Here is a 57,671-nt window from a genome sequence, read left to right on the forward strand (position 1 = left end):
TTTCTGATCTTTAGAAGGTGTTGGCATGCTTCCCTTGCCCAATAAATCTCCATCAGGTGAGTTAAGACGAAGCTCTAAATCAATTCCGTTATTCGGAGCTTCTTGCCAACCCGCCATAACTGTCGCACTTTCAACTCCTTTCAAGTCAATATTTTCGAGAGCAAACCAACCTCCATTTTCAGGTAAAACTAATAGTTTCATCCCTCCAAATGAAGCATAAGAGAAGCCTTCGGTCGTCGTAGACTCAGAAAAACCAACAGTACTACCTTGTAGGGCAATTGATTTTACTCCTGTAAGTGGTTTAACTCCCGCAACACCTTTATCGGTATAACTCGCAGTCAATATCATAGCATTATCACTTGGAGAGGGCTTGGGCATTATAACACCCTTTAAAGGCAATGATTTCTCTTTTGCACCACTATCCGCCAAAGACAAAATATAGGCTGCGATCTGCCTAGTCTCATCTTCGGTAATATTAGGGTGCGCCGCCATTGCTGCTTCGCCCCAAACTCCGGAACCACCTGATACAATTTTCTTTTGAATGTAACGATCGGCCCCACGATCGTTCTTATACTTATCCGCTATGTCTTTGTAACTTGGTCCAATTGACTTTTCTGCTTCTTTGTGACATGCTTTACAATCCATCCCCTGTGTAAGCGCCTTACCTGTAACCGATGCCGATACCTGCTGGTGGCCCTGAGATTGGTTCACTTGGTCTAAGCCTTCCATATAATCTACAGATACAAAGACGTTCGTAGCATCGATTTCTTCACCTCCATCAGGGTCGGTAACCGTCACTTCATAGCTGACCGGTGTTCCCGCTATAAAGAAGGTTGAATTGCCTCCTTTAAGATCGATATTAATTTCAGGTCTGGCATTTCCTGCGACCACTGTTGTTGCCTCGCTTATTGCCACAGCATCCTTAGCGTCTTTGACCTCTACCGATATTTTATATTCACCTCCACTTGTATAAGTGTGGGTCATTTTAGGTTCGTTGGTTTCTTTGGTTTCACCGTTACCTAAATTCCATAGATAAGAAACGGCATCGCCTTCTAAATCTTTGGCTGAAACATGGGCCGTGACCGTTAGCGGAAGAACACCGGTATGTTTATCAACTATCATATTATCGATCATAGGAGGTCTATTGCCACCATTATATTCGATATAGCTCAAACCGGAATCATCATTTTGGGAAAACCATCCACTACCGTATTCCAGCAAGTAGATTTTACCATCAGGTCCCAATTCCATATCAATTAAATTACGTAAATCGATATCAGGGGCGAAAGGCTCCATTTTATTGAAGGTTCCGTCTTCGAAAAGAGAAACTGCCATCATCCAACCCCGCATCCATTCATAAATAATTGTTTTTCCGTCATAGTAATCCGGTGGTCCGCCACCATCGGTGAACATATCGGAATAATAAGTCGGCCCTGCCATTGCATTTCGACCACCACTCCCCACTTGTGGAAATTGGGAGGTCCCCCCGTAAGGGTAATAGATATACGCTGGTTTCGCCGGTGGAAGTTCGCGTAAACCTGTATTGTTCTTAGAATCATTTATAGGATGCTCGGGGTCAAATAACTCACCCGATTCACCGGTCTTGTAATCATATTCCCTATACGCATAATTATCACCTATAAACAACGGCCAGCCATAATTACCGGCTTCTAGTGCCAAGTTCATTTCATCGTAACCCTTTGGGCCTCGAGTAGCTAAAGAGTCGTTGGCTGCATCTGGACCGACTTCACCCCAAAATAAATGACCTTTCTTGGGGTCTACAGAAATTCGGTATGGGTTTCGGTGACCCATCGTATAAATTTCAGCTCGTGTTTTATCCATTCCCTCCGGAAAGAGATTACCTTCTGGAATATCGTAGCTGCCATCTTCATTAACTTTGATTCGAAGAATTTTACCCCTAAGATCATTGGTGTTGCCTGAAGAGCGTCTTGCATCGTATTGTTGATGGTCAGGGAGGTCGTTCAGGGGAGCAAAACCACTATTTACATATTTGACTTCTTTTTCGTTGAAGGGCGTTGAATTATCTCCTGTTGATAGATATAAAAGTCCATCGCCACCGAAAGCAATTGAACCACCGGTGTGGCAGCATATCTCACGTTGAGAATCAACATCGAGAATCACTTGCTCAGAAGACATATCAAAATCACCATTTTTAAATTTGAAACGAGATAGTCTATTTATTGATTTGTCGCCAGTAGGCGCATAGTACACATAAACCCAATTATTAGTAGCGAAATCCGGGTCCTTTTGAAGTCCCATCAATCCCTCTTCGGCATTAACACCAGGAGTGTTCAGTGTTTTGTGATAAACATCTAGTTTAGCCACTTGCGTCATTTCTTCGGTCTCGGCATTGTAATGCATGATTTCGCCTCGACGTTGCCCGACAAGTATATTATGATTAGGTAAAACCGTCATTTCTGTAGGCTCAAAAAACTCACCGCCGACTAATTGCACCTTAGAAAAGCGATTGCTATCAGGCGGTAATTGTGTGGTAACCTTATTGTAATCAAGAACCTCATTTTCGCCTATGGCATATTGTATGCCACCTAAAATATGCTTTAGAAACAGGTCTTCGGAATAACTCTCCGATGTGTGGCCAGCTCCCGTATAAAATGCCCTACCGCCATCATATTCATGATACCAGGCAAATGGATGGTTTTCGCCATTCTTACCGCCATCGTAGGTCGACTCATCAACTTTCATTACCACGTTGACATCCGCATTCAATTTTGTGTAATTATAGATTTCATCACTTCTGTGCCAAACAGAGTCGGTAAAATGTTTGGTGGCTATAAAGTCCTTATCCGTAACAATAAAATCGGCTTCTGGCGTTCCTGCAGGGTGATTAAGAAATTGGGCGCCGACCAGCTTTGTATACCACCCCCAATCGTATTCGGTATCTGTTGCGGCATGAATACCAACGTAACCGCCACCTGCTTGCATATATCTTTCAAATGCGGCTTCTTGTTTGTGGTCAAGAACGTTCATGGTAGTACTTAAAAAAACAATGGCCGAGTACTGTTTTAGATTTTCTTCGTTGAACAGTTCGGAGTTTTTCGTAGTATCTACTACAAATCCGTTTTCTGCCCCTAATTTTTGAATGGCCGTAATTCCATCGGGAATAGAGGAATGTTTAAAACCCATAGTTTTGGAAAACACCAGAACTTTGGGTTTTCCATCTCGTTGGTTTCCACAGTTGGCAAAAACCAAACCTAGAATTACCAGAACGGCAATCGTAATTTTTTTCATGTAAGAGTTGATTTGTCTGAATAGTTTAATAGAATCGCTAAAAATAAGGATTCACGACCTATCACCCCAAGTTTTTTATGTAAAATGGTATTTTTATTGGAATAATTGAGAATTTCACAAGCTATGAAGGAAATGGAAGAATATTACTTTAAAAACACCAAAGAATGGCGCTCATGGCTCGAGATCAACCACACCCAAACGCAGGGTATATACCTCATTTTTTATAAAGTCGATCATGGTAATGAAAGTATGCGATGGGAAGAAGCCGTTAGAGTAGCCCTTTGTTTTGGCTGGATAGATAGCACCGTCAAAAGTTTAGGCGATGGTAAAAGGCGTCAATATTTTTGCCCCAGAAAGTCAAAAAGTGTTTGGAGTAAACTGAACAAGACCCATATTAAAGAACTGAAGGCCTTAGGGCTAATGCACAAAAGTGGGTTGAAGTCTATTGAGGTTGCAAAGAAAAATGGGTCGTGGGCAGCTTTAGATGCAGTTGAAAAAGGCGTAGTTCCGAATGATTTACAAAAGAGGTTTGACCAAAATATCGAGGCCTTAAAAAATTTCAAGAATTTCACACATAGCCAAAGAAAATCTTATCTCTATTGGCTCAACCAAGCCAAAAGAGAAGCTACCCGAAACAAAAGAATAGAAGAAATTGTACGCTTATGTGGTCTCAACATTAAATCACGAACTCCCAACTCTCGTTAACAGATTCAGAATTTCTGAAAATTTAGGTTTGCCTTAACAGTTGCGCTACTACGCTCCCTACAGAATTTCCTATTTTTAGGGTCGAAAAAATGAATCTATATAATGACCAATAAAACTTTATTTCTCTTATTACTATTTCTATCCTTTAAATTGTTTGCACAAGAAACCGGTGAAAACAAACTCGGCTCTTGGCATATGTATTTCGGAACCAATAAAATCTCAGATAAACTGAGTCTACACACCGAAGCACAGTTAAGATACTACGAAAATGGAAAAAATTTTAATCAGCTGTTATTGCGTACAGGGCTCAACTATCATATAAATCCTAATGCCATTGCAACTCTAGGTTATGGGCATATCACCACAGATGGTACTTTTGAAGAATTTCCTGATGAGACCAATTCAATAGAGCATCGTATATTCGAACAGTTTATTTTGAAAAATAAGGTTTGGGAGTTCAATTTTGAGCATCGGTATAGGCTTGAGCAACGTTTTATTGATTTTGGTGATCGTAACGATACCCAACATAGAGCTAGATATCGAATTCAGTTGACCCTACCCCTAACCGATATATTCTTTTTAAATTTTTATGACGAGGTGTTTTTAAACCTGCAAGACGAGGTGTTCGGGCAGAACAGACTTTATGGCGCTTTGGGCTTGAACGTAACCCATAATCTAAGTGCACAAGTGGGCTATCTTAAAAATCATTTTCCCTCGGCGAATTTCGACCGTCTACAAATAGGTGTTTTTTATAACCCGGACCTAAGATCACTGTTCAAAGATAAAGAAGAGTAGTATCAACCTTTTAAGTTTATAGAATACCCGATTACTGTAGTTCAATAAGTACCTTTATCTTATAATTTAACAACCACCTAAATATTAAGAACAAAATGAAACAAATCAAATTATTAGCCCTCGGCATTCTGCTTATTGGTTCTTTGAGTTGCAAAGAGACCAAAAAAGGCCAATCGGAAAATGCTACGGAAACTTCTGAGGCAAAGGAACAATTTTCATTGGTAAAAGACTCTACGAAAGTTAGTTTCACAGCCTATAAGACTACTGGAAAATTGCCGGTCGGAGGGCAATTTAAAACGATAGAAATATCTGGGGATGCCGAAGGTAAAACCCCTCTTGAAACCCTTGATGGAGTAGAGTTTAGCATACCCGTTAGCAGTCTCTTTACCAACGATGCGACGGGTACAAGAGACCCGAAAATTCTTGAATTCTTTTTTGGTGTGATGAAAAATACAGAATTGATTTCAGGAGTCTTTAAAGTGGGTGATGCTGAACAATGTTCTATTGATGTTACCTTGAACGGGGAAACTGCTAACATTCCACTCACCCATAAAATGATTTCAGAAACCGGGATATCTTTTGATGGTGTCATGAATCTTGAATCATGGAGCGCCTTAGGTGCCGTAGAATCTATCAACAAAGCATGTGAAGCTTTACATACCGGCGAAGACGGCGTAAGTAAAACGTGGAGCGAAGTTGCCGTGCATGCCGAAGTACTTTTAGAAAAAAACTAATCGCCACGGGCCAGGCTCTCTGATTGCAATAAAAAATCGTCTGTTTCCTCTTAGGAACTGACGATTTTTTTTATGCCAAATTTTAACGCTAACGATAAATATGATGCCGTATAAAACGTATAAGATTGATTACACAACTAATTCTTCTTATTTTTCGACCTAATCCTAAAAACCCTAAAAGATATGAATTACATAAAACTAACGTTTCTTTCCGCTTGCCTGATTACATTGGTCAATTGTAAGGAAACCAAAAAGAATGCTGATAAAGCGGCCGATACCATGGAGACCGAAATGGAAAACATGGCCGAGCCGGAAGAAATGCAAGAAGACAAAACATTAGCTTTATCTGTAACTTCTAAAAGCGACAGCAATGTAAAAGGGGAAGTTACATTTAAAGAAGAAAATGGTGAGGTAATGATGAAGGCTGAATTTAGCGGATTGACCGAAGGTGATCATGCAATTCACCTTCACGAAACTGCCGATTGTTCTGCACATGATGGTAAATCTGCTGGCGGGCACTGGAACCCTACAGATAAACCACATGGTAAATGGGGCGACGAAGCCGGTTATCACAAAGGTGATATCGGTAATTTTGTAGCTGATGCAGATGGCAATGCCACTGTTGAATTCGCTACAGAAGAATGGTGTATCGAATGTGATGATGATAGCAAAAACATTGTCGGTAGAGCCGTAATCGTACACAAAGGCAAAGATGATTTCACCTCTCAACCGAGTGGTGCAGCAGGTGCCAGAGTAGCATGCACCCCAATAACCAAATAATGCTTAATGGGTAAAATCGCCGGAATGGCGATTTTACCTATCTTTATTCACCAATACAACTCAATGGAATTAGACGAATTAGTATTACGTTTCCAGAAAAAAGATGTCATAGCCTTTGAAAAGCTTTATGGCATGTACTGGGAAAATATCTGTGGTGCCATTAATACCATAGTTAAAGATAAATTCTTGGCCGAAGAGATTTGCCAAGATGTCTTCACCAAAGTTTGGAGTAATTCCGAATCATACAATCCCTCAAAAGGCAGATTTTTTACCTGGGTATTGAATATCGCCAGAAATGCCGCTATCGATAAAGTGCGCTCAAAATCCTTTAAAGATCAAAAAAAGAATCTATCTGCAGACTACTTCGTAGGTATTTTGAACAAGGCGGACAATCAACATGAAACGGACGAGAGTCCTATAGATATACCCGCTCTTAAAAAATTGGTGTTAAATCTTAAAGAGAAATGTTTAGAAATTATTGAAATGCTTTATTTTAAGGGTTACACCCAAAAAGAAACATCTCAACAATTAGATATTCCTTTAGGAACCGTCAAAACTAGAAATAGAAGCTGTATTTCTAAATTGAGGGAAAATATTACGGTTTAATGGAAGTAGAAAAATATATCGAATCAGGAATTTTAGAACTTTACGTAGCAGGTGCGCTCACGGAAGAAGAGAATTTGGAGGTATATCAGAATGCGCAGAAATACCCTGAAATTCAGAAAGAGATTTTGGCCATTGAGAAAGCTATTTTAGAGTTGACCAAGGCGGTCTTCCCTAATCTGGTCAATAGAAAAGGTTTCGAAGATATTAGAGTACGAATTGGTCATAGAAAAGAAACCAAGGTCGTTCAACTACCGAAAGAAGAGAAGAGCAACTGGGCGGCTTATACAGGTTGGGCAGCAGCTGTTCTATTTGGTGCTGGCCTACTCTGGTTATACACTCAAAACTCTGAATTGCAGTCTGACATACAGATGGTAGAAGAGCAAAACAGGGTATTGGAAGAACAGATATTCGAAGCGAGAGGTTCACTGACCAGTACCGAAGAATTATTGAATGACCTAAGAGATCAAGATATTTCTGTTATTGCCTTAGGCGGACAAGAAGTTTCTCCCGACTCATATGCGAAGGCCTATTGGAACAAAAGGGAGAACAAAGTCTTTATAGATGCCCAAGGTCTACCAGAGCCACCAGATGGTATGGTCTATCAGGTCTGGTCACTTAAAATGGATCCTTTGACCCCTACCAGTATGGGACTTTTAGAAGACTTTATTTCTGACGACAACAAAGTATTCGTTCTGAACAACCCTAATGAATCGGAAGCTTTTGGTATTACGCTTGAACCAGCCGGTGGTAGTGAATCACCGAACTTAGAGCAGTTATATGCCTTAGGTGCAGTGTCATCATAAAAGTGAAAATTATAAATGTGGAAACCCCGAGATGTTAATTCATCTCGGGGTTTAATTTTTAAACTATTTCCCTTTCCACCATTTGGTATTAGGGAATATTTTTTCCGATAGTATGATGGTTTCCCCTATTTTAGGAGATGTTAGTCTTACATTTAAGACCTCTGCCTTTTTCTCTGCCCGCTCGATGGGTTCTTTCCAATTGTGAAGCCCCAATTTGAACGCTCCCCAATGAATGGGCATAAGCACCTTACTGTTCAAATCGACATTGGCTTGAACTGTTTCTTCGGGCATCATATGTATTTCAGGCCATTGTGCATCATATTGCCCGCACTCAAGCATGGCAATATCGAAAGGACCATATTTTTGACCAATTTTTTTGAAACTCTCATCGTAACCTGAATCACCGCCAAAGAATAAATTGTCTTGAGAGCCCTTTATAACCCAAGAACACCAAAGCGTACTATAACGATCGAACAGGCCTCGACCAGAAAAATGGCGCGATGGAGTGGCTACAAAAGTCAAATTATTAAAATTCACCTCTTCCCACCAATCCAATTCAATGATTTTATCGGGTGATACACCCCATGAGCGAAGGTGTGCCCCTACTCCTAAAGGCACGTAAAATTTTTTGACCTTTTCTTTCAAGCCTTTTATAGACCCATAGTCTAAGTGGTCATAATGGTCATGAGAGATTAAAACGGCATCTAGTTCCGGTAGGTTATCCATTGCTATCGGAAGTGTATCATTAAATCTTTTTGAACCTAAGAAGGGGTGCGGTGCAGGTACATCACCTAACATTGGATCTAGAAAAATCTTATTTCCATCAATTTCAAGCAGAACCGCAGAATGACCGAACCAAGTTAGTCTTGTTTTGTTTTCAGTATTTTGGGCTAAAAAATTTTTGTTCTTTTTAATTACGGGCAGTGAAAAATCAGGCACTTTATCTCCCTTAGTAAAGTATTCAGAACTACGGCCCCAATCGGTTTTTTTCATCACCTCCGTTTTGCTCAGGTTTTTAAACTTACCATCGGAATAATTGGAAGATTTAGATAACCGCTCTTTAAACTCTCCTTTAATTTTTCCCCCAAATTCAGGAGACAAATTGATGAACAAAATAGCAATAAGAATCAGCACGCCAATTATGGAGGCAATAACGGATAGTATCATTTTGAAAATTTGAATGGTATTGGTTTTGGCCGGCACTTTTTAAATATTTTTCGTCTTTCGATGTATGCGCATGGTTTTTACCAGCCAAGCTGGTATAGGTTTCTGGGGGTTTCGCCTTTTCAAATCAATATGGATTCCTAATTTTTTAGATATCGGAACCTTATGTGTTTCGACCAATTCGATTAAAGTACCATCTGGGTCTTCGACATAGGCAAATCTGCCAGCAGCTTCACCCATATCAAAACTTTCTGAGCTATCTACAGTAAAATTTTGGTCGCACTTCTCTGCCTTTTGTTTCATGGCATCCATTCCGTAAACATCAAAACACAAATGAATATAACCTAAATCGCCCCACAATCGATTTTCGAATATTCTGTTCGGTTCTCTTTCCAAAACCTGAATCAATTCAATTTCAGAAGGCCCGTACAATTCGCTAAAACCACCAGCTTCACGTTTACTATGCCTCAACAACACTCTTTTATAGATATGGTTACCCGCCAATAGTGGAAGATCAAAATACGTATCAGTAGGTTTATCGATTACTACATCGTATCCTAATAAGTTCTGGAAAAAATTGGATGACCTTGCTATATCAGAAACTCCGATAATTGCACCCAATACTCCCGAGGAGGTACATTTGGTATTTGTAAAAATATAATCGTTCTCAACAATTTGCACCCAGTTTGACCAAGGATCTTGAAAAAAAAAGTGAGTATTATCAAAAATATCGGAAACCTCCAGAGTTCCTAATTTACGAAGCCTTTCATGCGTGGTCTTTATATTACTAGTTCGAAGTTTCATGACGTTGATTCCCAAATCTCCTAAACTTATATCATTACTTACAGCCGCTGGTAAGCGATTGGTGAACTGCCAAATCTCAAGCCCGCCACCACCTTGCAAGTTCAACGCTAATAATGCGTGCCTTTCTTCTTCTTTCTGATTGGTGTATTGCTTCATTAGAGTAGCTCTGGCCACATCATCAAAAACAAGAATATCGAAGCCTAAATATGTCCGGTACCAGTTAAACACCTCTTTAGCGTTGGCAACGCCAATACCAATTTGCTGAATTCCGTTAATTATATAATTCATTCAAAGGTCAATTAAGTGTTTTTTTGGCAGGGGCTTTCAACAGTTTATTGTGCAATATTTTTAATTTCTCGGGTGGATAGCCAAATTTGAATAGAATCACTAGTAGTAAATTAGAAAGGTTGACTCTAAGGTATGAGTTATTGTTATACTTTCTAGCAGAGACGATTAAATCATTATTGATTATTTTATAAGGAATCCGTTCTTTTTTCATCCGTTCAAAAAACTCGAAATCCTCCATCAACACCTGCTTCTCGTCAAACCTGCCCAAGTCGTTAAAAACATTCTTTTTAATAAAGAGACATTGATCACCGCCTCCCGTAAAAATTCCATCCCTGGCCGTAAATGAAGCATTGACTTTTAATAACCAGTTCTCTTTATCAAAACGATAAGAGAAAAAGCCAGCATCGTAATTATCATTCAAGGTCTTTTCAATGTCAGCTATAAATTCATCAGGAGGTAGTACATCGGCGTGCAAGAAAGCCAAAATATTGTTACTGGCATTTGCTTCTCCTATGTTCATTTGCGCCGCTCGACCTTTTACCGAAGACTTAATTATGCTTACTCTATCACCAAAATCGATATGTTCAGATAAATCGGAATTAGTATCTGAAAGCACTACAATTATTTCTATTTGACGAGCTTTCGCGTTGGAAAGCAATTTCGGCAGTAAGTTTTCTAAATTTTCTCGTTCATTGTGAGCGGGAATAATAATGCTGACCATAAAGTTATTTCAACAGTTTAGCGTACCGAGTTAAAATTATTGTGATTTAGTTAAAGGCACCTTTCTCATATACGTAGATTTGCTAGAAAGGTTTACTAAAACGATTCGACCAAACCTTAAGGTCGTAAAATTCGTACGTAGCAATATTACAATTCTAAAACTATAAGAATGATCCTTATTAAATTTAAATTTAGACTGCTTACCTTAATAGCCTTTGTTACAATACTTTCCTTAGGCGCTCAATCAAATGACACCTCGAGAATAGACCTGAACGCGCTCTCCGAAGATTTTTTGAGAAATATCAAAAATAATCAAAGTACCAATGAAATTAGGGCACAACTTTATAGTTTGACTTTAGAGGATATAGAAAGGGAATTAACAACTGATGATGAGAAATTAGCCTTTTGGATCAATATCTACAATGCCTACATTCAAGTAATTTTATCTGAAAATCCCGAAAAATATGATAACAGGGGTGAATTCTTTAAAAATGAACAGATTCCTATTGCCGGAAGACTTATTGCCTTCGCTAAAATTGAGCACGGTATCATTAGAAAATCTCAATGGGAACTCGGTCTGGGAATGATTAGAAAATGGTTTCCAAACAAATTCGAGAGAAAGCTACGTGTAGACGAACGCGATTACCGCATACACTTTGCATTGAACTGCGGTGCAAAAGACTGCCCTCCGGTTGCCATCTATACGCCCGAACGACTAAATGAGCAGTTAAAGACCGGTACGGCCAACCATTTGAATAAAACTTCTGAGTATAACCCAGAAACCAAAGAGGCATCTATAACTTCTCTATTTAACTGGTTCAGAGGAGATTTTGGATGTAAAGGTGGAATAAAGGATATATTGAAAGAACAAGGCATTATACCTACGACAAAAGGTATCGACCTTATATATAAAAATTACGATTGGACCTTAGATCTCGATAATTGGACCGAACTTTAACTTTGAAAAAGATTAAAATGCCTCTTTAATGGTGAAATAGAAGTTTCCGCCTTCGCTAGACATACCGTAGTCTACACGAATACGTACCCCATCGCGCTTGTTAATGATGTATCTAATACCCGCACCACCTGCCGGCTTAAAAGACGAAGAAAAGGTCTCTGCCAAATCTGGTGCCACTGTACCTGTTGAACCAAAGACGGCGGCACCAAATCTGCCCGCTATAGGAAAGCGATATTCTAAAGCAAAGCTCAATTCAGCATTGTCTTGAAACCGCCTATTATTAATACCTCTTGAACGCTTTGAACCTAAGTAATACAAATCATAAAAAGGAGTGTTTTTGCTACTGTTGGCTAAAAATAAATTAGCAGCGACCACTTGCTTTTTACCCACTTTCTGATAGAATCGATTGTCTAACTCGAATTTGGAATAATTAAAGGAAGACCCTAGAAATTTTGAAGAGGTAAAATAATTTCCCTGAATATAAAACCCCTTCGTTGGAAAGAAAATATTATCCCTTGTATCATAGAAAGCTTGAACTCCTACGTTTGAAACCGTTCCATCCCTTTTTCCGGATACATCTGAGGCTTCAAGAGTACCGCCTTCTTCTACTTTCAAATTGCTAAAGCCATCGAACTCATACCCTACACCGACCGAAAGATTAGGCAGCACTTCTCGCAATAAAGACAATCGTACTCTCGGAAAAGTCACCTCATAAGTTTCTTCGTTCTCCTCCTGCGAATTTATACCGACCCCGAAAAAATTGTAGAAATACTTGTAAAAACCCACTTCACCCAATAGTCGCCACTTCTCGTCGTCACGGTAAAACTCAAAGGGAGCATAGACCAGCATCTGATTTTTTGTGGTATAGCTTACGCCCAACTGTACTGATGACGGTCTAGTTTCTTGACTTTCGTTATTCAACCAAAATGTAGCAATACCGAGACCACCAAAGCCAAAAGCTGTTTCAGGAGTATAAAAAGCTACCGGAAATGCAGAGATTTTTAAATTTTTCTGAACAGAATCATTTGCTGTATTTTGCGCATCTTGAGCTTGCAAAAAATGAGTGGATAAGCATAATAGAATTAGATGAACTACATGGGTTGTTTTGTGCATATTCCGTAAACAAAGATTTTTCAGTTTTTAAATACTCATATTAACTATATATCGGTTAAATTAACCGTATTTAAGTGCAACTAACACCCCATATGCATAAAATTCTTGCTTTAAAAAAAGTTATAATCTCTCTTTTCATAATCTTGGCGGCAGTATCTGTGGCTGTTTTGCCCAATTTAAAGTTCTCTTTCGATTTTAGCCAGTTTTTTCCGGAAGGCGATGAAGATCTTGTTTTCTATAAAGAGTTCAAAAGTGAGTTCGGTACCGATGATAATTTTTTGCTCATAGCCTTACCAAACAATGGTTCAGTTTTCGAAAGAGATTTTTTGACCCGATTTCATAAGGTATCAAAAGAAGCGAAAAAATTATCGTTCGTAAAGGTCAGTCAATCACTTACTACGCTATCCTACCCGTTAAAAACTTCTTTTGGCTATACAAAATTGCCTATCATTCATTTAAACGAACCCGATAAATATGAAGCTGACTGGGCAAAAATAAAAGAAGACGGGCTTTTCATAAATACGTTAATAGACGAAAATGCAAGTTCTCTTGTACTTGCCCTTGAAACTAAAGATGAACTCGACTATGACCAATCGATTACTTTACTGACCGAGGTTCGCCAATTGCTTGACGATAATAATTTCAATGAATTTCATCTTTTGGGCAGGGCCTATTTTTACGAAGCTATTGTAGCCATGCAAAAAAGTGAAGTGATTAAAACGAGTCTTGCTTCATTTTTACTGGTTTTTTTAATTCTCTACCTAATCTACCGCAGGTTTATCATTGTATTCATTTGTTTACTATCAATAACCTTATCTCTTCTTTTATTTTTCGGACTACTTAGTGTTCTAGGTATTCAGTTGAGTGCCATGGCGGCATTTTATCCTATTCTAATGCTCATTGTAGGTACATCGGATGTTATTCACATAATGGATGATTATCTAGCAAAACTCAGATTAGGGCTTGAAAAGGAAACTGCACTGATCCAATCATTACGAGAAGTCGGCGTCTCCACACTTCTAACTTCCATTACTACAGCTATAGGCTTCGCTTCGCTACTCACCTCTAAGTCAAGTAGCATTAGTAGCTTCGGTGTCAATTCTGCCATAGGGGTGCTAACCGCTTTTATCACCGTATTGTTCTTCACCTGTTCGTTGTTATTGCTATTTAAAAACGAAAGCCTTCTAAGAGACAAGCCCGATAGACATTTATGGAACCCTATTTTATCTAAAGTGAATAAAATTACAAAAAGCAATGGGCGCATCATTTTAGTTGGCAGCTTAGTATTTACCGCTATTTGTTTGGTAGGGATAGGAAGGATAGACACAAATTATGAAATCAAAGAAAGTCTTCCTAAAAATAGTGCCATTGCCAATGATTTTGTCTTTTTTCAGGAAAACTATAGTGGTTTCAGACCTCTAGAAGTTGCCGTGCTTGCCCAAAATCAAAACAAGGTGACCGATTTTGATGTGGTGCATGAAAGCGAGAAAGTCGAACAATATTTAAAGAGGCAATCGGCAATACGCAATGTTCAATCTGTAAACACACTCTACAAGGCCCTTCACAAGGCCCATAATCTAAATAAATCAGATTATTTTGTTTTACCTACGGATGAAAATGTTTTTAATACGTACCAGAAGGATATTGATAAACTGGCGAGAAAACAAAAAAATAAATTTGTTAATGCCAAAGAAAACAAGGCAAGAATAAGTGCTCGAGTGTTAGACGTGGGTACCGACAGTCTAAATGTAGTCTATGATAACTTCAAATCGTTTACGAAAAATAAAATTGATTCAACGCTGGTCAAATACAAATTAACAGGTTCAGGAGTTTTACTCGATAAAAACTCTTATTACGTGCGAGACAGCTTGATACAAGGTTTGATTATGGGTCTTCTACTGGTAGCCATTATTATGGCACTCATTTTTAGAAATCTCAAAATTTTACTAATATCAATGCTACCTAATCTACTGCCCTTATTGTTTGCTGCCGCCCTACTCGGTTATTTCGGAATTGCCTTAGAAGCAACTATTTCAGTAGTCTTTGCCATTGTTTTTGGCATAGCAGTAGACGACACTATTCATTTTCTAGGAAGATACCGGATCGGTACCGCAAAAGGCCTTAGTAAAGAAGAAGCCTTAGAAGTAACTTTTCAAGAAACCGGTCGCGCACTCATTATCACAACCGCAACCTTGTTCTTTGGTTTTATGATATTACTTTTTTCAGAACATTCCCCAAGCGTAACTATTGGTCTATTGGTTAGCGTTACGTTGTTGGCCGCCCTTATACTCGATTTATTATTACTACCCGTTCTCATAAGACGCCTTCTATAAGCTTAGAGAACCTAGTGAGAAACGCGTAATGATTTTAAATACTTCTGAAGCAAATAATAAGACCTAATAACAACAATAAAACCCATTAGCATAACTGAAATCCATAAGGTAAATAAGAAATATTCCATAAAACCCGTATTTTAAGTAATAAGAATCTTATGATTCTTTTTCACATTTATTTACGAGAATATCTCACAAAAGTTTTGCCGTTTAGCCAATAATAAGACCGTTCGACTAATAAGCGAAGAATAAAAAGACCATTTTATCGAATAGGTCAGGTCTATAACTGCGATATAAAATTTAATTTTACTTCTTTGTTTTGAGAAGTTTTCTAAGATCTTTTCTGGCATTAAGCACCTTCAAGCATAATAAGCACATGAAAGTTAGCCACACTACAAAAAGAACATACTCCATAACACTACTAATTTAGGGGAACTGTTAGGTTAAAGTTTCTGTAAAATCAATATTTTAAATTAAAATAAATAGGATTAGGCCTTATAAACATACTAAAGGCAAATGAACTTTCCTACACAAAAGTTAAATATTTCACAAAATAGGAATGGAATGAGATAAAAAAAGTGCCCTAACATTTGCCAGGGCACTTAAGAAAAACCAACACAACCTAAAATCATTTAAGATTTCATACTATTAATATTTTATAATCGAGCGATACTATCCTCTGTTGAAGGCCCCAGCTCGTAAACTGCCTCAGTGAGTTCGCTTTTCAGTTCTTTCACTTTGGTTTTGTTTCCTGCAGCCTTGTATATTTCTGCCGCATACAACAATATACCTGGCTCAAATGTTTTTCCGATAATATGTTGTTCAACGATTTCGAGAGCTTTTTCACTTTCGCCCTTCTTGTGATAACTGTAGGCCAATAAACTATATGATTCAGGGGTCGGTCTGTTAGCCACCTCTTTACGAGACATGCGCAGGGCCTTGTCATACTCTTCAGTTTCGTTCAAATAAAGAGATACATTATAGGCGTTGTACATATCACCATACGCAGGGTTGCTAACCAATTTAAAATATTTGTCAAGATTTGATAGGCTTTTCAAATCATCACCCATATGTTCGGCTATCTCCGCCTTCAATAAATAATAATCAGGTGCCTTATAATTTTGGGTTACAGAATCTAAAATACGCATTGCCTCTAAGGGTCTCTTTTCGTACGAGAAAACGATCCAAGCAATTCCCTTTTTGGCATAAGCATTATTTGGGTCTATCGCCAACGCTTTTAAATAATACTCGTAAGAGTCTTTAATTTTGCCTGCATGGCCGTAGTAATCGGCGAGATTGGTGTAAGACCATAATTGAAGTGAAGTGTTTTTAGTGTCTTCAGCTTTTTTCATTGCCTTTTCCATAAAACGAATGGTGGTGTTCAAGTCTCCTTTATAATCGTTCCATTTTGCTAATCGGATAAGATATCCGAATTCTGACATGTTCTTTGTGCTGTCTAAATATTTTTGTGCTGTTTCGTAGTTACCAAGCTCCATATGTACATCGAAGAGCAAACTGCGGCTCTGCTCGATACCATTATTGGTCGCTCTGGCGGAGTCGGCCATCTGTAAAGCCTCCATAAACCTATGTTGAGAAATATAATTTCTGGCCAATGCGCGGTAATATCCGGCTTTGCCAATGGCTGCGATATCCACTGCTTTTTCAAGCACTTTCTCTGCTTTTTTCAGATATTGTATATCTCCTGTATTTTGAAAGTAGCGGTTGTATTCACCACCAACAATACCGAAACTCATCAATTGAGAACTATCCGATTTTATTTTTGAGTCCCAAAGCTCAAAATATTTTGAGGTAGTTTTAACCGGGCTATTTATCAGATATTTATCGTAGTCTTCTTTTGCGGTAACTTCTTTATTTTCTGTTTGGCAAGAGGATAAAATTAAGACCAATAAACCAAGTGTTAAATATTTCATCTTCTTATTTTTAGATTGGTTCTGTTCTACTTGAATTTTATGTGATTCTTTGTAAAATTTATATAATTGATTTCAACTAGAAAAAAAGGGAGGATGGGCAACCATCCTCCCCACTCCTTCTTTTTCATAGACTGATGTCTTATTCAGGAGCTCCCAAATATGGGAATGTTGTTGTTGGCTCTGCGGTAAAAGAAACTCCGTCAGAAACCAATCTTGGGAAGGTACCCACACCTTCAACCTCTTGACCATTGAAACGTGCTCCATCGCCTCCTCCGAAAAGAAGAATCAAAGAAACATCGATAACGTCATCTTGTAAAGTTCTACCGGTAAGACCGATAGCCCCTTCGTAGTTCGGTGCACCAGAACCTGGATTGAAATAGGTCGTAGGCAAATCTGGTGCTACTTCAAGAACGTCATTTGCCAATACTGTAGTTAAAACTTCTGCAGTTACAGGGTTGTCGGTAAAACCATCTTTATCAGGACCATTAAGAATATCACCTAAAATATTCGGCTGATAATTCACATCTTCTTCATTAAGACCTAAGAGTTGAGCATAAACATCGTGAAGACCTTCTAATCGGTTCTCAAAATCTTGCTGATAAAACTCAGCGATAGTGTGCGGCTCAGCTTGGTTATAAGGATCTTTGAAATCAGAAATACTTAAAACCGTATTGATACCTGGTCTACCCATAAAATCTACTTGAGCGTAAGTTCCTGAAAAATCAGGTGCCTCGCCTGGCTCCATTGGTTCTGGGTCAGGATCCGGTGTCATGTCTTCACATGGTTGACATGAAGAACCTCCGCAGTCAACTGCAGTTTCAGTTCCGTTCATAATTCCATCGCTACAAGTAGCCTGAACAATTGAATTGTCATCATCTTCACTACAGGCTACAAACATTGTGACTGCACAAAGCGACAAAAACATATATTTTAATGTATTAAGTCTCATTTTATTCTAATTTTTAGATTTGTTATTTATTGTTTTCTGTTCGTAGTTACCCAAGTCTTGTAAACCGGTAGACCTAAAACATTGGTACTTGTAGTTTCACCCAACATACTGTTCGGAATCTCTATAACCAAAGCCATAGTATTCGCACCATCAAAAGTATCAACAGCTTCACCTTCAGGTAAGAAACCTTCTGGTGCTTCACCACCGATTACCTTATTGAACTGGGTAAAGTCAAAGAAAAATGCATCTTGACGTGGTCCTGCAAATAAAGAAACGCCAGCTTCTGTTGTAGTAGTAATAGGGTTTGCATCTGAAATCGCAACGCTACCCAATGGAGAGTCTACCAATACTTCACTAGACTTCCCTTTCATAGCTGGTGTAACAGGGCCGAAGAAATACATGGTATCGCCTCTTGGTAAAGCTTGAATGACCAAGTCTTCCATCAAATCATTATCGGTATCAATATTGATTTCGGTCAATACATCTTCATCAAAGGTACCATAAGCCAAATCTGGCAGAACATTGGTTTGAAGATCTACAATAAATACAGTGTTGTCGGCATTTGAAGGTGATTCAAAACCGTAAAAGTCAGCAATATCAGCAGTATTTCCTTCTGTGCTAGGCGCATCAATGTGATCCGCAGCCACCAGAACAATACCGATTACGGTCAAGATTCCCAGACCGAATAAAAGTTTTGTCTTTTTCATTTTAAGATTTTTTAAAGATTATGATTAATTATTTCACCCCTACTTACGGCAGATTTGTGCAGAGGTTTGGTTTGATTTGTTAAAGTAATGTTAAAGAATATTTTATATTTTTAATTCTAAACGCATTACTCTAACAATTCCTCATAAAATCACAAGACACATTACCTAATTAATTGAAAATCAGAAATTCTATTAATTTTTTTATCAATAATTCCTAGATGCGTTTTCTTAACTATAAAGTTTAATAATGAACATATTATTCATTTTGTAGTACTTTGGCTCTTTAAAAAAACTAAATTATGAACCCTTCTGCTGCTGGTTGGATCGATAAGTTCGGTTCTCTTGTGGAAAATAATCAGAGTCTCTATACAGACTACCAATCGCTATATGCCGGTTTAAAGCAAATGGGGTTTGTATATGGCGTCAATACCGAAATTTCAGCATTTGTAACTTCTGATTTAAAACTGTCTGAAGATGAAAAGGCCAAGGTTAATTTGCTAACTGCCTTATACGGCACATTTACCATAGAACTCGAAAACAATGATTTTTCATTGTTTCTTGAGCTCATTTTTAAATTTTATCAAGATCTAAAAGTGGGTAACAGTTCGCTGTTACATAAAATACTGATAGGCAAGAAAACCTCTTCACAGTTAGAGAAGTTAATCGATTCTCGAGTTTATTTAGAAGATAATCTACTGAGTAAAACATTTGGTGGCCTTATTACCAACTCCTTATTGTTTATTGATGTACTGCTCTTCAAGCAATACATGCATCAGCCAAAAGATATTAGGGCACACGCCGAGCGCTTAGAATACCTGACTATAAATATTACCTACCACGCCTTAAATTCAAAGGAGCAAAATAAAAGTGATGAAAGACTCGCACAGCTTTTTGCATCATCATTAACCTTTATTGATAGCGAAGCTGAAAACTTTGATGGAACGTACCGTGAACAGTTACTACAAAATAAGTCAATCTATGAAAATCACTATTTTCTCGATATGGCTTGCCTCACTGTTTGGGAAGATAAATCATTAGAATATCAAGAGTCGGAATTTATTTTTGGCCTCGGAAAAGATTTAGGGTTTTCAGATGACCATATAAAAAGATCAGTCCAAGAAATTCAAAATTTCTTTAAAATGAATATGGAATCGGTACCATTTTTAAAGGATACAAACTTGGCTCTGCAATTATATGATAGTATGTCGAAAGTGGTGAATAAATTGATTTTGAGAAATAGTAAACGCCTGCAAAAAGAATTGGCAGAAAGTAAAGAATTGGTATTTCTCATTTCAAAATCGACAGTTAAGGATCTTACCCCAGAGGAGAAGAAAAAAGTACAAAATCAATTGATAGACATTTTTAAAAGTATACCTTCTCTAGCCATTTTTATACTGCCCGGTGGCGCAGTTTTATTGCCTATTTTCATTAAATTGATTCCCAAACTTTTGCCTTCGTCATTTGATGAAAATAGAATAGAAAAATAGTGCAATTTTAATCAAATTGCCATTATAAGAAAAATCTATTATTAGATTTATATGGTTTAATATCAAATAATTAAATTACACTATTCCAACCAAAGCTTAAAGTCTCTTACACGCTCTCGACTTACGATGATTTCTTGATTAGAAAAGTGATTTAGCTTAATTTGTAAGCGCGAATTGGTGTATGAAATAATATCCTTTATATGGTTGATGTTAACATAAAATTTACGGTTCGTGCGAAAGAAAAATTGAGGCTGAAGCTCGTTCTGTAAATTTTCAAGGGTCGTATCTAAAAGGTAATTTCGCCCTTCTGTAGTAGCGGCATAGGTACCCTTATTTTCACTATAAAAACATTCAATATCGTCGGCATTTATAATTTTCAGGTGCTGCCCCACCTTAGCTGTAAACCTCTTTTTATATTCTCGCTCGATAGGGTTCACCAAAAGCCTTTTGATGTCTTCGAAATCAAGAGCCATATTTTGAACTTTTGGCTTGAGTAACCGATATTTTTTTACGGCACCTTGAAGTTCTTCTTCGTCAATTGGCTTTAATAGGTAATCGATACTGTTCAACTTAAAGGCCTGTAGCGCATATTCATCATAAGCGGTAGTGAAAATAATAGCGCTTCGCACTTCAATCTGTTCAAAAATCTCAAATGAAAGTCCGTCTGAAAGTTGAATGTCCAAAAATATCAAATCGGGGTGCTCATGACTCTTGAACCATTCGATAGACTCTTTGACGGAGTGCAATAGCGTTGTAACTTCGACATCAAGTCGTTCTAATAATCTCGATAATCTGCGCGCTGAAGGCTTTTCGTCTTCTATAATTATAGTTTTCATTTAATTTGGTCGGTTTTAGGTTGGTTTTACTTCATACCGAAGGTTCTGAATTTCATTTAAAGACTACTCCCCATCCTCTTTCATAAACTTCTGTAGTTGGTTTTGCTCCCAATCTTTTATGAATTTTGGTTTTAATTCACTCCAAGTTTTGCCTTTTAATTTGAAAACTACAACTCCGTGAATAACGAGACCGACTCCCCATAAGACGGGGGTTAAAATTACATTCCAGCTCAACCATTCAAAAAAAGCAGGGTCATCGACACCCTTACTTACAAAAAATTCATAACCCCTGTCTTTCACTAAAAAAAGTATGGTATTCGCGATTACATAAACTTTCAAGTGATCATAAAACCCCTTTATATTTTGAACCCTTTTTTGGGCTTTCTTGAATTTAGACCTTTTTTCCGTTTTCATATGATTGACTTTGCCCTTAGTTTTGATCAATATTTTTTAACATCCTCCCTATCTTCATCCATAAATTTCCGAATTTGCCGCTCTTCCCACTCTTTACTAAATAAGGGATTGAAAGAGAATACCTTTACTGCATGAAAAGCCAAACCCAGCCCCCAAAAGAAAGGGGTCATAAGTGAGCCAAAATTAAAAATCGATTCAGCAAACGACTCCCCTTGATTCATTCTTATTACAACACTTACAGTAATTATAAATAGATTAACCAACACGTAAACGGTTAGGTGGGTATAAAAGCCCTTTAACTCATTCACTTTTTTTCTGGCTCTCAACTTTTTATCTCTTTTATTAGCTTCCATAGTAATATTTTTTATTCCCATCTACTTAAACGTTCATCTTCTTGCATAAATTCCTTTATTTTTCGCTCTTCCCAATTTCTACCGAAAAAAGGGTTCTTTCCAAAAGCTTTTATTCCCTGAAAAATCAGCCCTATACCCCAGCCCATAGCGGCCCAAAGAAACCATGGGTAGTTCCATCGGTCTGTATAGTAATTCAATCCGGCCAAAAAACCGATAACTACAATATATGACAATAGGCTCATGTAAAATTTCTTCACTTCTTCAACACGTTCCTTTGCCCTTAAATACTTGTTTTCTTTTTCTACGTTTCTCATGGTCGATTAATTTATGTTGTTACCCAAATATCTAATAATCTAAAGGCTTCAGTAAATCTTTGTCTCTCAGTTGTCATTTTCTAAGGATGAATTGTATTCCCATTGGTTTATCCCACTCATTCAAAATTGGTCATCCTCCATATATTCTCTCATCTTTTTTTCTTCCCAGCTCTTTCCCCACAAGGGATTATAACCAAAAGCTGCCATGGCATGCATAGTAAGTCCAAAACCCCAGCCGAATACAGGAAATAAAGCCCAAGGAAACGAGGTTGTCTTATAATTGAGAAAAATCAAAAACGGTATCACAATTAAGTAGGCTAACAGATTACCATAGAACGCCTTAATTCCCTCAACACGCTCCTTGGCCTTTTCATACCGCTTATCATCAATATACTCTCGTTGCGTTTCTACCGCCGAAATTCGCTTGGTCAGCATTGGCAAGCGCACCATAAAATCGGTTTCTGACCGCTCAATATTTAAAGTTTTATCCGTTAGTACCGCATAGCGCTGTCTTATATTCTGCAACCCCACACCGGTACTTTTTTTCAATACCTGTTTTTCTTGAAGATTATTTACAACGACCAGCATGCCTTGCTCTTCATAAACTTTTATCTTGAGTGGTCTTTCGGCGCTAACCACATTATGTTTGACCGCATTTTCAAGCAATAACTGCAGAGATAGCGGAACAATTTTAGCCTCCTTGATAGCGCTTGCTTCCGGTATATCAAAAACGATGCTATCTTCAAACCTCATCTTCAAAAGTTGTACGTAGGTTTTAGCAAATTTCAACTCTTCATCTACCGAAATTAAATCTTTATTTTTTTGTTCAAGTACATACCGATAAACCTTTGAAAGTGAAGTGGTAAACTTTTGCGCTTGCAAAGGATCCTCTTCTATTAAACTCGTTAACACATTTAAACTATTAAAAAGAAAATGAGGGTCTAGTTGGTTTTTCAGCGCATTAAATTGTGCAGAAGCCGTACCTGCAATTATCTTTTGCTCTTTGACCTTGGTTTCTTGGCGAAACTTGTAATAATAGAAACCATAAAATACAAAGAGGACGACTGCGGAAATAAGTAGCGAATAGTAATAGTCGCCAACAGTTTCATTTTGTAAAAAGTCAACGAAAGGCACTCGGTACATACCGACCAATAAAATGAATCGTGCCAGAAATATACCAAATACAGAGACTATAAAACTGCAAGCCAGCCCTGTAACCAATCTTTTCAAAGACCCAAAATTATTCCCCAACCGCATATTGAGAAAACGCCATGTATAGACATTGACTAGATAAAGAATGATTGAAAACAACATGTTTTCATAATACTCTTGCCACGCCCATTGAAGGGTTACACCTTCTTCGAACCAGCCCGTAAAATAGAAACTGACAAGAATGACAAAATAGATAAGCGTGCCTATTATAACTGCCCTACCAATATCTTTGATGAAATTTTGCATATTCACTTATCTTGTCTTAGAATACCCCAGTTCCCTAAGTATTTTTTAGCAATCTGAACCTTCTAAAGTTAACAAAAGTTGAACTCTCCAGATTAATTTCCAACTCCTCGAAATCATTATTTTATATGATCTCAGCAAATATTTCCCTTTGTATGGCATTATCCTAAAAAAATACTCTGAATCGTAGTAATCGACACCCCAATCGTTACTATAATCTCAATTTAAAAGCACCTTTTATCATTTTAGCTATATTAGCAACTCTCTAAAAACATATGAAAACTCTAACTATCAAAATCATCCTTCTACTTTCGACCATCAGTTTTTGTCAAAAGACTGTTGCTCAAAGCACCTACAAAGACCAATTCGCACATACATTTTCGATAGTAGCCCGAGACAAAACTACTGGAGAAATGGCCGTTGGCGTTCAAAGCCATTGGTTTTCCGTAGGAACTATTGTTGCTTGGGGAAAGTCGGGAGTTGGGGTTGTAGCCACCCAATCTTTTGTAAACCCTGCATACGGCCCAGAAGGCCTACAGTTAATGAGCGATGGTAAAACGGCCGAGGAAGCACTTAATAAGCTGACCGCTAAAGACGAGGGAAAAGATTTTAGACAAATAGGGTTTTTAGACGTGGCGGGAAATGCCTCTTCGTTCACAGGGGAGAAATGCGTTCAATCGGCAAGTCATTATGTAGGTGATAATTTTGCAGTACAGGCGAATATGATGCTCAATGACCAAGTAGTGCCCGCCATGAAAAAAGCTTTTGAGGCCAATTCAGAGCTACCGTTGGCCGAACGCGTAGTTAAAGTTTTGTTGGCCGCCCAAAATGCCGGTGGAGATATTCGTGGCAAGCAATCAGCGGCCTTATTGGTCGTGAATGCGGAACCGGTGGAAAATGTCTGGCAAGACAAAAAGGTAGATTTAAGAGTTGACGACAGCGCCGCACCGCTAGCGGAACTCGAACGCCTATTAAGAGTTCATAGAGCTTACGATCACATGAACAAAGGCGATTTGGCTATCGAAGTCAATGATATGGATGCAGCGCTAAAAGAATACGGAGCCGCCCAAAAAATGTTTCCGGAAAATCTCGAAATGAAATACTGGACTGCCATCGCCCTGGCGAATAGTGGAAAATTGAAGGATGCCCTACCTATTTTCAAGACCGTCTTTTCTAAAGACGACAACTGGAGAACCCTAACAAAACGCCTTCCAAAATCAGGTCTGCTGACCGTTTCAGAAGGCGATTTTCAAAAGATTATGGGTCTTTAGATGTTATTACGATAAAGTGAACTCTGGTAGTTTGATGATTTCCCCTCCTTTTAAAGCAGACTCATGCGCCAGAATACCTACGCAGGTAATGTTCGCAGATTGTTTTGCATTCGGATAAGGAGATTCTTTCTGCACCAACGCATCAACGAAAATATGCACTAGGTGCGGATGTGAACCACCGTGCCCGGCGCCTTGGGTGAACGATAAATGCTGGTTGTCATCGGTATCATAGACACCTTGAGTCGTAAAAGGCTGTATCTCTTTGGGAAGCAATTTTGCAAAATCAGGACTTTCAACCTCCTCAGGTATTTCAGGCTCAGGTTTCTTAGCGGTATGCACCACCAAAGGCTTCCCTTCTATTAATGGCCATTCTACCGACTTTTTGGATCCGTACACTTCAAAACTCTCTCGATACTGGCGGGCTACATCGAACAACGAACGGTATACTTGGGCGCTTAAATCTGAATCTTTGAATTTAATGTGTGTCGTTTCAACCGCAAAAGGAGAATTGTAATGCCCGATTAACTCTTCACGAATGGTTCCTGAACCAAAACACGAGACATACTCGGCCTGACCTCTAGTCAATGCCAAAACCGGACCAACACAATGGGTCGCATAGTGCATTGGGGGTAACCCTGGCCAATAATTAGGCCAACCGTCCATATCTTGCTGATGACTGGCTTTCAAGAACTGAACCTTACCCAATTCACCATTATCATACAATTCTTTCATGTACAAAAACTCACGTGCATAGACGACTGTTTCCATCATCATATACGTTAGACCGGTCTCTTCAGTCAAGCGAACAATTTCTTCACACTCCTCGACAGTCGTGGCCATAGGTACCGTACACGCTACATGTTTGCCCGCTTTCAAGGCCTTGATAGATTGAATTCCGTGATCCGGAATCGGAGTGTTTATATGCACCGCATCGATATCGGGATCTCTGAGAAGCTCATCATAATCGGTATATCTTTTTTCAATATTAAAGGCATCGGCCAACTCATTAAGTTTTTTCTCGTTACGCTGAGAAATCGCAACTAAATTGGCATTAGGGTGTTTTTGATAAATAGGTATAAACTCTGCACCAAATCCTAATCCGACGATTGCAATATTTATTTTCTTATTATCCATATGTATTAACTTTTGAATGTTTTCTTTAAAAATTTAATGCCTTCGGAGGCAAACTCATCTTGACTATCGGCCAAATTCTTCCATATACAGACCGCACCGGCAAGCTCTTTAATTTCCGGGGTAAAACTTTCGATAACAATCCCTCCTTCATAATTGATATCTTTTAATCCCTGTTGAAAATCATCCCAAGGGGTTAGGCCCGTTCCGGGTATTCCCCGATGGTTTTCAGACACCTGTACGTGAATCAGTTTTTCACCTACGGTTCGTATGGCTTCACGTATATTTTTCTCCTCAATGGTCATGTGAAAACCATCAAGTAATACTTTAGCATTCGACTCATTAATATCATTCGTTAAGCGAACTACGTCTTCGGCGGTGTTTACCAAATCGGACTCAAATCGGTTCAATGGCTCAAGTGCAATAGATTGCCCGAAACCTTTCGCTATGTCGCAAACCTTTCGCAAGTTCTTGACCGCCAATTCCCATTCGGCCTTTCGCTGTTCACTGGAAACCATTCTAGCTTTTCCCACCGCTGAATACATGGGGCCGGCCAAAAAATCTACTTCAAACGTTGTGCATAGTTCAAAACACTTTTCTACGTAATCGAAGCAATTTTTATGCAATTGCACATCATCACTTGTCAGGTCTTTAGTAGGTCCGAACACCCCACAAACGGTTGAAGAAAGTCCGTTCTTTAACAACTCTTCTTTCACCACTTTACCATCGATCAAGCTGGGGTCTTCGACCGGTATTTCTACGGAATCATAACCCAACTCTTTTATCTTAGGAAAGAGGGAAACCGATTCAGTAGTAAAGGGGGACTGCCATAACCAGGTACTTACCCCGAATTTTATAGAATTTGACACGTTGAATTTTATTTTAATGTTAGTATTAGTTACTGCCGACCACTTTCATCACCCCCTGCATTATACGCCAGTGCCCTGGAAAGGTACAGATGAAGGGATACTCACCCGGCTCGGTCGGAGCGGTAAAACTTAAAGTTACGCTCTCTTCAGGATTGACAAGAGCGGTAGCATAAAGAACCTCTGGCATTTCAGGAACATAGTTCAATTCAGGACCCTTGGGGTCAACTGCCATCTTATCCGCTGCAGCACCAACCTTTTCTTTTTCACCCTTTTGCACCACGACCAGATTATGCTGCATAAAATCAGTGTTCGCAAATCGGATACTAACCTTTTCCCCCGCCTCTACCACAAATTCCGAAACATCAAATTTCATCTCGTTCGTAACCGTACCGATATTTATCACCTTTCCCGCAATATCTTCTTGAGACTCCTCCAAAGCTACCGTACCTACTTTATCCATATAATTCGCAGCAAAAGTTTCAGCGAGTAAATCTCCCTGAAGAGGCTCTTTCTCATTCTCGGCCATTGCAAGGTCAGGCTTAAAAGCGGAGTGTTTCTTTTTAAATGCCCCTATAAAACCATCAATATGTTTCGATGCCGCCACATAAACAGCTTGGGACAACCACTCATCGTCTTGAACATCTTTATCTTGACTAAGTTCATAAAGAATTTCACCTATTTCTGGGGAAGGTGTTCTTTCAGAAAAATACAATAGAGCGGCAAGTTGAACCGAAGAATCTTTATCATTGAGTGCTCCTGAAAGCATTATCGCCTTATCGACCTCATTATTTTTAGGAAGAATTTGTATCGCAGCTTTACGAACGGCCGCCGAAGCGTGAAACAATGCACCCCTTACCACAGAAGCGGCCTCTTTTTGCTGGGCAACCGCCCCTAAACCATCAATCGTCCACAATGCATGTAAAGCAGCAGGGTTCTGCCCCATGCTATTTACGGCGTTATTGTTGACCAACTTATACAATTGACTTAAAACATCGCTATTACCCCGCTCTACCAACAAACGCTGAGCGGTCATTCGCCAGAACATATTATCGCTGCCCAAGGCATTGACCAGATCCTCTGAATTGTTTTTGTCCAAAGAGAACTCATTTGCCTCAGAATCACCTTTAGGCACTACACGCCAAATGCGCCCATGAGCCTTATCTCGTAGAGGATTGACATAAGCATTACCTGATCCGTTTTCTGCATTAAAACCGCCACGCTCTACATTTGGCGTCGGATTGTGCTGCACAATAAAATTATACCAGTCAGCTACCCAAACAGAGCCATCGGGCCCTACTTTCGCTTCTACCGGAGAGACCCACTCATCGGCCCCGGCAAAAAGGTTGCCGCCATCTTTTTCGAGATAGCCCGCTCCTTCTTTTTCGATTTTCGCGATATGTACCACCCCACCTGTGGGCTCACAGACAAACGCAGTTTTATTCCAATACGAACTAGGGTAATCACGCGCTGTGTAAAAATGATGACCGGCAGCAGCCGTAAAGCCGCCAAAAACATCTACCTGTCTATAGTTCGGAGTAATAGGCTGCATATCATAATGCCCGTCGATTTTTTTACTGCCCAGAATAGCAACGCCCTCGACATCGGTAAAATTATCATTAGGTATACCCAAGAATACACTATGAGTATTATTCGCCGTAGAAGCAAAGACCGAATTATCTTCGGTAACACCTAACCCCCACGTATTATTACTTGTATTCGTTAAAAATTCAAAGTTCTGATAACTGGTATCGAATCGGTAAACACCTTGACGAAACTGAAAGTCTTTACCAAAAATATTACCCTTAAAACCAGAATAGCCGAGCACTCCATAAATATGATTATCTATAGAATATTGCAGGTTAGAAGGCCCTGCATGGGTGTCGAAAGTACCCCATCCGTCGATAATTTCTTCCCTCACATCAGCCTTATCATCTCCATCGGTATCTTTTAAGAACAGGAATACAGGTGCTTGTGAAACGATAATACCCCCATTGGCAAAGGCAAAACTCGTTGGTATATTTAGGTTTTCAGCAAAAACGGTCACCTTGTCGGCTTTTCCATCTCCATCGGTATCCTCTAAAATTTTCACTTTATCATCACCGACGCCTTCATCATTTCGCACCGTATTAGGGTAGTCTACCGTTTCAATTACCCACAGCCGCCCCTTCTCATCCCAATTCATGGCAATCGGGTTGATAATGTCGGGTTCAGAAGCGAAAAGCTCTAATTCGAAACCTGCTGGCACCTGAATCAACTTTGCCGATTCTTCAGGACTCAATGGCAGCTGGTATTTAGGCGCAGGATCTCGCTTCTCATAGTTCGGTATATTAGGTACATCTTTATAGGCCAATTGAGGAATATCTTTTGAAAATGCTTCCCAGTTTTGCCTTACTTTATCCGAAACGGCCCACAACACCCCTTGTTTGATTAGGTTATGAAAACCTGGGTTGTTCCACGTTCTTTCATTATGGCCATAAGCGGTATAAAACACCTTGCCCTCGCCATGGTTCTTGACCCACGTCCAAGGTTCACGGTGCTCCCCTTCGACCCGCTCCATCAATACCGTAATATCATCTGCAATTTTATCGTGCACATAAGTTTCATCCCATGTTGAAAATTCATTTACATTTTGTATCGCAGGGTGATCCTTAGCCACAATATTAGCGGTAAAAGTGCCCGTTTTATGCGTCATAAACTGGGCCCCTACCAAATCTACATACGCTGGCGAATTTTTAAAACAAAAACTAGCGGAGTGAATGGGTATAAAAGCATGCCCTTCTTCCACATAATTTAAAAGAGCTTTCTCCTCTTTACTCGAAATTTCCTCATGATTGGCGTACACCATCAATCCATCATATTTTGACAGGTTCTTTTCATTTATGTCGGCCGTATTCTCGGTATAACTTATATTGATACCGTCCTTTGCCAATGCAGAAGCGAGAACCGGAAAATAGGCACCCGAATTATGGTGCTCCAAAGAGTGGCCCAAAAAAAGAATTTCTATGCGCCGGGGCTCGTCATCTGAATGCTGAGCATGTTGTTTTTCTTCCGAACCGCATCCTGTTAATACAAACAGAAATAACAGTGCGCTGAACGCTGATAAGTTGAGTTTCATAAGATTGTTGATTTACAGTATCAATGTTACTAATTATTTGAGTCAAAAAATCACTCTGAGTTATCACATACTGACTGTTTTATATCATTGTTTGATTTTAATATCGATATATTTGACAAATAAGTACTCAATTTTAGCATTTCACCGGTTTACATTAGACTCAAGCAATTGAAAACTGCCTTACAAAAATCTCCGATACCTGAATCTCGAGCCTACGTGGCCAAACTATTGGACGAGCCTGTTTTTGACCCGCATTGGCACTTTCATTCCGAATATCAAATTTTCTTGGTTCTAAAGGGTAACGGCACCCGATTTATTGGTGATAGCGTGAAACCTTTTAAATCGGGCGATATCACATTCACAGGTTCGAACTTACCCCATTTATGGAGGAGCGACCAAGAAATTGAACAAGCCAAGAACATTGCCTGGTCTCAAGGCGTAGTCGTATATTTCAGGGAAGATTTTCTAGGGGATAACTTTCTCAACACCCAAGAAGCCATTCGTTTGCGAAAGGTTTTTCACAAAAGCCTACGTGGATTGGAATTTGCGGGCGACACCGCTAAAAAATTGAGAAAAATGATTCTTAAGCTGGTTACCCTTGAGGGGCTTGATGGCATTCTTCATTTGCTTAAAATATTAAAATGTATAAGCCAGACCAAAGAGTTTCATTTATTGGCAAGCGCCGGCTACACGAATACCCTAAGGGAAGCCGACACTGAAAGAATGTATACCGTATATTCTTATGTGATGAAAAATTTCAAAAATAAATTGGCCATAGCCGACCTTGCGCAAATGACGAACATGACCCCCACTTCGTTCAGTCGATATTTCAAGTTACACGCGAATAAATCGTTTACCCAGTTCGTTAGTGAAATCCGCATCGGCCATGCCTGCAAACTATTGATAGAACAGAAAAAAAATGTATCTACAGCCTGTTACGAGAGCGGTTTTCAAACCTTATCCAACTTCAATCGGCAATTTAAGGCGATTACCAATAGAACGCCTTTAGTCTATAAAAAGGAATATGAACTTTAGATATTTCTTAATGTCCGCTGATCAAGTTTCTAGATAGGTTATAAGCTAAAATCGCCTAATTTTGTAGTATGGTCAAAACCCTACAGATTCGATTATCACTTGAAGAAGAGGCCCAAGAAGGGCAACTGAAGCACAGAGCAGCCAAATACTTAGGTCTTGACCAAAAAGAGTTCAAGCTAAAAGTTCTTAGAAAATCGATAGACGCACGCAAGCCCAAGATCGTTTTCAACTATAAGTTGGCCGCTTTTGTTGGTGAAGACTTGCCTGCCCTAGATTACAATTTTGATTATAAAGATGTGACTAAAGCCAAACCCGTTCATATTATCGGTTTCGGCCCTGCGGGAATGTGGGCCGCCCTTCGTTGCTTAGAGCTCGGCTTCAAGCCCGTTGTTTATGAGCGGGGTAAAGATGTTCGCGAACGTAGGCGTGACCTGAAGGCCATTAATCAAGAACATATCGTAAACGAAGATTCTAACTATTGTTTTGGTGAAGGCGGAGCTGGAACCTATTCCGATGGAAAACTCTACACACGTAGCTTAAAGCGAGGTGATGTAAAGCGTATTTTTCAGAGCTTGGTACATCATGGGGCTACCGAAGAAATACTGATTGATGCTCACCCCCACATTGGCACGAATAAGCTGCCGAAAATCGTAAAAAATATTCGCGAAACAATAATTAGACAGGGTGGAGAAGTACATTTCAATGTTAAACTAACGGATTTAATAATTGATGGTAAAAACCTAAGGTCCATTGTTTTAAATAATTCAGAAGAAATTCAAACGGAACGAGTGCTTCTGGCGACCGGTCATTCCGCCAGAGATGTTTTCTATCTTTTGGATAAAAAGAAAATAGCACTTCAGGCAAAGTCTTTTGCCATGGGCGTTCGGGTAGAACATCCCCAACATATTATCGATTCTATACAATACCATTGCGGTGAAAATCGAAATGAGCTTTTACCGGCAGCAGCCTATAGTCTGGTGCATCAAGTCAAGGGTCGAGGTGTATATTCGTTCTGCATGTGCCCCGGCGGCTTTATTGTACCTGCTGCTACTGCACCTGGTGAAGTGGTCGTGAACGGCATGTCTCCCTCAAAAAGAAATAACCTGTTCGCTAATTCTGGAATAGTGGTAGAAATTGATGTAGAACGCGATATTCGTAAATATGAGCAATTTGGAAATTTGAAAGGTCTTGAATTTCAGAAAGATTTAGAACGTTTAGCTTTTACTTCAGGTGGAAGGTCTCAAAAAGCTCCTTCACAACGTTTAACCGATTTTGTTGAAGGACGTATCTCGGCTAATCTTAACCCCACATCGTACCAGCCGGGATTGGAATCTGCCCCACTACATTCCCTATTGCCCAAACTCATAGGCAGTCGTTTGAGAAAGGGATTTGAAGAGTTCGGTAAAAAAATGAAAGGATATTACACTTCGGAAGCCAATATAGTAGGTGTCGAATCGAGAACCTCATCACCGGTAACCATCCCTAGAAATGAAAAACTAGAGCATCCGGATATAGCAGGGCTTTTCCCTTGTGGTGAAGGTGGTGGTTATGCCGGTGGAATCGTTTCCGCAGCAATGGACGGGGAACGCTGTGCCGAGGCTGCCGTACTTGGACTATAAACGAAGGGTTATTTAATTACTACCTTAAATAAACGTACCTTCGCGGCACATTTACAACATATGACATTTAAAGAACTCGGCCTGGCCGAACCTATACTCAAGGCAGTAGAAGCCGAAGGTTATACTTCTCCCACCCCAATACAACAACAAGCAATACCTATATTACTTAAGGGTAAAGACCTTCTAGGGGTCGCACAAACCGGAACAGGTAAAACAGCCGCCTTCGGTATTCCTATACTCCACCATCTATACCAATCACAGAACGGACAGAAAGGTAGACGAAAGATAAAAGCTTTAATCGTGACGCCAACGCGGGAGCTGGCACTACAAATCGGTGATAGTCTTACCGCATACGGTAAACATACTGGGCTTAGAAACACCGTAATATTTGGAGGCGTAAAACAAGCCAAACAAGTAAACGCGCTCAGAAACGGTATCGACATTCTTGTTGCTACACCGGGTCGACTACTCGATTTAATGGGGCAAGGCTTCATTACTTTTCGCGACCTTGAATTTGTAGTACTCGACGAAGCCGATCAAATGCTCGACATGGGCTTTGTACACGATATTAAAAAAATTATTGCGCAATTGCCTGCAAAACGGCAATCGTTGTTTTTTTCGGCCACTATGCCCCAAGCTATTGTGCAACTATCACAAAAAATGTTGGGCGATTTCGAACGGGTAACCATTAAACCCCAACAGGCCACTGCCGAGAAAGTTGAGCAAGGTGTTTATTTTGTTAGCAAGAAAAACAAACCGAAATTGCTAGTGCATTTATTGAACGAAAACCCGAGCGATACCGTTTTGGTCTTTTCAAGAACGAAGCATGGCGCGAATAAAATCGTAAAAAAACTGTCTCAGGCGAATGTTAATTCTGCGGCTATACATGGAAACAAGAGCCAAACTGCAAGACAAAAGGCCTTGGGCAATTTTAAAGATGGCAAACTACGCGTATTGATCGCTACCGATATCGCTGCCCGTGGAATTGATGTCGAAGATCTTTCGTTGGTCATCAATTACGATTTGCCCAATGTACCTGAAACCTATGTGCATCGAATTGGCAGAACCGGCCGTGCCAATGCCAGCGGAATCGCATTATCTTTTTGTGATAAGGAGGAAAGGCCATATTTGAGAGATATCGAAAAATTAATCAAACAAGAAGTGCCCCGTATGCCCGAACATCAATTTGTTGATGATGAAGGTTCTGCGGATGAAGAAAATCAAAATCCGAAGCAAGGTAGAAACCAGAACTCTTCTCAAAACCGAAATAGAAATCGGAACAAGCGAAGAAATTCAAGTTATAGAGGTAGAAACAATAAAAACCGCCCTAGCGGCCAGAACAATAATAGACGCAGAAGCGAGGATTAGAGCCAAGTTCCACTCCACTCATAGGCGTTCTTTTTGACCATCTATTCTTTCACCATATTCTTTCTTGTAGATCTTGACTACTATCAAGAATAGACTTATTAACAAGGGGCCGAAAATCAATCCTATAAAACCGAAAAGGGGAACACCCACAATGACCCCAATTAAAGTGATTAACGGGTGTACGTTGTCTAATTTTCGGAGTACGTATAGCCGAATAACGTTGTCGGTAGAACCTACTACTATGAGACCATATAATAATATGCCCCAAGCTTGAAAATCGTTACCGTTGGTCAGGGTCAATATAAACACCGGAAGAATACCGATCAAGGTGCCTATAAAAGGAATCATAGAGCCAATGGCCACTATGACAAACCAGAAAAACGGGTTGTCGATGCCAAATATGAAGAAACCGATTAACGCTACTACACCCTGTGCAACAGCTACCATTGGAATACCTAAGGCGTTGGAACGCACCATGGCCTGAACTTCTTCTCCAATAAGTCGAAGATTTGTTTTACTTATAGGAAGGTATTCGAACAAAGATTCTTTCAATTGTTTTCTATTAGTCAACATGTAGAACAATAAAAAGTACATGATTGCAATTGCAATAAACATAGTAAATGTGCCACCAGCAAAAGTAGAAACATGATTGGTCAGCCAAGACGAAGCTCCTGAAGGATCAATTTGAGAAGTCAAATCGTAGTCTACCGCTTTTTCAACCACATACAGCTGGTTTTTAAAAGCTTCTATAACACTTTCCGATTTCTCGACCGCACTGCTTATTTTACTTCCCAACATGGCTATGAGTCCTGATACCGGTACGAGAATGCCGATAAAGGATATAAACATAATCAAAGTGGCCGCTAAATTCGGATTCCAGCCCTTTTTAACCAACTTGGCCATCCATTTTCTAAAAAGCACATGAATGGTTATTGCACCAAGTATACCAGAGAGATAAGGGACTATTTCCCAAAATATAAGACCTCCTATCAATAAAATTAGGAGCAATACGAATATTTGTCGAATAACATTGGGGTGTATTGATTTCATAAATGATATAGGAATTAGGCTGCGGTTTCTTTGCCCGAAAATATGTCTAATACTTTCATGACCATAGCCTTTACGCACCGTTTTTTGACTGCATCCGAAAAATATTCGGCCTGTTGAGATAACAATGTTATTTCAACAATAATGTGCACAAACCTTGAACATGTTGGCATGAAAATGTCTATTTTGGTCAACTCAAAATGATATAAAAATGAAATCAAATTTCATACTTTCAATAGCTTTCTTACTTAGTCTGGTCTCCGGTTTTGGGCAAGATTTAAAGGTTATGACCTATAATATCAAATATGACAACAAGAACGATACTGTCAATAACTGGAACGATAGAAAGCTACCTATGGTACAGCTTCTCGAAAAATATCAACCTGCTGTGGTAGGAATGCAAGAGGTTCTATCGACCCAATTGGAATATTTAGATAAATCACTGCCCGTATATTCCTTTGTGGGGGTGGGAAGGGAAGACGGGAAAGAAAAAGGCGAATTCTCCCCTATTTTTTATAATAAAGATAAGTTCACACTTTCCGAATCCGGAACATTTTGGCTTTCAAATACCCCAGAAAACATTTCAATAGGTTGGGATGCCGCCTTAGAACGCATTTGTACATACGCCCTTCTCGAGAAGAAAAATACCAATGAAAAGTTTTGGGTATTCAACACGCATTTTGACCATCGAGGTGAAAAGGCAAGGAAGAAATCGGTCAAATTAATTCTCAAAAAAATAAAAGAGATTAATTTAAACCATCTGCCAGTAGTTCTCATGGGCGACTTGAATCTTCAACCGGAACAAAAGCCTATTCAAATTTTATCTCGCAAAATGGATGATGGCTTGAAGGTTACTGAAAAATCGAACGAAGGCCCCATAGGCACCTTCAACGGCTTTAATCTTGAAGAACCCATTAGCCGTAGAATCGATTATATTTTCACTTCAGGTTTTAACGTAAAATCATATTCGCATATCGATGAGCGCCTAAAAAATGGCAAACATATTTCAGACCATTTACCCGTGGTCGCTTCACTTTCAAAATAGCTTATTTAATTTTGGCATTTGTAAAATCAACAAGACTTAGATGCACGAACGCTTTCATGCCTTCTTGATTTTGTACATGAGCCCATTTATCGGTCAATCCTAAAAGAGCTAGGGTGTCGTTTGTAATAGCTTTCCCTATTTTAGCACCGCCAAGACCCGGCCTATTGCGAAGGTTCGCTCTGGAACCCGAGATGCTAATTACGGGTGTTTCAATTCTATCCTTATAGGATTCAAATTGTGGCACTTCTGAGATCCAAACGAAGGGCAGGGGGTCTATCGCCCCACGGTACCCTTGATAGATACCAAAATGAAGGTGAGGTTTGGTCGTTCTCGCATTACCGGTATTACCGACAAGCCCCAAGGTATCACCAGTTTCTATCTTTTCTCCTGAATTCACCAGAATACTGTCTAGATGGGCATAGTACAACGAATAACCAAAAATTCCGGTTCGCTGCCACACTTGATTTCCACCAAGACCACGGTTACCTGTTGAACTGACACGCCCGTCAGTAGCCGCTATAATCGGAGTACCCCGATCAGCGAAAATATCGAGACCCTCGTGGGTTCTTTGCCCCCCATCTCTGGCAGCACCCCAAAAACTTTGTATTGCCTGATTATCTTTTCCTGCTACTGGAAAGCCAAAAACCGGACGGGTATATAACCGCATTGAAAATGAACTGGTCTTTTCAATTTCTGGCTGTATAGTCAACTTGTACATTCCGCTATCCTCTATCTGGTACTCTATCGATTTTGCATTTTCGTTATTAGATTCGATTAGTTCTATGGTACCCAAAGAATCCTTAGAAATTTTATATAAATCGATAAAGACCTTTTTTCCAACAGTATCGGTTTGAATTTCCACAAAAAAAGTGCGGCCTTTATGAAGCTCTATGTTGTAACTATACGTTCGGTAGAGTTCATCGAAATACGTACCGGTTTCTGAATACGGTAGGTCGATCGATAAACTATCCTTCAAGCTAGACTCAAATGACTTTTTCCACAATGGAAAACGAACTGAGTCATTTTCATAATTTCGAGCATACAATTCCCGAGCAGAGGGTTTCGTTATAAGATCCGTAGCTTTTCTCACTTGCTTACAGGTGATCAGCAACACGAAGATAGCTAGCACTCGAACTATGTTGAAAAAATTTTTCACGCGTTCCTTACTCATTAAAACAACAAAAGCCAGACCAAAACGGGCCCGGCTTTCATTATCATTGATAGAGACTACTTTTTGAGAAAATCTATCAAAATTTTATTTAATTGATCGGCATGAGTTACATTCAAGCCGTGTGGTGCTCCTTCAATCACCTCAAAAGTGTTATACGCGATTCCCTTAGCCGCTTGTTCAGCTGAAGTCGCCAGTGGCACCGTTTCATCGGCATCACCATGTACAATTAAGGTAGGCACGGTAACATTCTTCAGTTCAGGCCTAAAGTCGGTATGCATCCAAGCCAAAGCTGTTTGAATGGTCGCTCTTGGCGATGCGTGCGAAGCAATAATAAAATCATAATCTAACTGGGCTTCGCTGACCTTATCTTTGTTCTTGTCGTAGTTATAAAATCCTTTATGAAAGTTTTTCAAAAACCCGACGCGATCTTTTTGTAATGCATCTTTTATATCGTCCAAGGCACTCTCTGGCACTCCATCAGGGTTGTCCTCTTTTTTCTTAACTAAAGGAATAATAGAACTGATAAGTGCGGCCTTCGCTATTCTATCTGAACCAAAATCGGTAAAATAACGAACTACTTCGCCACCACCCATTGAAAAACCTACAAGTACAGCATCTTTCAAATCTAAGCCTTCAACAAGAGTATTTAAATCACTGGTGAGCGCTGAATAATCATATTCACCCCAAGGTGCGGAAGAAATACCGAAGCCACGACGGTCATATGAAATGCATCTGTAGCCTTCCTCAACAATTTTCCAAACTTGTTGCTCCCATGACTTTCGGCTTAAGGGCCAACCGTGAATTAAGATTACCGGCTGTCCGCTTCCATAGTCTTCATAAAATATATCTACGGGTTCCTTTCCTTTTTTATTTGTGATAAATGGCATATTTCTATTTTTTTTGTTTTGTTAAAAGTACTCCTTAAGTAGAGTTATGTTTAATGCAAAGCGAAAGATTGTTGGCGGTAAAAATGTTTTAACCTATTTTTAATAGTATCCATTTTCAATCTTCTATGTACGTACCCGATTATCAGAGAAACGTGAACTTTGAAGAAATCAAACAATTCTTAAAAGAACATAGTTTTGGTATTTTAGTCACTTATTCTAAAGGCCGGTCGCACGCTACCCATATACCTCTCGAATTGGAGCAGAATGAGCAAGGACAGAATGTACTTACAGGCCATATTGCCAAAGCGAACCCTCAGTGGAAACAGTTCTCCTCAGAAGAGGAAGTGCTTTGTATATTTAATGGTGCCAACGCCTATATTTCATCATCATGGTACAAAGAGGAAGAAGTACCTACTTGGAACTATATTGCCGTTCATGTCTATGGAAAACTTTCTGTTTTAAGCGAAGAGGAAGTAATGGCTTCTTTACACAGATTGGTAGACACTTATGAAAAATCATCAAAAAAGCCTGTATCATTAAAAAACATGTCAGAACGAATCTTAAAGCAAGTTAAGGGTGTTGTAGGTTTTCAAATTGAAATAACCGATATTCAGGCTCGGTACAAACTTTCTCAGAACAGAGAACAAGATCACGCCAAGATTATAAGCGAGCTAGAAGAGCTTGATGACGAGGGAAGCAGAGCAATTGCAAAGGAAATGAAGAAATCGCGCTAATCTTTTAAATATCGTGTATGGCTTACGATGAATATCTGGCCGATAGGTCAAGACAGGTCTTAAAACAAAAATCGGTTTACTTCGAAGAGAAAAAGATGATGGGCGGACTTTGTTTTATGGTGGATGATAAAATGTGTTTTGGCCTACTATCAGATAAGTCAACGGGTGATGGAAAGTTAATGTGTCGTGTTGGACCACATAACTATGAAAAGGCCTTATCCAGACCTCACTGTTCAAAAATGAACTTTACCGGACGAACAATGAATGGTTTCGTCTTTGTGGATGCGGAAGGCTTTGACACTGATACGGATATGGCGTATTGGATTCAGTTATGTCTCGATTACAACCCTCAAGCCACACGCAGTAAGAAAAAGAAAAAATAAAGGCATAAAAAAACCATCCGGTAAAAACGGATGGTTCTTCAACAGTTTATATTTCTATATTAACTTTCTTTCAAAGACTTCATATCAATTACAAAACGGTATTTAACATCCGATTTTTGCAATCTATCATATGCGTCGTTGATGTCTTGAATATTAATCATCTCAATATCGGAAACCACATTATGTTCCCCACAAAAATCGAGCATTTCTTGAGTTTCTTTAATACCTCCGATCAACGAGCCTGCGATACGCTTTCTGCCTGTTATAATACCTCCACCGTGAAGGGAATCCAAAGGTTCAACGGCACCTACCAGTACCATGGTCGAATCTCTCTTCAACAACCCCACATAAGGGTTCATATCGTGACCTACGGGAATGGTATTCAAAAGAAAATCGAACGAATTGGCATGCTTCTTCATTTGCTCTTCATCCTTAGAAATCAAAACCTCATCGGCACCTAAGTCTTTGGCATCTTCACTTTTATTCGGTGAAGTTGTGATCATAACGGTATGAGCGCCCATAGCGTGTGCAAATTTTACACCCATATGCCCCAAGCCACCAAGACCGATAACTCCGACTTTATCTCCTTTTTTAACTCCCCAATGTGACAACGGAGACCACGTAGTGATACCTGCACATAATAATGGGGCTGCTGCTTTGGCATCAAGATTACTGGGCACTTTCAGCACAAATTCTTTATCGACAACGATGCTTTCAGAATATCCACCGAAAGTATGCCCCCCTAAATGTTTGTCTTCACCATTGTAAGTAAAAGTTGCTCCATTCTCACAAAATTGTTCCAAATCGTCTTTACAGGCACCACATTCTTGACAAGAATCGACCAAACAGCCCACACCGACCATATCACCCACCTTGAAATTTTTTACGTTATCACCAATCTCTGTGACCTCACCGATAATTTCATGACCGGGAACTACGGGATATACCGAGTTTTTCCAATCGTTTCGTACTTGATGCAAATCGCTATGACAAACACCGCAATAATGTATCTCTATTTTTACATCGTCAGGAGTAGGTTTTCTTCTCTCAATATCAAAAGGTTTTAAATCTGCCTCTTTGGAGGACGCTGCATATGCTTTCACTTCTTTCATATTCAAATTTAATTTGCCGCAAAACTAGAAATAACCTTGATGAGGATTTAGTGCAATCAGAATGATTTTTGCACCGTTATACTCTAAGTTTAAAATAGTGGATATAAAACAAAAACCCCAACCTATGAAGTTGGGGTTATAAAAAATAAAATGTCAACTACTAAGCTTCCAACGCTCTTTTCACCATAACTTTTGTCAAATGAGAACGGTATTCAGTGTCGGCGAAATGGTCGCTCATTACCTCTACCCCATCGACAGCATGTTCAGCAGCGTCACTGTTACCATTATAGGCCTTTTCTACTTCGGTAGCCCTATACGGAGTATCTGACACTCCGGTAATACCTACTCGAACGGCATTACCATCATGAACAACGGCAACCCCTACAATAGCGAACCTAGAAGCTGATTGATAAAATTTTTGATAATTGCCATGTGCAACTTTAGGAAAATGGACTGCAATAATAATCTCATCATCGGCCAAGGCGGTTGTAAAAATACCCTCAAAAAAATCTGTTGCCGCTATCGTACGTTTTCCGTTTTTACCCTCTACTTCAATATTGGCTTCACAGGCGAGCACCACAGCAGGGTAATCTGCCGAAGGGTCGGCGTGCGCCAAACTTCCACCAATAGTACCCCGGTTTCTTACCTGAACATCTCCAAGGGTCTGTACGGTCCGATGTAAAATATTCAGGTTCTTATACACTACTTCAGAGTTCAATATTTGGGTATGCGTACAGTTGGCACCTATAATAACCCCATCACCGGTTTCTTCAATAGTATTCATGCCGGCTATGCCATTAATATCAATAACTATCTCAGGCCTGTTCAATCTTAACTTCATTGCGGGCAACAGGCTTTGCCCACCTGAAAGAATTTTGGCATCAAAACCATGCTTGTCTAGTAAATTGACGGCCTCACTTACTGAAGACGCTTTTATATAATCAAATTTTGCTGGTATCATCTTGTTCAGGTATTTATTAATTCTGCATCGCTTTCCAAACCGTCTGAGGCTTTAAAGGCATTTGAATATCCGTTACTCCCAAATGTGCCAATGCATCTACCACAGCATTGACCACTGCCGGAGTCGACCCTATGGCCCCCGCTTCACCAGCACCCTTAACTCCCAAGGGGTTGTGCGGGCATGGTGTAACCGTATTATCGGTTTCAATCATCGGTAGGTCATCGGCCCTTGGCATGGCATAATCCATATAAGAACCGGTAATCATCTGACCGCTCTCATCGTACACTACCTCTTCGAGTAAAGCTTGTCCGACCCCTTGGGCTACACCCCCATGAATCTGTCCATCTACTATCATTGGATTCATAATATTACCTACATCGTCAATGGCTATAAATCTTTGTAAGTCGACCGCACCGGTATCTTTATCTACCTCGACTACTGCGATATGCGTACCAAAGGGATATGTGAAATTGCTCGGGTCATAAAAACTTGAAAAATCGAGACCAGGTTCTAAACCTTCAGGATAGTTGTGTGGTACATAAGCTGTTAATGCAACATCACCGAACGACACTGATTTATCGGTGCCCTTTACGGTCCATTTTCCGCTGGCATATTCTAAATCCCCTTCAGCAGCCTCCAATTTATGGGCGGCGATTTTGGCTCCTTTATCCAATATTTTTTCGATACTTTTTATAATAGCGCTACCGCCAACGGCCAAACTTCTTGAACCATAGGTTCCCATTCCGAAGGCCACCTGATCGGTGTCACCATGTTCGATTTCAACATCGGCCATATCTATACCCAACTTATCGGCTACGAACTGCGCAAAAACAGTTTCATGGCCCTGACCGTGGGAATGTGCCCCTGTAAATACAGATACCTTACCTGTGGGCTGTACCCTTACTTGTCCAACTTCGTAAAGACCGGCCCTAGCGCCCAAGGCACCAACGACCGCCGAAGGTGCTATACCGCAACCCTCAATGTAGGTAGATAGGCCCACACCCAAGAGTTTTCCGTTTTTTCGAGCCTCTTCCTGTTCTTTTCTAAAATTCTCATAGCCCAATTTCTCCAATCCCTTTTTTAGGGCCTGTTGGTAATTGCCACTATCATATTGTAACGCCACTTGTGTCTGATACCCTTCCTCTTTAACACCATCAAAGGGTGGTATAAAGTTTTTCATTCGAATTTCTGCCGCATCCATACCCATTTCTTGGGCTCCTTTTGATATAATACGTTCCAACAGATAGGTAGCTTCCGGTCTTCCGGCCCCTCTATAGGCATCTACGGGAACTGTATGTGTGAACGGCCCTACTACATTCAAATGAATCAAAGGTGTTGTATACACCCCTTGAAACAAAGTACCATGTAAATAGGTTGGTACCGCTGGGGCGAAAGTCGAAAGATAGGCCCCCATCGCACAATATTCGTCGGTAAGATGGGCAACAATTTTGCCCTCTTTATCAAAACCCATTTTTGATTTCACCACATGATCACGTCCATGGGCATCTGTTAAAAACGCCTCACTGCGATCGCTTGTCCATTTTACTGGTCTTCCAATTTGTTTTGAAGCCCATGTCAATAAGGCTTCTTCGGTGTAGTGATAAATTTTACTGCCGAAACCGCCACCTACATCTTTCGAAACGATACGCACTTTATGCTCGGGAATACCCAAAACAAAAGCACACATCAACAAACGAATCAAATGCGGGTTCTGGGTACTTGTGTATAAAGTGTATTTATCAGCGTTTACATCGTAATCGGCAATATAACTTCTGGGCTCCATAGCGTTCGGAGCCAACCGCTGATTACGATATTCCATTTCGGTCACATGATGGGCCTTTTCAAGTGCCGCCTCTACATCTGCCCTATCGTTACCAATACACCAATCAAAAGCCGCATTATCCTTCCATTCACCGTGAACCAAAGGTGCATCTTTATCCATAGCCTTTTGGGGATCGGTCACGACCGGCAACTCTTCATATTCGACCTCTACCAATTCGGCGGCATCACGAGCTTGCTCCAATGTTTCAGCAATCACAAACGCAACAGCCTCGCCGACATGTTTAATTTTATCTTTTACCAAAAGCGGATGTTTTGGCTCTCTCATGGTTTCCCCATTCTTAAAATCGACCTGCCATCCGCAGGGCACACCATATTCACCACAACCATCACTACCTGTAAAAATGGCTACAACGCCATCTGCTTTTTCCGCTTCGGAAATATCAACACTAAGAACTTTTGCATGAGCATACGGGCTTCGCACAAATGCCGACTGGGTCATCTTAGGAAGTTTAATATCATCGGTGTACTTACCGGCCCCTTTTAGAAATCTTGCGTCTTCACGTCTTTTAACTGCTTTACCTATAAAATTTCCCATGGTCTATTCGTTTATGGTTTCAGCGGCAAGCTGAATGGATTTTACGATATTATGATAACCGGTACATCTGCAGAAATTACCTTTTAGACCGTGTCTAATATCATCTTCAGATGGTTTTGGATAGTTTTTTAAAATATCAGCAGCGACCATTACCATGCCCGGGGTACAAAAACCACATTGAAGGCCATGTTTTTCTTTAAAAGCTGCTTGAATAGGATGCATTTCTCCATTTTGGGCCATGCCCTCAATTGTCGTAACCTCACTGCCATCTGCCTGCACGGCAAGCATGGTACACGATTTAATGGCCTCACCGTTCAAGGTTACGGTACAAGCACCACATCCGCTGGTATCACAACCTATATGAGTACCGGTTAAATCTAAAGTTTCCCGCAAATATTGAACAAGGCTCGTACGCGGCTCTATGTCATGGGTGTGCGCCTTCCCATTGACCGTGATGGTTACATTCATAATAGTGTATTTAGGTTATAATTTATGCTTGTCGCTCAGCAATTTCAGCTTCCATAGATTTAAAGAACTGTTTTGATAGGGTGCTAACCACGCCGCTCATAATCCGCTGCCCCATGCTCGCCAAAGTACCTGACATTTTAGCTTCACCGGTATACTTTACTTCGGTCTGTGAATCGCCTGTGGGGGCTAGGGTCATAACAATTTCTGCCACCACATTGCCCATCTTGCTCTTCTGATCTACCACCAAGGTGCAACGCTCTTCTTCAACCTTATCCTTTATAGAAAGGTTGCCTTTGAAATTACCCCTGACAGGGCCCACTTTCACCTCTGAAATAGCTTCGTAATTATCGGGAGACTGTTCTTTTAATTCTTTGATACCTGGAGTCACTTTTTCAAGAACTTCAGGATCCATAACCATTTGCCAAAAATTCTTAGGCGTAACATTAAGTGTATAATTTCCGTTGATTTTCATATATCCTTCTTGAGTCTATGAATATAAAAAATCAAGTTTGAAATCGTGAATTTTTTAGGAATTATTTTAACATATCCTCATTAAAAATTACAAACCGATAACATATAATTAAAATGCGGAACGATTACGTAGTTTTGGTTAGGTTTCTACGATATTTTAGATGGTTCAATACGAATTTTAAACTTTCTAGATTATGTGCGGAAACCAAAGCATCGATATAAGGTAAGGCGGCCTTCATACCTATGGCCTCCGGAGAAAAGTCGGGACTGCCCGCTAAAGGATTAAGCCAAATAACTTTTCTAGACTTTTTGTAAATAGATTTCATAGCGGTTTGAATAATTTCAGGTTCGCCCGTATCCCATCCATCACTCAGAATAAGCACTATGGTTTTTTTATCGAGCATACCATAGCCATAATCATCCAAAAAATCTTGTAAAGAGCTGCCAATACTGGTTCCACCAGACCAATCGGGCACTCTATCGGAAACAATATCAAATGCTTTTGCAAAATCATTATTATCTAAAATTGAACTCACCCTGTGTAAGGCGGTACTAAAAACAAAGGTTTCTATTTTATCATAGGCGTTTTGAAAGGCATAAATCAAATGCACAAAAAACCTACTGTAAAGGTCCATTGATTTACTTACATCGCAGAGCAGAATCAGTTTAAGCTTCTTATTTTTTGGTTTACTATAAACCAATTTTTGTACATTACCCCCGTTACGCATACTGTTACGAATGGTATGTTTTAAGTCGATTTTACGAGCACTTTTCGAAACTTTACGCAGGCGACTTTTTCGATGAGCTACTTTTTTAGCCAACTTTTTAAGTAGGCGCATCATCAAGTTAATCTCATCTTCACTTAGATTTGAAAAATGTTTTTTACCCAGCACCTCTATATCGCTAAAAGCGGCAATATTTTTCTCTTCTACGGACGGCGTTAGATTTAGCCAACTTTTCAAGGCATCGAACCGTGCCTGTTCTTCTTCTGCCTTTGATTTCTTTTTCTCTTTTTGGGGCTCATTTTTTATTTTAGAATCGGCGGCCTGGGCCAGGTGAAACCTAAACTCTTCATAATGTTCAATGAAATTCAAATATTGATACCTGTTTTTGGCCAAAATCGCCTTGAGCGACAGTATAAAATTGCGCTCTCTGTCAATTGGAAGCTTGTCAATAGCCTGTAATGCTTCAGCCTCTTCGCTCGCGCTTACGGTGTAGCCTTTATTTCTCAAATAACGGCAAAGCAAGACCACGTGAGCTGATATCTCAGTTTGATGTCGTATCAATGAGGAGTCCATTTTCTAGTAAGTTTTAACCAATGCGCGAGGTTACTCCGGTTTTCTCTAAAAGTTCTGAAAGTGCATCTTGGGTATGTCGCATATCTTGCCAATCTTTAAGCACAACCCCAAGGGTATCTTCTACCACTTTCTTATCTAAGTGGGTCAGGTGCATCGTTGCCAATGCCCTTGCCCAGTCAATTGTTTCAGATATTCCTGGGGTTTTTTCCAGTTTCAATTGACGTAATTCGGTCATAAACCTGCAAATATGCTCTCCCAAATTAGCATCTATTTCGGGTACTTTCGTTTTTACGATGGCTAACTCTTTTTCAAAATCAGGATAATCGATCCATAGATAAAGACAACGTCTACGAAGTGCTTCAGATAACTCTCTAGTTCGATTTCCCGTAAGTATTATCTGTGGCTTTTGGCTCGCCTTTATCGTTCCCACCTCTGGAATAGTTACTTGCCAATCAGATAAAACCTCGAGTAAGAAACTCTCGAACTCTTCATCTGCCCGGTCTATTTCATCGATTAACAAGACCGGTCTCTTTTCTTGAGAAATGGCCTGAAGCACAGGTCTTTTTAACAGGAACCGATCTGAGAAAATAGTTTCCTCTAATTTTTTCACGTCCTCCCCCCTAGACTCCTGCATTTTAAGAAAAAGCAATTGGTGCTGGTAGTTCCACTCGTACAGTGCATGTGTGCTATCAAGCCCTTCATAACATTGAAGTCTGATCAAATTGGTTTCCAAGGCTTTTGCCATAACCTTGGCAATCTCCGTTTTTCCGACACCGGCCGGCCCCTCGATCAACAGAGGTTTTTCAAGCTGCATGGCCAAAAAAATGGACATCGCTATAGAGCCACTACCTATATAGCCCTGTTTTTCTAACATATTTTCTATTTGACCAAGCTCTAAATTTTTCATAGAAGTAGAATACAGTGTATGGTAAAGTTAATTATTAAAGACAAATATTGATTTTATGTTTAAAACTACAGTTCGCCCCCTATTATATACAGTTGGGTATCATCAATTGGGTAACTTATTCATTCTAAATTAGTTTTACTTCATAACCTTAAAAAATCAAGAATGAAAACACATCTATTTATTTTGGCATTTCTCTTTACTTTGAATGTAATCAATGCTCAAGAGGAGAAAAACGGAACTTTAAAAATAACCATCGAAAATGTATTATCAGACGATGGTACCATTCTAGCCTCATTGCATACCGAAGACACGTTTTTGAAAGCCCCAGGAGTCGCTTCTGCTGAAGCTCCTGCGGAGGAAGGCAGGGTAACGCTAGAGTTTGAAAATGTTAATCCGGGAACTTACGCAATTTTAGTGATTCATGATAGCAATGATAATAAGCAAATGGACTTTGATGCCTCTGGCATGCCAACGGAAAGTTATGGGCAGACAGGAGATATAAATCTTTATGGGCCGCCAATATTTGCCGATTCGAAATTTGAAATGACCGGCGAAGACCAAGAATTCAGCATACGTTTCTAAAAATGAAAAAGCCCCACCAAATTGGCGGGGCTATCATTTTTTGAAGTTAATTCTTAAATTTCTTCGGCCAGCCAAGCTTTCATCATCCAAACTGTTTTCTCTTGTTCGGTAATAAAATCGCTCATCATGGCATTAGTACCTTCATCACCCGATTTATCTGAAGCATCTAAAATACGCCTCTCGATTATCAACAACTCGGTCAATGAATCAACTATCAAACGAATGGCATCCTCATCTTTAGAAACGTTTTTACCTACAGGCACTTTTGAGGTTTCAATATAGTCTTCGAAGGTGTGTAGCGGCACTCCGCCCAAAGTAAGAATACGTTCAGCCACTTCATCTACTTTCAAATTAGCGTCATCGTAGAGTTCTTCAAACTTGGGGTGAAGGTCAAAAAAGCGCTTTCCCTTAATGTTCCAGTGAATACCTCTTAAGTTTTGGTAATATCGTTGAAAATTGGCTAAAAGCTGGTTTAAATCTTCACTTAATGATTTAGAATCTTTTTCACTTAATCCTATACTATTTAGTTTCATAAATATTCTGTTTTTAAGTTTAAACTATAAAATTATAAAATATAAATCCGAAAAACGATAAGTTTTATTGATAGTTTTTATAATTTTATCGCTTTAATTTATATGAGATGACAATAACGCAATTACAATATGTTTTGGCGGTCGCAGAACATCAAAATTTTACCTTGGCCGCACAAAAAAGCTTTGTGACCCAACCTACATTGAGCATGCAGGTTCAAAAATTGGAAGACGAGCTCGATATTTTAATTTTTGACCGCAGTAAAAAGCCGATAACCATAACAGAGGTCGGTAAAAAAATAGTGGAGCAGGCAAAAAATATTGTCAATGAGGCGAATCGCATTCAAGATATAGTCGATCAAGAGAAAGGTTTTATTGGCGGAGATTATGTACTGGGAATTATACCCACCGTGATGCCCACGCTGCTACCCATGTTTCTAAAGACTTTTATAAAACGTTACCCCAAGGTCAATCTTATTATAAAGGAGCAAAGCACAGAACACCTGATTAGAAACATTCAAGATGGTCACCTCGATGCCGGTATTGCCGCAACACCTCTGGAAATCGAATACATCAAAGAAAGGCCCCTTTATTACGAACCCTTCGTTGGATATGTACCCAAAAGTCATAGGCTTGATAGCCAAGAAAAGTTGAAACCCGAAGATTTAAGTATTACCGATGTACTGCTTCTTCAAGACGGACACTGCTTTCGCGATGGTGTAATCAACCTTTGTAAGGCTTCACGTAATTTTGAAGATGAGCATTTTAGTCTACAAAGTGGAAGTTTTGAAACTTTGGTCAATCTAGCTGACGAAGATTTGGGCATGACATTGCTACCCTATTTGAATACTTTAGAACTTGATGAAACAAAGAAGAACAAACTTAAATTTTTCGAAAGCCCACCACCAGCTCGAGAAGTAAGTCTTATTTATCATAAAAGTGAGCTGAAGATTCAAATAACAGAAGCTTTAAGAGATGTTATTTTGGGTATCGTAAGAGGAGCCATTGCTTTTCAAGACGTTAATATTGTGAGTCCGTTAAACAAATGATAGGTAAAACCGGTGCAAGAAAAAGCCCTCCGAAGAGGGCTTTTTTTTATGCCTTTAAATAAATCAAACTTTGTTTTAGCTCTGGCTTATCTGTTATAAATTGTTGTAACCAGAGTTTAAGTTCTTCGATTTCATCGGGGAGTAAACTGTTCACTGCTTTTTTAAGTTCTTTCAAAAACAGTCTAGAATCGAAACTAACTTTTTTTAGTACAGTTTTAGTGTACTCAAGCATAGCTTTTGCCATATTTCAATATTTAGTTAATTGTTCTATGAGCGTTATTCACTCAGCATAAAGTTAACCTGATTGCGTTCTTTATATTGCTAGTTCGTTGTTAAAAGTTAGCTAAATTCCTGTTAAATACCCTATTTTAGGGGCGTAATCCGTCCAAAAATATGAGAAAAATTTACTTATCGGCAGTGTTGATCTCTGTCTTGTTTGGCTGTGCGAGTAGCAGTAAAATTTTAATCAAATCTACCGATTCAGTCTTGAAATCAGCGTTTTACGAAAACCAGTTTACAGGATTTTTTCTCTATGACCCGACAACCAAAGACACTTTATACACGCACAACAGTTCGAAATACTTCACTCCCGCAAGTAATACCAAGATTCTTACACTATATACAGCACTCAAAATGCTACCTGACAGTATTCCGGCTTTTCGCTACCTTGTTCAAGGTGATCAAACCTTTCTTCAAGGTACTGGAGACCCCACACTTTTTCACACCCAATTCGATAATACCAAGACTTTAGATTTTCTCAAAGCTCAATCAAATATTACATTGTACCTAAATAATTTTGATGATGAAAAATTGGGCCCTGGCTGGTCTTGGGGCGACTATCAGTACTATTACCAAGCGGAAAGAAGTGCGATGCCCGTTTTCGGAAACGTAGTAACATTACAGAGAACTCCCTCTACAAAGATACTTCCCCATATATTTGTTGATAGTGTGGTGGCCGTTAATGCTGCGAAAAACCGAGAAATCGAAAAGAATATCTTCTATTTTGATTCCTCTAGAAAAGATACGCTTGAAATTCCCTTTAGAACCAGCAAAGCACTTGTAACATATATTCTGGAAGAGGAATTAAAAAAGAAAATGGACTTGACCGATAAAATGCCTTCGGGAAGGTTAAATACTTTCTACGGAATAAATAGCGATACGGTGTACAGAAGAATGATGCACAAAAGTGATAATTTTTTAGCTGAGCAATTACTGATTTTAGCCTCTTCTACCCTCTCTGATACCTTGAACAGTCAAAAAGCCCGAAAACACATTTTGGACAATTATTTAAAGGAGTTGAAGCAAGCTCCTAGATGGGTAGATGGCTCAGGTCTTTCTAGATATAATCTGATTACTCCTGAAGGATTGGTTCACGTATTGGATAAATTGTATACCGAAATCTCTCGTGAACGATTGTTCAGCTTCTTCCCTGCTGGTGGAGTAAGCGGTACATTGGAAAAATGGTATCCTGGAAACCCAGAACCTTATATCTATGCAAAAACCGGGAGTTTAAGCAATAACCATTGCCTGAGTGGCTATCTAATCACAAAATCTGGAAAAACACTGATTTTCAGTTTTATGAACAACCATTTTCGAGATGCTTCTTCCGAAGTAAAAAAAAGAATGCAACAAATTTTAGAGAAAGTACGTGATACATATTAATTCAGCCCAACTTTCAATCAACCCAAGAGACGATTTACTTTGGCATGCTGCAACAACATAATTGATTTGGCATCTTTTATTTGACCCGTATAAATCATTTCAAAAGCGGCTTGAAAATCCAGTTCCAAGACTTCAATGTTTTCGGTCTCATCATCTGCACCTCCACCATCGTTCACTTTCATTTTTTCCTCATACTCTCCCACGAAAAAATAGAGAATTTCAGTTACCGAACCAGGCGACATATAACTCTCAAAAACCTTTCGCACCTTATCTATTTGATAACCAGTTTCTTCCTCCACCTCTTTTTTAATGCACTCTTCAGGGTTCAAGCCATCTAAGAGTCCTGCGCATACCTCGATCATCATTCCATCATCGTTGCCATTTACATAGGTTGGCATACGAAATTGCTTGGTAAGAACCACCGTTCCCTTTTCCTTATTGTAAAGTAATATTGCAGCTCCATTCCCACGATCATATGCCTCTCGATGTTGTTCTTCCCATGAGCCATCATCTTTTTGATATTCAAACGAAAATTTGTGTAGTGTATACCAATTGTCAGAAAGTAATTCCTTTTTAATATTTCGTACTCTAGTATTCTTCATATAGCCAAGGTACAAACTGCATTATAGAATTCAATAAGAAATTGTCACGTATATATATTTTATTTGTTCAAATTTTACCATATAAATAGTGTAACTTATAGCGCTTAAAACCAGCCAAATGAACAAACCAAAAACTATTCTTAGAAGTTTATTATTTATCATATTTTCATTGTTTTCTTGCTCTACTCCAGCTCAAGAAACTGGAACACTTCTTATTCACGGAGGCCCCATTTATACTGTCGATTCTACCCAAACAAAAGTAGAGGCCGTAGTTGTAAAAGAAAGTACCATATTGTTTACGGGCAGTCTTCAAGAAGCCGAAAAGTATAAAAGCGAAAAAACACAAATATTAGATTTAGAAGGCAAGACCATGACGCCTGGTCTAATTGAAGGTCATGGCCACTTTATGGGATTAGGTTTTAGTGCTCTAGAACTTGATTTAACGAATACCAACAGCTATGAAGAAATTATTGATATTGTAGCTGAAAAAGTCAAAACTGTTAAACCTGGAGAATGGATAATTGGTGCCGGTTGGCATCAAAGCAAATGGACAGAAAAACCAGAGATTATGGTTAAAGGTTTTCCAACGCATGATTTATTAAGTGCAGTTTCACCTGATAATCCCGTCTTTTTAAGTCATGCAAGTGGACATGCTGGTTTCGCGAACGAGGCGGCCATGGATATTGCCGGAATTCAAGTTTTAACAAAAGAAGGTTTGGATAAATCTGCAATAGAAGGCGGTGAAATAATAAGAGATGCGTTAGGGAGACCTACAGGAATTTTTAATGAGACAGCACAAAGTTTAATTTGGAAGCATATTCCTGACGACATGTACACTCCTGAAAAATACATTGAAGCATTTAATCTTGCTATTGCTGCATGTCATAAAAACGGAATTGTTGGTTTTCATGATGCAGGTATCGGAAGAGAAAACATTGCCTTTTACGAAAAGATGAAATCTGACGGTAAAATGAATGTTCGAATGTACGCTATGTTAACCGGCAGAGACATGGGTCTTGTAGATGAATGGCTGGATAAAGGACCTTTGATAGATCCAGACAATCTATTAACAATACGTTCCATAAAATTAAATTGCGATGGGGCCTTGGGTTCACGAGGTGCATGGCTCTTAGAAGAATATTCTGACCAACACGGTCATTTTGGTCATGAAACACTACCTATGACAGAGGTAAAAAAAACTGCACTAAAAGCATTGAAAGATGGTTTTCAGGTCTGTTCACATGCTATTGGAGATCGCGCAAATCGCGAAATACTTGATCGTTACGAAGCAGCATTTAAAGATCTACCCGAAGTATCTCAAGATCATCGTTTCCGTATAGAACATGCGCAACATTTACATCCGGATGATATACCACGCTTTGCCGAATTGGGTGTAATACCTGCAATGCAAGCCATACATATGTCTTCAGACAGACCTTGGGCGATAGACCGTTTGGGAGAAAAGCGAATTAAAGAAGGAGCCTATATGTGGCAAGCATTATTAGAAAGTGGTATTCCGATAGTAAACGGTACCGATGTTCCGGTAGAACCTTTAAATCCCATAGCGAACTTGTACGCTAGTATAAGTCGAAAAACTTTAAAAGGGTTTCCCGAAGGTGGTTTCGAACCAGCACAAAAAATGACCAGAGAAGAAGCCTTACGATCATACACTATAGATGCAGCTTATGGTGCTTTTGAAGAACATATAAAGGGTTCTATAACCCCGGGGAAGCTTGCTGACTTCACCATATACAATCAAGATATTATGACTATTCCAGAAGATGAATTTTTAAAAACCAAAATAGCCATGACCATCTTTAATGGTGAGGTTGTTTATACAAAAGAAAATTAGTTCCTATTAGCCCAAGCTCCATTTGTTTCCGACTTCAGAAGCGGGTTTACAAGGTTCGTACCCGCCTGGTATGGGGTCGTAACTTAATACCTTCTCCCCTATTTCTTCAGATGTGGTATAGGCCCATATGGCCATCGATTTGAAAGCCCTATAAAAACCGATTGGTTCTTGCGGGCCCACTCCGGTGCCCCAGACACCTCGACCAAATTTGCCTGAACTGGTTTCGGCAGCTTTCAAGACCTCTACCTTTTTTTCTTTGGAAAGATTGCTAAAATCACCTCCAAAATTTTCTACGCAATTCGAATTGAATTCAGCAATTTGATTGCGAATATTCTCTTGCCCATTTTCATCGTAAGTGTGGGCAACAACCTTATCTATGAACATATCTGCTTTTACGTCTAACGCCCCTGGAGTCTCTGTTCTGGGTAGAATCATATCTAACAGGTCGGAAACGGTGGTGGCCTCTTTTTCGGTAAAAAATTGGGGCTGCCAATCTAATCTAGGTTCATTTTGACAAGATTGTAATAACGAAAATACAGATGGAGTCAATACTGTAGCCCCAGCCAACAATCCTGCGCGCTTTAATGCTTTTCTCCTGTTCATAACTTAAATGTTTCTTTTCTTAGATTCTGAGACTGCATGGTCAACTGCTCTAGCGGTTAGCGCCATATAGGTCAATGAAGGGTTCACACATGAAGACGACGTCATAGAAGCGCCATCGGTCACAAATACATTTTCTGCGCCGTGTACCTGATTAAATTTATTCAGTACCGAGGTCTTTGGGTCATGGCCCATTCTTGCCGTACCCATTTCGTGAACGCCATAACCCGGGGGATGCTCGTTGTCGAAACCAAGAATATCTTTTAGACCGGCTTTTTCAAGCATTTGTACCGCATCTTCTTGTATCTGTTTGTTCAAAGCCTTTTCGTTTTCCTTGAATTCGGCATCGATCGATAGTGTAGGCTGACCCCATTTATCTAAAACATCTTTGTTCAATGAGATTTTGTTATCGTGGTATGGTAAACACTCGGCAAAACCGGTTATGAAAAATTCCCATGGGCCGGGCTTAAGAATATTGTCTTTATACTCGGCACCGAAAGATTCTATATTCGCGGCATTGCCGCCACGATAGCCTCCTCCTTGATAACCAAATCCTCTCAAAAATTTATCGGATTTACTCTTTTCGTCGATATTTACATATCGGGGAATGTATATTCCGTTAGGTCTTCTTCCTTTATAATATTTATCATCAAAACCATCTACTTTACCCGTAGCACCCACGCGATACGTATGGTCCATAAGATTATGACCCAATTCACCACTATCGTTACCTAACCCATTTTCAAATCGGTCAGATACCGAATTCATCAATATTTGAGTGGTGCTAAGTGTAGAGGCGTTTACGAAAATAATTTTTGCTGAATACTCGATATCTTCATTCGTTTCCGCATCGATGATACGTACTCCCGTGGCCTTTCCTTTTTTATCATCATATATTACAGACTGTACAATAGAATGAGGTCTAATCGTAAGATTACCCGTAGCATTAGCCGCCGGTAAGGTCACCGCATTACTACTAAAATATGCTCCGTAAGGGCAACCGCGGCTACATCTATTTCTATACTGGCACTGACCTCGCCCATTGTGTGGTTGCGTTAGATGGGCTACACGGCCAATAATCATATTTCTACCCGGAAAGTCTTTTTCGATTCTACTTTTTACATGTTTCTCTACGCAGTTAAGCTCCATCGGAGGTAAAAAGTGACTATCAGGAAGCTGTGGCAAGCCCAAAGGTTCTCCACTAATACCTGCAAATTTTTCTACGTACGTGTACCATGGCTCAATATCTTTATACCGAATTGGCCAATCAACCCCATGACCATCTCTAGCATTGGCCTCAAAATCTAGGTCGCTCCAACGGTAGGTTTGTTTGCCCCATAATAAGGACTTGCCACCCATTTGATGACCGCGAAGCCAAAGAAATGGTTTCTCTTCTGTATAAGGGTTGGCTTCATCGTCTGCCCAAAAATGTTCGGTGTCTTGACCGACCCAGCCCGACCTTATATTCTTGTAGTGTTTCTTTTTTTGTTCCGGTGTCAATCCACCACGATAGTCCATATCCCATGGATCTAGATTCATCGTAGGGTAATCTACCACATGTTCTACTATCTTACCTCGCTCGAGCACCAAAGTTTTGAGTCCTTTTTCACACAATTCCTTGGCGGCCCAACCCCCACTTATGCCGGAGCCAATAACAATGGCATCATAGGTGGTTTCTTTTTTTGCGTCGATATTGTAATTGGCCATAAATACTATAATAGTTATCGCTCGAAGATAGGAATTATTCACTCGGACCACAAAAAAATAAGATTTTGGCAAAAACCTTTCAGGTAGGCTACTTGAAATTAATTCATAGCATGAAATTCATTATTTTTCCACTAACAAGAGCGTATAGACACGTAATCAAATTGACCCTAGAAATTTTCATATCGGAGTTGGTAAAATTGACTACTATCTATAGAGCACTGAGGTTCGCCAACGTATTATAAACTATGAATAGTTAGTTGTAAAAACCTCCTCTAAAAGATTTTTAGAAAGTGGTTTATCAAAATGACCTTTGACCGAAGGGTGCTCTTTTGCTCTTTTTCTATCTTTAGAATTGGTGAAGGCCGAAAGAATGTAGATATCCGTATCTGTTTTGCTCCCGTACATTTTTTCGAACTTAGATAGAAAAGTCCATCCGTCCATTATAGGCATTATCAAATCTAAAAGAATGATATCTGGCTTTTCGCCACTTTTGTCAAGCGTATCGGAGAAAATTTTAAGGGCAGTTTCAGCACTATCAAAATCAACTACCTTGCAATTTTTATTCCATTGCTCAATACCATATCGTGTTGCAAAAAGGGAAACAAAATCGTCGTCTATGACCCAGACGACCAATTGTGAATTCATTATGGATTTCATGCAGGCAAATTAGGGTGCTAAATCAAAAGTATAATCTGGTCAAATCTAGCCCATTAGCATATTACAATCCAAACTTTTTTTGTTATTAAATTGCCTCTATCCCTGTTAAAACCTATTATCGCCACCTACTATGTCACCTAGTGTACCCAAAATACTACCTTCTCCTTTGTCTTTTCCTCCACGAGGTATTGAGGCCAGAACCCGACCCGCCAAACGACTAAATGGCAATGACTGAATATACACTGTTCCGGGGCCACGAAGTGTGGCAAAAAAGAGTCCCTCGCCACCGAAAACGGTGTTTTTAATGCCCCCCACAAATTCTATATCATAATCTACGGTTTGCGAAAAACCGACGATACAACCGGTATCAACTTTTAGAACTTCACCGGCTGCCAAAACTTTTTTTGCCAATGTGCCTCCGGCATGTACGAAGGCCATTCCGTCACCTTCCAATTTCTGCATGATAAAACCTTCTCCACCAAAAAGACCTCGACCGAGCTTTTTAGAAAATTCAATACCGACGGAAACCCCTTTGGCAGCACAGAGAAAAGCATCTTTTTGGCAAATGAACTTCCCTTGCTTCTCCGATAGGTCGATAGGCAATATTTTACCTGGGTATGGTGAGGCAAAACTTACTTGCTTTTTACCTTGGCCCACATTCAAAAAAGCGGTCATAAAAAGACTCTCACCGGTTAGAATGCGTTTTCCAGCTGAAAAAATCTTACCTAAAACCCCTGTGTCTTGATTGCTGCCATCACCAAAGATAGTATCCATTTTGATGTCTGAATCCATCATCATAAAACTCCCAGCTTCGGCCACCACAGCTTCTTGAGGATCCAGCTCAATTTCTACATACTGCATTTCTTCCCCGTAAATCTGATAGTCTATTTCGTGTGCGTTCATATCTATTTATTTTTTGTTGATGCCTATTGGTTGTACCTAAAGGGTGTTTTGTTACACACAACGGAGAAAAATTTGGGTCATTAGATAGAAGTAATTCCCTTGCCTCATTCTCTAATTGACTTATTGAAAATAGGGCACAATACAGAATGGCAAGATATCTTCTTTCCCCAAAGGCTTTTCACTTAACTATTATTACCACAGCACCAACTCATACTTTCAGGAAAAATTGAATTTACAGTAAAATCAGTTTTTTGTGTGAAATCAAATATCTACTAATTCCCCCCTATTATTCACGGGTTTCTATATTCCATTGTAAATTTATCTAAAGAATAAAATCACTTTAGTAATTTCAAAATCCATAATAAAATAACAAGGCTAGCGGCATAACACAACCTTTTTATAAGATTTTATCCATAGGCCTTAAATGAAATCTACTAGCAATTTGTAGCACAAAAATTCTTCCTTTTTGTATTTCAAACAGCCCGAAGCAACAAAAGACAAAAAATTTATTACCCATCCATCACTACATAATTTGAACATCTCCAAACTTGAAGAACATAATAAGATAAGGATGTTGGGATAGTTTTCGAATATTGGAATATAGCAATGAAAAGACATTTTATTAGTGTATAAATTACATTTTTTATGAAATAATTTCCAAAATATCATTTTATTTCTATTTTTACAGGTGTAAATAACACACTTTTAAATGAGGATGGAAACATACACCTACGCAATT

Annotated in this window: 53 protein-coding genes (1 of these 53 running past the window's edge); 20 read left to right on the forward strand and 33 right to left on the reverse strand. The window is 39.5% G+C overall.

Annotated elements, in window-relative coordinates:
- On the reverse strand, nt 1–3,270 hold the 5' portion of the coding sequence (locus IV512_RS10845; RefSeq protein ID WP_209403240.1) for a ThuA domain-containing protein. 135 nt of this gene lie to the left of the window's left edge; only the first 3,270 of its 3,405 coding nucleotides appear in the window; its start codon is at nt 3,268–3,270; its stop codon lies beyond the left edge, outside the window.
- Between the two features lie 123 nt (nt 3,271–3,393).
- On the opposite strand from IV512_RS10845, the gene IV512_RS10850 reads away from it, so the two are divergent.
- The 6 genes from IV512_RS10850 (at nt 3,394) to IV512_RS10875 (ending at nt 7,693) form a co-directional block, all read left to right on the forward strand.
- Nucleotides 3,394–3,975, forward strand: coding sequence for a YdeI family protein (locus IV512_RS10850; RefSeq protein WP_209403242.1), 582 nt, complete (start codon nt 3,394–3,396; stop codon nt 3,973–3,975).
- A 102-nt stretch (nt 3,976–4,077) separates the two neighbouring features.
- Entirely contained in the window at nt 4,078–4,770 is a 693-nt protein-coding gene (locus IV512_RS10855; RefSeq protein WP_209403244.1) for a DUF2490 domain-containing protein, read from the forward strand.
- Between the two features lie 95 nt (nt 4,771–4,865).
- Nucleotides 4,866–5,504: a YceI family protein gene (locus tag IV512_RS10860; protein WP_209403246.1), complete on the forward strand. Its 639-nt coding sequence runs from the start codon at nt 4,866–4,868 to the stop codon at nt 5,502–5,504.
- 183 nt (nt 5,505–5,687) lie between these two features.
- Nucleotides 5,688–6,284: a superoxide dismutase family protein gene (locus tag IV512_RS10865; protein WP_209403248.1), complete on the forward strand. Its 597-nt coding sequence runs from the start codon at nt 5,688–5,690 to the stop codon at nt 6,282–6,284.
- A 6-nt stretch (nt 6,285–6,290) separates the two neighbouring features.
- Entirely contained in the window at nt 6,291–6,890 is a 600-nt protein-coding gene (locus tag IV512_RS10870; protein ID WP_371743287.1) for an RNA polymerase sigma factor, read from the forward strand.
- Complete coding sequence (locus IV512_RS10875; RefSeq protein ID WP_209403250.1) at nt 6,890–7,693, forward strand: anti-sigma factor domain-containing protein; 804 nt, start codon at nt 6,890–6,892, stop codon at nt 7,691–7,693. The genes IV512_RS10870 and IV512_RS10875 overlap by 1 nt, the downstream gene beginning before the upstream one ends.
- Before the next feature lie 63 nt (nt 7,694–7,756).
- Here the strand turns inward: IV512_RS10875 and IV512_RS10880 are convergent, their stop codons facing one another.
- The 3 genes from IV512_RS10880 to IV512_RS10890 are packed head-to-tail and all read right to left on the reverse strand — an operon-like array spanning nt 7,757 to nt 10,670.
- Nucleotides 7,757–8,860 carry an MBL fold metallo-hydrolase gene (locus IV512_RS10880; protein ID WP_209403252.1) on the reverse strand — a complete coding sequence of 368 codons (1,104 nt, stop codon included), beginning with the start codon at nt 8,858–8,860 and terminating at the stop codon, nt 7,757–7,759.
- A gap of 39 nt (nt 8,861–8,899) precedes the next feature.
- On the reverse strand, nt 8,900–9,949 hold the full coding sequence (locus tag IV512_RS10885; protein WP_209403254.1) for a VOC family protein: 1,050 nt from the start codon (nt 9,947–9,949) through the stop codon (nt 8,900–8,902).
- 7 nt (nt 9,950–9,956) lie between these two features.
- Nucleotides 9,957–10,670 carry a TIGR04283 family arsenosugar biosynthesis glycosyltransferase gene (locus tag IV512_RS10890; RefSeq protein ID WP_209403256.1) on the reverse strand — a complete coding sequence of 238 codons (714 nt, stop codon included), beginning with the start codon at nt 10,668–10,670 and terminating at the stop codon, nt 9,957–9,959.
- Between the two features lie 168 nt (nt 10,671–10,838).
- On the opposite strand from IV512_RS10890, the gene IV512_RS10895 reads away from it, so the two are divergent.
- Complete coding sequence (locus IV512_RS10895; RefSeq protein ID WP_209403258.1) at nt 10,839–11,627, forward strand: DUF547 domain-containing protein; 789 nt, start codon at nt 10,839–10,841, stop codon at nt 11,625–11,627.
- A gap of 12 nt (nt 11,628–11,639) precedes the next feature.
- Here the strand turns inward: IV512_RS10895 and IV512_RS10900 are convergent, their stop codons facing one another.
- Complete coding sequence (locus IV512_RS10900) at nt 11,640–12,740, reverse strand: BamA/TamA family outer membrane protein (RefSeq protein ID WP_209403260.1); 1,101 nt, start codon at nt 12,738–12,740, stop codon at nt 11,640–11,642.
- Between the two features lie 92 nt (nt 12,741–12,832).
- On the opposite strand from IV512_RS10900, the gene IV512_RS10905 reads away from it, so the two are divergent.
- Nucleotides 12,833–15,073, forward strand: a complete 2,241-nt coding sequence (locus tag IV512_RS10905) for an RND family transporter (RefSeq protein WP_209403262.1) — start codon at nt 12,833–12,835, stop codon at nt 15,071–15,073.
- 656 nt (nt 15,074–15,729) lie between these two features.
- Here the strand turns inward: IV512_RS10905 and IV512_RS10910 are convergent.
- The 3 genes from IV512_RS10910 to IV512_RS10920 all read right to left on the reverse strand — a co-directional run bounded on the left by IV512_RS10910 (nt 15,730) and on the right by IV512_RS10920 (nt 18,660).
- Nucleotides 15,730–17,004, reverse strand: a complete 1,275-nt coding sequence (locus tag IV512_RS10910; RefSeq protein WP_209403264.1) for a lipopolysaccharide assembly protein LapB — start codon at nt 17,002–17,004, stop codon at nt 15,730–15,732.
- Nucleotides 17,005–17,143: 139 nt separating this feature from the next.
- Nucleotides 17,144–17,953 carry a DUF4331 family protein gene (locus tag IV512_RS10915; protein WP_245224743.1) on the reverse strand — a complete coding sequence of 270 codons (810 nt, stop codon included), beginning with the start codon at nt 17,951–17,953 and terminating at the stop codon, nt 17,144–17,146.
- Between the two features lie 26 nt (nt 17,954–17,979).
- Nucleotides 17,980–18,660 (reverse strand): DUF4331 family protein, encoded by a 681-nt coding sequence (locus IV512_RS10920; protein ID WP_209403266.1) that lies wholly within the window; start codon nt 18,658–18,660, stop codon nt 17,980–17,982.
- Between the two features lie 299 nt (nt 18,661–18,959).
- Between IV512_RS10920 and IV512_RS10925 the strand changes: the two genes are divergently transcribed.
- Complete coding sequence (locus IV512_RS10925; protein ID WP_209403268.1) at nt 18,960–20,147, forward strand: LETM1-related biofilm-associated protein; 1,188 nt, start codon at nt 18,960–18,962, stop codon at nt 20,145–20,147.
- A gap of 80 nt (nt 20,148–20,227) precedes the next feature.
- On the opposite strand, the gene IV512_RS10930 is transcribed toward IV512_RS10925, so the two are convergent.
- The 5 genes from IV512_RS10930 to IV512_RS10950 form a co-directional block, all read right to left on the reverse strand.
- Nucleotides 20,228–20,983 carry a LytTR family DNA-binding domain-containing protein gene (locus tag IV512_RS10930; protein WP_209403270.1) on the reverse strand — a complete coding sequence of 252 codons (756 nt, stop codon included), beginning with the start codon at nt 20,981–20,983 and terminating at the stop codon, nt 20,228–20,230.
- A 63-nt stretch (nt 20,984–21,046) separates the two neighbouring features.
- Complete coding sequence (locus IV512_RS10935) at nt 21,047–21,397, reverse strand: 2TM domain-containing protein (RefSeq protein ID WP_209403272.1); 351 nt, start codon at nt 21,395–21,397, stop codon at nt 21,047–21,049.
- Nucleotides 21,398–21,423: 26 nt separating this feature from the next.
- Nucleotides 21,424–21,750 carry a 2TM domain-containing protein gene (locus IV512_RS10940; RefSeq protein ID WP_209403274.1) on the reverse strand — a complete coding sequence of 109 codons (327 nt, stop codon included), beginning with the start codon at nt 21,748–21,750 and terminating at the stop codon, nt 21,424–21,426.
- 11 nt (nt 21,751–21,761) lie between these two features.
- Nucleotides 21,762–22,064, reverse strand: coding sequence for a 2TM domain-containing protein (locus IV512_RS10945; protein WP_100871783.1), 303 nt, complete (start codon nt 22,062–22,064; stop codon nt 21,762–21,764).
- 120 nt (nt 22,065–22,184) lie between these two features.
- Nucleotides 22,185–23,522, reverse strand: a complete 1,338-nt coding sequence (locus IV512_RS10950; protein WP_209403276.1) for a 2TM domain-containing protein — start codon at nt 23,520–23,522, stop codon at nt 22,185–22,187.
- A gap of 272 nt (nt 23,523–23,794) precedes the next feature.
- Here IV512_RS10950 and IV512_RS10955 point away from each other — a divergent pair, with 272 nt between their 5' ends.
- On the forward strand, nt 23,795–24,790 hold the full coding sequence (locus tag IV512_RS10955) for a DUF1028 domain-containing protein (RefSeq protein ID WP_209403278.1): 996 nt from the start codon (nt 23,795–23,797) through the stop codon (nt 24,788–24,790).
- A 6-nt stretch (nt 24,791–24,796) separates the two neighbouring features.
- Here IV512_RS10955 and IV512_RS10960 read toward each other — a convergent pair whose 3' ends face one another.
- Genes IV512_RS10960 through IV512_RS10970 form a run of 3 tightly spaced genes read right to left on the reverse strand, consistent with a single transcriptional unit; the run spans nt 24,797 to nt 29,905 of the window.
- A complete protein-coding gene (locus IV512_RS10960) occupies nt 24,797–25,924 on the reverse strand; it encodes a Gfo/Idh/MocA family protein (RefSeq protein ID WP_209403280.1) in 1,128 nt (375 codons plus the stop codon).
- Between the two features lie 5 nt (nt 25,925–25,929).
- Entirely contained in the window at nt 25,930–26,790 is an 861-nt protein-coding gene (locus IV512_RS10965; protein ID WP_209403282.1) for a sugar phosphate isomerase/epimerase, read from the reverse strand.
- 25 nt (nt 26,791–26,815) lie between these two features.
- Nucleotides 26,816–29,905 (reverse strand): PVC-type heme-binding CxxCH protein, encoded by a 3,090-nt coding sequence (locus tag IV512_RS10970; protein ID WP_209403284.1) that lies wholly within the window; start codon nt 29,903–29,905, stop codon nt 26,816–26,818.
- Between the two features lie 168 nt (nt 29,906–30,073).
- Here IV512_RS10970 and IV512_RS10975 point away from each other — a divergent pair, with 168 nt between their 5' ends.
- The 3 genes from IV512_RS10975 (at nt 30,074) to IV512_RS10985 (ending at nt 33,927) form a co-directional block, all read left to right on the forward strand.
- A complete protein-coding gene (locus tag IV512_RS10975) occupies nt 30,074–30,940 on the forward strand; it encodes an AraC family transcriptional regulator (RefSeq protein WP_209403286.1) in 867 nt (288 codons plus the stop codon).
- A gap of 68 nt (nt 30,941–31,008) precedes the next feature.
- Complete coding sequence (locus tag IV512_RS10980; RefSeq protein ID WP_209403288.1) at nt 31,009–32,559, forward strand: NAD(P)/FAD-dependent oxidoreductase; 1,551 nt, start codon at nt 31,009–31,011, stop codon at nt 32,557–32,559.
- A 60-nt stretch (nt 32,560–32,619) separates the two neighbouring features.
- A complete protein-coding gene (locus tag IV512_RS10985) occupies nt 32,620–33,927 on the forward strand; it encodes a DEAD/DEAH box helicase (RefSeq protein WP_209403290.1) in 1,308 nt (435 codons plus the stop codon).
- 18 nt (nt 33,928–33,945) lie between these two features.
- Here the strand turns inward: IV512_RS10985 and IV512_RS10990 are convergent, their stop codons facing one another.
- Nucleotides 33,946–34,977: an AI-2E family transporter gene (locus IV512_RS10990; protein ID WP_209403292.1), complete on the reverse strand. Its 1,032-nt coding sequence runs from the start codon at nt 34,975–34,977 to the stop codon at nt 33,946–33,948.
- Nucleotides 34,978–35,185: 208 nt separating this feature from the next.
- Between IV512_RS10990 and IV512_RS10995 the strand changes: the two genes are divergently transcribed.
- Nucleotides 35,186–36,019 (forward strand): endonuclease/exonuclease/phosphatase family protein, encoded by an 834-nt coding sequence (locus IV512_RS10995; protein ID WP_245224750.1) that lies wholly within the window; start codon nt 35,186–35,188, stop codon nt 36,017–36,019.
- 1 nt (nt 36,020) lies between these two features.
- Here the strand turns inward: IV512_RS10995 and IV512_RS11000 are convergent, their stop codons facing one another.
- Both IV512_RS11000 and IV512_RS11005 read right to left on the reverse strand, forming a co-directional pair.
- Entirely contained in the window at nt 36,021–37,148 is a 1,128-nt protein-coding gene (locus IV512_RS11000) for a peptidoglycan DD-metalloendopeptidase family protein (RefSeq protein ID WP_371743288.1), read from the reverse strand.
- A 98-nt stretch (nt 37,149–37,246) separates the two neighbouring features.
- Nucleotides 37,247–38,077, reverse strand: a complete 831-nt coding sequence (locus IV512_RS11005; RefSeq protein ID WP_209403296.1) for an alpha/beta fold hydrolase — start codon at nt 38,075–38,077, stop codon at nt 37,247–37,249.
- Nucleotides 38,078–38,202: 125 nt separating this feature from the next.
- Between IV512_RS11005 and IV512_RS11010 the strand changes: the two genes are divergently transcribed.
- Nucleotides 38,203–38,811, forward strand: a complete 609-nt coding sequence (locus IV512_RS11010) for an FMN-binding negative transcriptional regulator (RefSeq protein WP_209403298.1) — start codon at nt 38,203–38,205, stop codon at nt 38,809–38,811.
- A 17-nt stretch (nt 38,812–38,828) separates the two neighbouring features.
- Complete coding sequence (locus IV512_RS11015; protein ID WP_209403300.1) at nt 38,829–39,194, forward strand: TfoX/Sxy family protein; 366 nt, start codon at nt 38,829–38,831, stop codon at nt 39,192–39,194.
- Nucleotides 39,195–39,253: 59 nt separating this feature from the next.
- On the opposite strand, the gene IV512_RS11020 is transcribed toward IV512_RS11015, so the two are convergent.
- The 7 genes from IV512_RS11020 to IV512_RS11050 all read right to left on the reverse strand — a co-directional run bounded on the left by IV512_RS11020 (nt 39,254) and on the right by IV512_RS11050 (nt 46,788).
- On the reverse strand, nt 39,254–40,306 hold the full coding sequence (locus tag IV512_RS11020; RefSeq protein ID WP_209403302.1) for an NAD(P)-dependent alcohol dehydrogenase: 1,053 nt from the start codon (nt 40,304–40,306) through the stop codon (nt 39,254–39,256).
- Between the two features lie 160 nt (nt 40,307–40,466).
- A complete protein-coding gene (locus tag IV512_RS11025) occupies nt 40,467–41,267 on the reverse strand; it encodes a xanthine dehydrogenase family protein subunit M (protein WP_209403304.1) in 801 nt (266 codons plus the stop codon).
- A 16-nt stretch (nt 41,268–41,283) separates the two neighbouring features.
- Nucleotides 41,284–43,644 (reverse strand): xanthine dehydrogenase family protein molybdopterin-binding subunit, encoded by a 2,361-nt coding sequence (locus tag IV512_RS11030; protein WP_209403306.1) that lies wholly within the window; start codon nt 43,642–43,644, stop codon nt 41,284–41,286.
- Nucleotides 43,645–43,647: 3 nt separating this feature from the next.
- Nucleotides 43,648–44,112: a (2Fe-2S)-binding protein gene (locus tag IV512_RS11035; protein ID WP_209403309.1), complete on the reverse strand. Its 465-nt coding sequence runs from the start codon at nt 44,110–44,112 to the stop codon at nt 43,648–43,650.
- 22 nt (nt 44,113–44,134) lie between these two features.
- Nucleotides 44,135–44,584, reverse strand: a complete 450-nt coding sequence (locus IV512_RS11040) for a CoxG family protein (protein WP_100871768.1) — start codon at nt 44,582–44,584, stop codon at nt 44,135–44,137.
- A gap of 124 nt (nt 44,585–44,708) precedes the next feature.
- Entirely contained in the window at nt 44,709–45,881 is a 1,173-nt protein-coding gene (locus tag IV512_RS11045) for a VWA domain-containing protein (RefSeq protein ID WP_209403311.1), read from the reverse strand.
- Nucleotides 45,882–45,894: 13 nt separating this feature from the next.
- Nucleotides 45,895–46,788, reverse strand: a complete 894-nt coding sequence (locus IV512_RS11050; protein ID WP_209403313.1) for a MoxR family ATPase — start codon at nt 46,786–46,788, stop codon at nt 45,895–45,897.
- A gap of 162 nt (nt 46,789–46,950) precedes the next feature.
- Here IV512_RS11050 and IV512_RS11055 point away from each other — a divergent pair, with 162 nt between their 5' ends.
- A complete protein-coding gene (locus tag IV512_RS11055; RefSeq protein ID WP_209403315.1) occupies nt 46,951–47,370 on the forward strand; it encodes a DUF2141 domain-containing protein in 420 nt (139 codons plus the stop codon).
- Nucleotides 47,371–47,423: 53 nt separating this feature from the next.
- Here IV512_RS11055 and IV512_RS11060 read toward each other — a convergent pair whose 3' ends face one another.
- A complete protein-coding gene (locus tag IV512_RS11060; protein ID WP_100871764.1) occupies nt 47,424–47,903 on the reverse strand; it encodes a Dps family protein in 480 nt (159 codons plus the stop codon).
- A 107-nt stretch (nt 47,904–48,010) separates the two neighbouring features.
- On the opposite strand from IV512_RS11060, the gene IV512_RS11065 reads away from it, so the two are divergent.
- The gene (locus IV512_RS11065; RefSeq protein ID WP_209403317.1) at nt 48,011–48,949 is read left to right on the forward strand and encodes a LysR substrate-binding domain-containing protein; all 939 of its coding nucleotides are present in this window, start codon (nt 48,011–48,013) and stop codon (nt 48,947–48,949) included.
- A 46-nt stretch (nt 48,950–48,995) separates the two neighbouring features.
- Here the strand turns inward: IV512_RS11065 and IV512_RS11070 are convergent, their stop codons facing one another.
- Nucleotides 48,996–49,193 (reverse strand): hypothetical protein, encoded by a 198-nt coding sequence (locus IV512_RS11070; RefSeq protein WP_209403319.1) that lies wholly within the window; start codon nt 49,191–49,193, stop codon nt 48,996–48,998.
- 149 nt (nt 49,194–49,342) lie between these two features.
- Between IV512_RS11070 and IV512_RS11075 the strand changes: the two genes are divergently transcribed.
- Nucleotides 49,343–50,611, forward strand: a complete 1,269-nt coding sequence (locus IV512_RS11075; protein ID WP_209403321.1) for a D-alanyl-D-alanine carboxypeptidase/D-alanyl-D-alanine-endopeptidase — start codon at nt 49,343–49,345, stop codon at nt 50,609–50,611.
- Between the two features lie 17 nt (nt 50,612–50,628).
- On the opposite strand, the gene nudK is transcribed toward IV512_RS11075, so the two are convergent.
- Nucleotides 50,629–51,213 carry a GDP-mannose pyrophosphatase NudK gene (gene nudK / locus IV512_RS11080; protein ID WP_209403323.1) on the reverse strand — a complete coding sequence of 195 codons (585 nt, stop codon included), beginning with the start codon at nt 51,211–51,213 and terminating at the stop codon, nt 50,629–50,631.
- 118 nt (nt 51,214–51,331) lie between these two features.
- Here nudK and IV512_RS11085 point away from each other — a divergent pair, with 118 nt between their 5' ends.
- Nucleotides 51,332–53,065: an amidohydrolase gene (locus tag IV512_RS11085; RefSeq protein WP_209403325.1), complete on the forward strand. Its 1,734-nt coding sequence runs from the start codon at nt 51,332–51,334 to the stop codon at nt 53,063–53,065.
- A gap of 6 nt (nt 53,066–53,071) precedes the next feature.
- Here IV512_RS11085 and IV512_RS11090 read toward each other — a convergent pair whose 3' ends face one another.
- From IV512_RS11090 to IV512_RS11105, 4 genes are all read right to left on the reverse strand, one after another.
- Nucleotides 53,072–53,668 (reverse strand): gluconate 2-dehydrogenase subunit 3 family protein, encoded by a 597-nt coding sequence (locus tag IV512_RS11090; RefSeq protein WP_209403327.1) that lies wholly within the window; start codon nt 53,666–53,668, stop codon nt 53,072–53,074.
- 3 nt (nt 53,669–53,671) lie between these two features.
- Complete coding sequence (locus tag IV512_RS11095) at nt 53,672–55,372, reverse strand: GMC oxidoreductase (RefSeq protein ID WP_209403328.1); 1,701 nt, start codon at nt 55,370–55,372, stop codon at nt 53,672–53,674.
- A gap of 243 nt (nt 55,373–55,615) precedes the next feature.
- Nucleotides 55,616–56,029, reverse strand: a complete 414-nt coding sequence (locus IV512_RS11100) for a two-component system response regulator (protein ID WP_209403330.1) — start codon at nt 56,027–56,029, stop codon at nt 55,616–55,618.
- A 105-nt stretch (nt 56,030–56,134) separates the two neighbouring features.
- On the reverse strand, nt 56,135–56,932 hold the full coding sequence (locus IV512_RS11105) for a TIGR00266 family protein (RefSeq protein WP_100871755.1): 798 nt from the start codon (nt 56,930–56,932) through the stop codon (nt 56,135–56,137).
- Nucleotides 56,933–57,671: the final 739 nt, after the last annotated feature.

The organism is Pseudozobellia sp. WGM2 (assembly GCF_017810075.1).
In the GTDB taxonomy this organism is placed as follows: domain Bacteria; phylum Bacteroidota; class Bacteroidia; order Flavobacteriales; family Flavobacteriaceae; genus JADNYK01.

Bases quoted from the DNA above. Each gene is read 5' to 3' on its own strand.
- IV512_RS10850 (WP_209403242.1), top strand. From the start codon at position 3,394: ATGAAGGAAATGGAAGAATATTACTTTAAAAACACCAAAGAATGGCGC.
- IV512_RS10855 (WP_209403244.1), top strand. From the start codon at position 4,078: ATGACCAATAAAACTTTATTTCTCTTATTACTATTTCTATCCTTTAAA.
- IV512_RS10860 (WP_209403246.1), top strand. From the start codon at position 4,866: ATGAAACAAATCAAATTATTAGCCCTCGGCATTCTGCTTATTGGTTCT.
- IV512_RS10865 (WP_209403248.1), top strand. From the start codon at position 5,688: ATGAATTACATAAAACTAACGTTTCTTTCCGCTTGCCTGATTACATTG.
- IV512_RS10870 (WP_371743287.1), top strand. From the start codon at position 6,291: ATGGGTAAAATCGCCGGAATGGCGATTTTACCTATCTTTATTCACCAA.
- IV512_RS10875 (WP_209403250.1), top strand. From the start codon at position 6,890: ATGGAAGTAGAAAAATATATCGAATCAGGAATTTTAGAACTTTACGTA.
- IV512_RS10880 (WP_209403252.1), bottom strand. From the start codon at position 8,860: ATGATACTATCCGTTATTGCCTCCATAATTGGCGTGCTGATTCTTATT.
- IV512_RS10885 (WP_209403254.1), bottom strand. From the start codon at position 9,949: ATGAATTATATAATTAACGGAATTCAGCAAATTGGTATTGGCGTTGCC.
- IV512_RS10890 (WP_209403256.1), bottom strand. From the start codon at position 10,670: ATGGTCAGCATTATTATTCCCGCTCACAATGAACGAGAAAATTTAGAA.
- IV512_RS10895 (WP_209403258.1), top strand. From the start codon at position 10,839: ATGATCCTTATTAAATTTAAATTTAGACTGCTTACCTTAATAGCCTTT.
- IV512_RS10900 (WP_209403260.1), bottom strand. From the start codon at position 12,740: ATGCACAAAACAACCCATGTAGTTCATCTAATTCTATTATGCTTATCC.
- IV512_RS10905 (WP_209403262.1), top strand. From the start codon at position 12,833: ATGCATAAAATTCTTGCTTTAAAAAAAGTTATAATCTCTCTTTTCATA.
- IV512_RS10910 (WP_209403264.1), bottom strand. From the start codon at position 17,004: ATGAAATATTTAACACTTGGTTTATTGGTCTTAATTTTATCCTCTTGC.
- IV512_RS10915 (WP_245224743.1), bottom strand. From the start codon at position 17,953: ATGAGACTTAATACATTAAAATATATGTTTTTGTCGCTTTGTGCAGTC.
- IV512_RS10920 (WP_209403266.1), bottom strand. From the start codon at position 18,660: ATGAAAAAGACAAAACTTTTATTCGGTCTGGGAATCTTGACCGTAATC.
- IV512_RS10925 (WP_209403268.1), top strand. From the start codon at position 18,960: ATGAACCCTTCTGCTGCTGGTTGGATCGATAAGTTCGGTTCTCTTGTG.
- IV512_RS10930 (WP_209403270.1), bottom strand. From the start codon at position 20,983: ATGAAAACTATAATTATAGAAGACGAAAAGCCTTCAGCGCGCAGATTA.
- IV512_RS10935 (WP_209403272.1), bottom strand. From the start codon at position 21,397: ATGAAAACGGAAAAAAGGTCTAAATTCAAGAAAGCCCAAAAAAGGGTT.
- IV512_RS10940 (WP_209403274.1), bottom strand. From the start codon at position 21,750: ATGGAAGCTAATAAAAGAGATAAAAAGTTGAGAGCCAGAAAAAAAGTG.
- IV512_RS10945 (WP_100871783.1), bottom strand. From the start codon at position 22,064: ATGAGAAACGTAGAAAAAGAAAACAAGTATTTAAGGGCAAAGGAACGT.
- IV512_RS10950 (WP_209403276.1), bottom strand. From the start codon at position 23,522: ATGCAAAATTTCATCAAAGATATTGGTAGGGCAGTTATAATAGGCACG.
- IV512_RS10955 (WP_209403278.1), top strand. From the start codon at position 23,795: ATGAAAACTCTAACTATCAAAATCATCCTTCTACTTTCGACCATCAGT.
- IV512_RS10960 (WP_209403280.1), bottom strand. From the start codon at position 25,924: ATGGATAATAAGAAAATAAATATTGCAATCGTCGGATTAGGATTTGGT.
- IV512_RS10970 (WP_209403284.1), bottom strand. From the start codon at position 29,905: ATGAAACTCAACTTATCAGCGTTCAGCGCACTGTTATTTCTGTTTGTA.
- IV512_RS10980 (WP_209403288.1), top strand. From the start codon at position 31,009: ATGGTCAAAACCCTACAGATTCGATTATCACTTGAAGAAGAGGCCCAA.
- IV512_RS10985 (WP_209403290.1), top strand. From the start codon at position 32,620: ATGACATTTAAAGAACTCGGCCTGGCCGAACCTATACTCAAGGCAGTA.
- IV512_RS10990 (WP_209403292.1), bottom strand. From the start codon at position 34,977: ATGAAATCAATACACCCCAATGTTATTCGACAAATATTCGTATTGCTC.
- IV512_RS10995 (WP_245224750.1), top strand. From the start codon at position 35,186: ATGAAATCAAATTTCATACTTTCAATAGCTTTCTTACTTAGTCTGGTC.
- IV512_RS11005 (WP_209403296.1), bottom strand. From the start codon at position 38,077: ATGCCATTTATCACAAATAAAAAAGGAAAGGAACCCGTAGATATATTT.
- IV512_RS11010 (WP_209403298.1), top strand. From the start codon at position 38,203: ATGTACGTACCCGATTATCAGAGAAACGTGAACTTTGAAGAAATCAAA.
- IV512_RS11015 (WP_209403300.1), top strand. From the start codon at position 38,829: ATGGCTTACGATGAATATCTGGCCGATAGGTCAAGACAGGTCTTAAAA.
- IV512_RS11020 (WP_209403302.1), bottom strand. From the start codon at position 40,306: ATGAAAGAAGTGAAAGCATATGCAGCGTCCTCCAAAGAGGCAGATTTA.
- IV512_RS11025 (WP_209403304.1), bottom strand. From the start codon at position 41,267: ATGATACCAGCAAAATTTGATTATATAAAAGCGTCTTCAGTAAGTGAG.
- IV512_RS11030 (WP_209403306.1), bottom strand. From the start codon at position 43,644: ATGGGAAATTTTATAGGTAAAGCAGTTAAAAGACGTGAAGACGCAAGA.
- IV512_RS11035 (WP_209403309.1), bottom strand. From the start codon at position 44,112: ATGAATGTAACCATCACGGTCAATGGGAAGGCGCACACCCATGACATA.
- IV512_RS11040 (WP_100871768.1), bottom strand. From the start codon at position 44,584: ATGAAAATCAACGGAAATTATACACTTAATGTTACGCCTAAGAATTTT.
- IV512_RS11045 (WP_209403311.1), bottom strand. From the start codon at position 45,881: ATGGACTCCTCATTGATACGACATCAAACTGAGATATCAGCTCACGTG.
- IV512_RS11050 (WP_209403313.1), bottom strand. From the start codon at position 46,788: ATGAAAAATTTAGAGCTTGGTCAAATAGAAAATATGTTAGAAAAACAG.
- IV512_RS11055 (WP_209403315.1), top strand. From the start codon at position 46,951: ATGAAAACACATCTATTTATTTTGGCATTTCTCTTTACTTTGAATGTA.
- IV512_RS11060 (WP_100871764.1), bottom strand. From the start codon at position 47,903: ATGAAACTAAATAGTATAGGATTAAGTGAAAAAGATTCTAAATCATTA.
- IV512_RS11065 (WP_209403317.1), top strand. From the start codon at position 48,011: ATGACAATAACGCAATTACAATATGTTTTGGCGGTCGCAGAACATCAA.
- IV512_RS11070 (WP_209403319.1), bottom strand. From the start codon at position 49,193: ATGGCAAAAGCTATGCTTGAGTACACTAAAACTGTACTAAAAAAAGTT.
- IV512_RS11075 (WP_209403321.1), top strand. From the start codon at position 49,343: ATGAGAAAAATTTACTTATCGGCAGTGTTGATCTCTGTCTTGTTTGGC.
- nudK (WP_209403323.1), bottom strand. From the start codon at position 51,213: ATGAAGAATACTAGAGTACGAAATATTAAAAAGGAATTACTTTCTGAC.
- IV512_RS11085 (WP_209403325.1), top strand. From the start codon at position 51,332: ATGAACAAACCAAAAACTATTCTTAGAAGTTTATTATTTATCATATTT.
- IV512_RS11090 (WP_209403327.1), bottom strand. From the start codon at position 53,668: ATGAACAGGAGAAAAGCATTAAAGCGCGCAGGATTGTTGGCTGGGGCT.
- IV512_RS11095 (WP_209403328.1), bottom strand. From the start codon at position 55,372: ATGGCCAATTACAATATCGACGCAAAAAAAGAAACCACCTATGATGCC.
- IV512_RS11100 (WP_209403330.1), bottom strand. From the start codon at position 56,029: ATGAAATCCATAATGAATTCACAATTGGTCGTCTGGGTCATAGACGAC.
- IV512_RS11105 (WP_100871755.1), bottom strand. From the start codon at position 56,932: ATGAACGCACACGAAATAGACTATCAGATTTACGGGGAAGAAATGCAG.